Below are 54,975 nucleotides of genomic sequence, written 5' to 3'. Positions count from 1 at the left end.
AGGCCGGCAAGCCGGTGTTGATCGACCCCAAGGGCGACGACTACAGCAAATACGCCGGCGCCACGCTGTTGACGCCCAATCGCAGCGAGTTCCGCCAGGTGGCCGGCCGCTGGGCGTCGGAGAGCGAGCTGACCGCCAAGGCGCAGGCCTTGCGCGCGGACTTGGCGCTGGACGCCTTGCTGGTGACGCGCAGCGAGGAGGGCATGACCTTGTTCCGCGACGAGGGCGTGGTGCATCAGCCCACCTTCGCGCGCGAAGTCTACGACGTGTCCGGCGCCGGCGACACCGTGATCGGCACGCTGGGCCTGGGGCTGGCCGCCGGCCAGCCGCTGCCGGTGGCGATGAGTCTCGCCAACGCCGCCGCCGGCGTGGTGGTGGGCAAGCTGGGCACCGCGGTGTGCAGCCAGCGCGAACTTTTCGCCGTGTGATCCCGTCCAGTCAGGCTGGATCCTGAAGGAGAACACATGCAGCACTATACCGATGCCATCTTGGCGTTCTGGTTTGGCGGCGGCGACGACAGTTTCCTGTCGGTGCCGCGCAGCGCCTGGTTCAAGAAGGATGAAGTGTTCGACGGCATTATCCGCGAACGCTTCCTGGACGCGTGGCGACAGGCGCGCGCCGGGGAACTGCCGGCGGAGGCCGGCGACGCTCGCCGCGGTCTGGCCTGGCTGATTCTGACCGATCAATTTCCGCGCAATCTGTTCCGCGGCTCGGCCGAGGCCTTCGCCACCGACGGCCAGGCGCTGGCGCTGGCGCGCGAGATGGTGGCGCGCGGCCTGGACCGGCAACTGCCGCATATCGCCCGCACCTTCGTCTATCTGCCGTTCGAGCACAGCGAGTCGCTGGCGGATCAGGACGAAGCCGTGCGCTTGTTTGAAGCCATGGCCGAGGACGCGGCCATGGCGAGTTTTATCGATTACGCGCACCGCCACCGGGACGTGATCGTCCGCTTCGGACGCTTCCCGCATCGCAACGCCGCGCTGGGCCGGACGGACACGCCGGACGAGAAGGCCTATCTGGCCGAGCCCGGCGCCGGTTTTTAAACGCGCAGCAATATTCTCGCGCCGTCGGCGATGGCCGGCGGCGGAAAGGCAAAACATGACTATCGTCGTCACCGGCGCCGCCGGTTTTATCGGTTCCAACCTGGTCAAGGCGCTGAACGAGCGCGGCGTCACCGACATCATCGCCGTGGACAATCTGTCCAGCGGCGACAAGTTCCGCAATCTGGTGGATTGCGAAATCGCCCACTATATGGACAAGCACGACTTCCTGGCCTTGCTGCTGGAAGGCGAGTTTGAGGGCGAACTGTCCGCCATCCTGCACCAGGGCGCGTGTTCCGACACCATGAACCACGACGGCAAGTACATGATGGATAACAACTATCAGTACACGCTGGCCCTGTTCGACTACTGTCAGCACGAGGAGATTCAGTTCCTCTACGCCTCCAGCGCCGCCACCTACGGCAAGGGCACCGTGTTCAAGGAAGAGCGCCAGTACGAAGGCCCGCTCAATGTCTACGGCTATTCCAAATTCCTGTTCGACCAAGTGCTGCGTCAACGCATGAAGGAAGGCCTGAGCGCGCAGGCGGTGGGCTTCCGCTATTTCAACGTCTACGGCCCGCGCGAGCAGCACAAGGGCCGGATGGCCTCGGTGGCCTTCCACCACTTCAATCAGTATCGCGAACACGGCAAGGTCAAGCTGTTCGGCGGCTGGGACGGCTGGGGCAACGGCATGCAAAGCCGCGACTTCGTGTCGGTGGAGGATGTGGCCAAGATCAATCTTTATTTCCTGGACCACCCGGAAAAGAGCGGCATCTTCAACCTGGGTTCCGGCCGCTCGCAGCCGTTCAACGACGTGGCCGTGGCCACTGTCAACGCCTGCCGCCGCCATGACGGCCAGCCGGCGCTGAGCCTGGACGAGATGGCGGCTCAGGGCATCGTCGAATACGTGGACTTCCCGGACGCGCTCAAGGGCAAATATCAGAGTTTCACCCAGGCCGACATCGGCAAACTGCGCAGCGCCGGTTACGGCGCCGAGCTGTTTGACGTCGAGCAGGGCGTGGATCGCTACGTGGATTGGCTGATCAAGCAATGACGCTGCGCGTCCGGCAGGCGGCGCGGCTGCTGATGCTGGACCCGGCGGGCAGGGTGCTGCTCTTTCCCTACCAGCCGGCGGACCGGGCCGAATACTGGTTCACGCCGGGCGGCGAACTCGAAGCCGGCGAAAGCCTGGCGGACGCGGCCCGGCGCGAATGCCGTGAAGAGACCGGTCACCTTATCGCCGATCCCGGCTCGCCGGTGGCCCGCCGCTCATTCGAGTTGACGCTGTTGGACGGAGAACGGGTGCGGGCGCTTGAGCATTTCTTCCTGATCCGCGTTGAACACGCGAGGCTGGACGACGGCGGCTGGACCGAGCTTGAGCGGCGGGTGATGGGGCGGGGCCGTTGGTGGCCGCCGGAGGAACTGGCCGCGTCCGGCGCGCGCTATTTCCCTGAGGACTTGCTGGCGATGCTGGCGGAAGCGTCCGCGGGCTGATAGTTGCAGCAACGGTTATTTGCTTAGACATAAGGATTCCGTCTTTGCTGATAGCCAATCGGTATAATGGCCGTTCCCCGTTGGAGAACGCGTCGTGTACAAGCATCTGGAAGATTTCGTCGGCCACACCCCCTTGGTCAGACTCAAGCGCCTGCCCGGCGTCACCAGCAACATCGTGCTGGTCAAGCTGGAAGGCAATAACCCGGCGGGCTCGGTCAAAGACCGGCCGGCGCTGTCCATGATCCGTCGCGCGGAAGAGCGCGGCGAGATTCAGCCGGGCGATACGCTGATCGAACCCACCAGCGGCAACACCGGCATCGCGTTGGCGATGGCGGCGGCGATGATGGGCTATAAGATGATCCTCATCATGCCGGAGAACTCCAGCGCCGAGCGGGTGCAGGCGATGCGCGCCTACGGCGCGGAAGTGGTCCTGACCCCCAAGGAAGCCTCCATGCCGGGTTCCATCGACCTGGCTCGCAAGATGGAAGCCGCCGGCCAGGGCCGCATCCTCGATCAATTCTCCAATCCGGACAATCCGCTGGCCCACTATGAAAGCACCGGGCCGGAAATCTGGCATGACACCCGGGGCGGCGTCACCCACTTCGTGTCCAGCATGGGCACCACCGGCACCGTCATGGGCACCAGCCGCTATCTGAAGCAGCAAAATCCGGCGATCCAGATCGTGGGCGTGCATCCGGAGCCGGGCAGCCAGATCGCCGGCATCCGTAAATGGGAAGACCCTTACGTGCCCAAGATTTGCGACTTCTCGCAACTGGACGATTTGCAGCACGTCGGCCAGCAGGAGGCCGAGGATATGGCGCGGCAACTGGCGCGCGAGGAGGGCATCCTGGCCGGGCCTTCGTCCGGCGGCGCCTTGGCGGTGGCGCTGCGCCTGTCGCGTCAGCTGGAGAACGCGGTCATCGTCTCCATCATCTGCGACCGCGGCGACCGTTACCTGTCCACCGGACTGTTCGGCTGAGAGCGAGGGTTCACGCCCCTTCCGGCCAAGGCGCTTGTGAACCGCGTCACAAGACGGACGGCGCGGCGGAACGCAGTGTTCGCGTTTTGGCGCTGGCGTCCGGCGCCTCATGTCGCTAGCATCGGGAGTCCATTGTCCCCGTCCCGGAGGCTCCGATGCTGCTGCATGTCGATTCCCGTTTTCTCAGCCCTTACGCGCTGTCCGCCTTTGTCGCCCTGAAAGAAAAGGGGCTGACTTTCGAACTATCGACCGTCAGCCTGGAGGCGCAGGCCAATCTGGCGGCCGACTATCGGCGTCAGTCGCTGACCGCCCGCGTGCCCATGCTGGAAGACGGCGAGTTCCGTCTCAGCGAATCCTCGGCCATTGCCGAATATCTGGAAGACGCTTATCCCGAACGCGCGCGGCTATACCCGCAGGACTTGCGCCAGCGCGCTCGCGCGCGCCAGCTGCAAGCCTGGCTGCGCAGCGATCTGATGGCGCTGCGGGAAGACCGCAACACCGAGGTGGTGTTTCTGCGTCCGGCGGCGGGCACGCTGGCGCCGGAAGCGCGCCAGGCGGCCGGCAAGCTGATCGCGGCCGCGGAGCAATTGCTGCCGGCCGACGGCGGCGAGCTGTTCGGCGCCTGGTGTCTGGCCGATACCGATCTCGCGCTAATGCTGAAACGGCTGCAATACGACGATGCGCTGCCGCCGCGCTTGGCCGCCTACGCCGAGCGCCAATGGCGGCGGCCGGCGGTGCAGGACTGGCTAGCGCGGGGACGGCGGGCGGCCTCGGCTTGAAGGGCTGAGCGCGCGCCCGCGCCTGGACTGCCGTTTCAGCGATGCACGTCGTGGGTGACGAAGGGCCGGTCCGGCGACGGCATCTCCAGCCAGTCCGGATGGCGTAGTGTGCGGCGGATGTCCTGATAGCCGCTGGCCCAGTGCGCGCGCATGGTCTGGGCGCCGAATTGATAATCCTTGTGGTGGTCTTCGTACTCCTTGTCCTGGTAGATCAGGTGTATCACCTTCAACAGCCGGCCGCAGGCCAGTTCGTGGGCGTGGCGGTAGGCCGGGTGTTCGCGTTGCGCCTCCGGCACCAGTTCCATCAGCTGCCGCAGTAAGCCGCGATAGTTCTGTTCCCGTTTCATCGTGTCGGTGATCTGCCGGGTGCGGCTGGAGTACTGGATGTCCTTCTGACGCATCGCGATCGCCTTCATGTCTGTGGGCGGTTCGCCCTTGGCGCTCCACAGGTCCACCTGGAACACCAGCGAGTTCTTGCGCGGCTCGGTGCTCAGTATCTGCTTCAGCGGCGTATTGGACACCAGGCCGCCGTCCCAGTAGTACTCGCCGTCTATCTCCACCGCCGGAAAGCCCGGCGGCAGCGCGCCGGAAGCCATGAAATGCTCGGCGCGCAGTTTTTGGCGGGTATTGTCGAAGTAGACGAAGTTGCCGCTGCGCAGATTGACCGCGCCCACCGACACCCGCATCTGATCGCTGTCGTTGATGCGGTCGAAATCGGCGAAACGTTCCAGCGTGCCCTTCAGCGGCGAGGTGTCGTAAAGGCTGCAATTGGCGGGCGAGGGCGCGCCGCTTGGCCAGGGCGAGCGCGGCAGGAAGAAGCCGTTCTGGCCCTCGGTCAGCGCGCGCCAGGCCTCCCAGCTCGCCATCAGTCCGTTCAGCCCCGCCGGCCAATGGTGGGTGTCCAGTTGGCTGAAGGGGCTGGCCGGCAAAAACGGCGGCCGGCAGATGGTGTCCCAGAAGGCGCGCAACTGCTCCACCCGCCGCTCCGGCGGGTTGCCGGCGATGATGGCGGCGTTGAGCGCGCCGATGGAAATGCCGGCCACCCAGTTGGGGTGCAGCTCGGCCTCGGCCAGGCCCTGGTAGACGCCGGGCTGGTAGGAGCCCAGCGCGCCGCCGCCCTGCAGCACCAGCGCCAGCACCTGGTAGCGGTGGCCGGGCGGCAGGCTGCGGCTCTGGTACAGGCCGCCGCTCTGCGGGCAGGCGGGGTTGTGCGGCGGCGTCATTGCATATACCAGCCGTGGCTGACAATCACCGATTGTCCGGTGAGCGCGGCGCTGGGGAAGGCGGCCAGGAACAGCGCGGTCTGGGCCACGTCTTCCACCGTGGTGAACACCCCGTCCACGGTATTGCCCAGCATCACGCGCTTGACCACTTCTTCCTCGCTGATGCCCAGCTCTTTGGCCTGCTCCGGAATCTGCTTCTCCACCAGCGGCGTGCGCACGAAGCCCGGGCAGATCACGTGGGCGCGCACATTGTATTCCGCGCCTTCCTTGGCCAGCACCCGGCACAGGCCCAGCAGCGCGTGTTTGGCGGTGACGTAGGCGGATTTGAGCTTGGATGCCTCGTGGGAGTGCACCGACCCCATATAGATCACGGTGCCGCCGCGCTTGTCCTGATACATATGGCGCAGCGCGGCCTTGGTGGTGAGAAAGGCGCCGTCCACGTGGATGGCCTGCATCTTCTTCCAGTCGGAAAACGAGTAGTCCACCAGCGGGTTGACGATCTGGATGCCGGCGTTGGAGATCAGGATGTCCAGCCCGCCCAGCGCGTCCACCGCCGCCTGGGTGCCGGCGTTGACGGATTCCTCATGGGTCACGTCCATCGCCACGCCCACCGCCTTGCCGCCGGCGGCCTTGATCTCTTCCGCCGCGGCTTGCGCCGCCGTCAGGTTGATGTCGGCGATGGCCACCGCCGCGCCGGCGCGGGCGTAGGTTTCCGCAATGGCTTTGCCTATGCCGCTGGCCGCGCCGGTGATCAATGCCACTTTGCCGTTCAATTGCATGCTGCTCTCCTTGTCGTCGGGTGGGGTGCGCCGCATAGCGGCTTGGCGCCGGTTTCCGCCTCGTCTCGTCCTTGCTCGCGAGACTTTGAACAGGTTCTGTAAGTACAGGCGCTTAGTTCAGGTAATCGAATTCCACTTCGCCCAGGCCCAGGGTCAGGTCGGCGACGATGTGGCGCGCCTCCACCACTTCCAGCACCGGCAGTTCCGCCACCGGGGCCAGCGCGTGGGGAAACAGCGCCAGCGCCGCCGGCCCGCTCCAGGCGCCGTGCACGGTGACGTCCTTGAGGTGAAAGCGCACCAGCTCGCAGATGCGAACGCTGCCGTCCACATGCGGGATGATCTTCAAGAGGAAGTTGGGCGTGTTGACCATGGAGCGCTGCAGCGCGCTGGCGTCCTGGGCGTGATGTTTGTAGCCCATGGTGGCGGTGGCCACCCGCACCGGGCCGTAGTCCAGTTCGCCCACCAGGGTGTCGGTGCGCACTTGCAGCCGCGGGCAGGCCAGCTTCTTGGGAAAGCCCCACAGTTCGCGGCCGCCGGCGATGGGCGGGTGGTCGTTCAGATACATCGCGTGGGTGTAATTGCCGGCCACGCCACCCAGCAGAACCGGGATCACCTGGCCGCTTTCGGTGTAGTCGCCAAAGCCGGTGGAGTCCGGCATGCGGATGAACTCGAAGTTGACCAGATCCGAGGCCGGCTGCAGCGGTTCCGGCACCGCCTCGCGCAGCTTGGCCGGATCGGTGCGATAAGTGATGATGAAGAATTCGCGGTTGGTGAAGCGGTAGGGGCCGCGGGGGAAGGCGGGGTTGGTCAGCGGCATGGCGAAGGCCTGCTCGCGGATGGCGTCGATGTTCATACGTGCTGCGCTCCCTGGATGGCAAAAGGTCGCGCCGGGACGGCGCGGCCGCTGCTGCGAAAGGAGCCCGCCGGCGGAACGGCCCGACGGGCATGCGTGCATCTGGCTCCGATGGTACAGGCAAAGATCCCATACAGATAGCTTGGCGCGGCGTCGCCTGTCCATTGGGACGACGCCGCGCGCCCGGCCGCTGTCTTTCCGCTCGGCGGCAAGGAGGGCGTCGGCCACCGCGCCGCCGTGCTATGCTGTCGCCGTTGCGGCGAATGAGCCGCGGCCCGCCACCGTGCCGGCGGAGTCGGCACTTGCAGTTTTGGATGGACCGTATGAGCAAAAGCATCATTTCCGACATGGACGGAGTGATTTATCGGGGCAAGCAACTGATTCCGGGCGCGCGCGATTTCGTCAACCGCCTGACGCAGGGCGGCACGCCCTTCCTGTTTCTGACCAATAACGCGGAGCAGACGCCGCTGGATCTGAGGCTGAAGCTGGAGAGCCTGGGCATCAACGGCGTGACGGAAGACAACTTCATCACCAGCGCGATGGCCACGGCGATGTTTCTGCGCAGCCAGACGCGCAAGGCCATGCCCACCGCCTACGTGGTGGGCGGCGCCGGCCTGATCAACGAGCTGTACAAGGTGGGGTTTTCCATTTCCGAATCCCATCCGGACTACGTGGTGGTGGCCAAGTCCCAGACCTTCAGTTTCGAGCAGATCAAGAAGGCGGTGCGTTTTATCGACCAGGGCGCCAAATTCATCGGCACCAACCCGGATATGATCGATCCGATAGAGGGCGGCGGCTACGAGCCGGCCGCCGGCACGCTGCTGGCCGCCATCGAGGCCGCCACCGGCAAGAAGCCCTACATCGTGGGCAAGCCGAACTCGCTGATGATGATGCTGGCCACCCGCAAGCTGGGCGTGCATCCGGAGGAGGCGGTGATGATAGGCGACCGGATGGACACCGACATCGTCGGCGGCATAGAAGCCGGCATGGGCACCGCGCTGGTGTTGTCCGGCGTGTCGTCGCGCGAATCCATGGAGCAGTTTCCCTACCAGCCGGACTATGTGTTCGAGAGCGTGGCGGAGATTGATCCGGGGGCCTTGTAAGAGCCTGGCTACGTTCTGTTGCGCGTCGCGAGGCTTTGAACAAGCCATGGCCGGTCAGGCCGGCGTCGGACGAAAACAGGGCCGCTCCCGTTTGGGGGCGGCCCTGTTTGTTTGCCGTCTAGATCCCGCTCGGCCCGGCGAGGCGCTCAGCGCTGCTCGGCTTGGGCCGCGGCTTCCCGCAATTTGTCCTTCTTACTCTTGCGTTTGCCCTTGACGCCGCCGTTGTCGGCTGCCGGGTTCGTGGCGGCGCTCGCGGCCGCGGCCGGGCTGGCGGCGACGGGTTCGAAACCGGCGATCCGTTCGCGCGGCAGTCGCAGTTGCTGGCGTTTCTCTATCAATTGGAAATGTGCGGCGCAATCGGCGCTGACGAAGCTGATGGCCTCGCCGCTGGCGCCGGCGCGGCCGGTGCGACCGATGCGGTGGGTGTAGTCCACCGGCGAGCGCGGCAGATCGTAGTTCACCACCACCGGCAGGCGGGCGATGTCGATGCCGCGCGCGGCCACATCGGTGGCCACCAGAACTTGCAGACGGCCGGACTTGAGGTCGGCCAGCACCTGGCCGCGTTGTCCCTGGCTGCAATCGCCGTGCAGCGCGGCGGCGCGGACGCCGGCGGCCTGCAGCTTGCCGGCCACTCGGTCTGCGGTGTGGCGGCTGGCCACGAAGACCAGAGCCCGCTCCCAGCCATGGGTGTGCAGCAGATGGCGCAACAACATGGTGCGCCGGCCGGCGTCCACCTCGATGACGCGCTGGCGGATGTCCGGCGCGGCGACGTCGCCGGGCTCGATGTCGATATGCCGCGGCTGGTTCAGCAGTTGCTCCGCCAGCGCGCGCACGGCGGGCGGGAAGGTGGCGGAAAACATCAGGTTTTGCCGGTAGGGCGGCAGCTGCGCCAGCACGCGGGCCAGTTCGTCGGCGAAACCGAGGTCGAGCAGGCGGTCGGCCTCGTCCAGCACCAGGGTGTCGACGGCGGCGAGCCGCAGCGCATTGTGCGCCAGCAGGTCCAGCAGCCGGCCGGGCGTGGCCGCCACGATGTCGGCGCCGCCGCGCAAGGCCATCATCTGAGGATTGATGGAGACGCCGCCGAAGACCACGGCGATCTTGGGCCGGCGCGGCAGGCCCTGGGCCAGCTGGCGCAGGGCGTCGCCCACTTGCGCCGCCAGTTCCCTGGTGGGGAGCAGGATCAGCGTTTGCGTCTGGCGAGGCGAGGCCTGGCGGCCAGCCAGCCATTGCTGCAACAGCGGCAGGCAGTAGGCCGCGGTTTTGCCGGAACCGGTTTGCGCGGTGGCCAGCACGTCGTGGCCTTGCAAAACGGCGGGGACGGCGGCGAGCTGAACCGCGGTGGGGGCCGGGTAGCCCTGATCGCTGGCGGAGGCCCAGTGAGGTGAATGACATGGATTGGCGTTGACGGCGATGTACTTGAAGCGGCAGGAGTATCGACGCTGCCCGCGGCCGGGTCAAGCGGGGCGTGGCGTCGCCGCAACGCGCGTTGCGCAGCGGGAAGTCCCGTTTGCGAGTACTATCTGGGCTCGCTATCAAGTTAAAGTCATACGCACATGCAAACAGAAGTCAAAGAGAAACCCCGCTACGCCCTGGTGGCCTCGGTCCAGTTGCCCGATGTCAGCGATGTCGAGTTCGAGGCCTCGCTCACCGAGCTGAGCGAACTGGCCAAGACCCTGGGCTTCCAAGTGGTGCGGACCTTTGTGCAAAAGCGTAACAGCTTCGACCGCACCGCCTATATGGGCGTGGGCAAGCTGGAGGAAATCAGCCAGTTCGTCAATCGCGGTCTTCGCAACGACGAGCTGGAGGACGCGCCTCCGGTCTTGGACGCCGGCACGGTGGAGATCGACGCCCTGCTGGTGGACCACGAAATCTCGCCGTCGCAGGCGCGCAATCTGGAGCTGGCCGTCGGCTGCGAGGTGATGGACCGCACCATGGTGATTCTGGAGATCTTCCACCGCAACGCCCGCTCGCGCGCGGCGCGCGCCCAGGTGGAAATCGCCCGTCTCGGTTATATGGCGCCGCGCTTGCGCGAGGCGGCCAAGCTGGCCGGGCCGCAAGGCCGGCAGCGCAGCGGCATGGGCGGGCGCGGCGCCGGCGAATCGCATACCGAGCTGGATCGTCGCAAGGTGCGCGACCGCATCGCCGAGCTGCAGCGCGAAATCGTCGCGATGGAGCTGGAGCGCAAGACCCAGCGCGCGCGCCGGCTGGAGCGCCAGGGCCAGGGCCTGGGCGGGGTGTCGCTGGTGGGCTACACCAATGCCGGCAAGTCCACGCTGATGCGCGCCTTGACCGGCAGCGAAGTGCTGGTGGCCAATAAGCTGTTCGCCACCCTGGACACCACGGTGCGCGCCATCTACCCGGAAAGCGTGCCGCGGGTGCTGGTCAGCGATACCGTGGGCTTCATCAAGAACCTGCCTCACGGCCTGGTGGCCTCGTTCAAGTCCACGCTGGAAGAAGCGCTGGACGCGGCCCTGCTGCTGCATGTGATCGACGCCAGCGACCCGGGCTTCCAGCGTCAGCTGGAAGTGACCGACGAGGTCTTGAAGGAAATCGGCGCCGACGAAGTGCCGCGCATCCGGGTGTTCAACAAGATAGACCATGTCGGCGACGCGGCCGAGCAGGCGGCCTGGGCCGCCGAGCTGCGGCAACGCTATCCGGACTGTGTGGTGATGAGCGCGCGCCGCCCCGAGGAAGTGGCGGCGCTGCGCGCGCTGATCGTGGCCTTCTTCCAGCGAGATCTGGAGGAAGGCGAACTGCTGCTGCCGTGGTCCGCTCAGCAACTGCGCGGCGAAATCTACAGCCACTGCCAGGTGCTGGAAGAACGCGCGGAGGAAGAGGGCAGCTGGTTCCGCGTGCGCGGCGAGCCGGACAAGCTGCGCAGCCTGCGCGAGCAGTTGAACCCCGGCTCGCAGGGGCGTCAGAAGGAGTATTGGGAAGTCTGAGGCCTGAGCCTACGGCTCGGGCGTGGCGGAGCCGGGCCGTTCCTGGAACGCGCCCGCCGCCCCGCGTTTCGCAGAGATGGCGCAGACGCTTATCCTCCGTGAGCGCGCATCTGCGTATAATCCCTCCCTCGTGCCCCGGCTTTTGTCCGCGGGCATGCTTATTCATAGCATTCCGCCGGGACGCAAGTGGTCGCCGGGCTGCTGTTTTCTTGCTTCCTAAAATTCTGCAACACTGCTATTCCCAATGATTATTCTGAAAAACGTGGCTTTGCGTCGCGGAACCAAAGTCTTGCTGGACGGCGCGACAGTCAATATCAACCCCGGTGAAAAGGTCGGCCTGGTAGGGCGCAACGGCGCGGGCAAGTCTTCACTGTTCGCGGTCTTGAACGGCAGCCTGCACGAAGACAGCGGCGATTTCTCCATCCCCAGCCAGTGGCGGATGGCGCAGGTGGCGCAGGACATGCCGGAAACCTCGCAGACCGCCACCGAGTTCGTGGTGGAAGGCGATACCGCCTTGCTGGCGGCGCGGCGCGAAGTGGCCGAAGCCGAGGCGGGCGAGGACTATATGCGCATGGCGCATGCCTACACCGCGCTGAACGACGCCGGCGAGCATGACGCTCCCGCGCGGGCGCAGGCGCTGATCCTGGGCCTGGGCTTTAGCGTGGCCGAGTTGCAGCGGCCGGTGAACAGTTTTTCCGGCGGCTGGCGCATGCGTTTGCAGCTGGCGCGCGCGCTGATGTGCCCGTCCGATCTATTGCTCTTGGATGAACCGACCAACCACCTCGACCTGGACGCCTTGGTCTGGCTGGAGGCCTGGCTGAAACAGTACGCCGGAACCATGGTGGTGATCAGCCATGACCGCGAATTCCTGGACGCGGTGACCAATGTCACCCTGCACATCGACCACGGCAAGCTGGTGCGCTATGGCGGCAACTACAGCAAGTTCGAGGACATGCGGGCGGAGCAGATGATTTTGCAGCAGGCCGTGCTGGCCAAGCAGCAGGAGAAGATGGCGCATCTGCAGAAGTTCATCGACCGCTTCAAGGCCAAGGCAAGCAAGGCCAAGCAGGCGCAAAGCCGCGTCAAGGCGTTGGAACGGATGGAGAAGATTGCGCCGGTGCTGACCGAGGCCGACTTCCAGTTCGAGTTCAAGGAACCGAGCAGCCTGCCCAACCCGATGCTGACCATGTCTCAGGCCTCGTTCGGTTATCCGGCGGCGGAGGGAGCGGAGGAAGGCGCGCCGCCCGTCGTGATCGTCAACGGGGTGAACCGCTCCGTGCTGGCCGGGCAGCGCATCGGCATTCTGGGCGCCAACGGCCAGGGCAAGTCCACGCTGGTGAAGACGGTGGCCGAAGCGCTGACGGCCACCGGCGGCGAGATCATACGCGGCAAAGGCTTGAACATCGGCTACTTCTCGCAGCAAGAGCTGGACGTGTTGCGGCCGGAAGACGATCCGCTGCAGCATATGCTGCGCTTGGCGCGAGAAACGCCGGCGCAGTTGCGACCGCCATCCAACGACTGCCGCGAGCAGGGGCTGCGCAATTTCCTCGGCACCTTCAATTTCAGCGGCGACATGGTCAAGCAGGCGGTGGGCAGCATGAGCGGCGGAGAGAAAGCGCGGCTGGTGCTGTGCATGATCGTCTGGCTGCGCCCCAATCTATTGCTGCTGGACGAGCCGACCAACCATCTGGACCTAGCCACGCGCGAGGCCTTGAGCGTGGCGCTGAACGAGTTCGAGGGTTCGGTGATGCTGGTCAGCCACGACCGCGCGCTGCTGCGCGCGGTCTGCGACGAGTTCTGGATGGTGTCGCGCGGCGGCGTCAGCGATTTTGACGGCGATCTGGACGACTATCAGGTCTATCTGTTGGAAGAAGCCAAGCGCCGACGCGAAGAGGCGGCCGGCAAGCGTTAAACGGCGGCAGGCCCGCCCGCAGTCGGAAAAGTCATAAAAGGCAGTGTCGCCATGGATCGTGGCGGCGCTGCCTTTTTGGTTTGGGGTTCAGTTCAGCGGCAGACCTGGGCGGTCTCAAGGCTTGGGCGTGAAGCCCAGCGCCACCGAGTTGATGCAATAGCGCTCGCCGCTGGGCTCGGGACCGTCCGGAAACACATGGCCCAGGTGGGCGTCGCATTCGGAGCAGCGCACCTCGGTGCGAACCATGCCGTGCGAGGTGTCGACGATGCGGGCGATGCGCGCGCCGGCGGCTTCGGCCCAGAAGCTGGGCCAGCCACAGCCGGGGTCGTATTTGGCGTCGCTGTGGAATAGCAGGGTGCCGCAGCAAACGCAGTGGTAATCGCCGTTTTCGGTGCGGGTATAGTGTTCGCCGCTGAACGGGTGTTCGGTGCCGGCCTGGCGGGTGACGCGGTATTGTTCCGGCGTCAGCTGTCTTTGCCATTCCTGATCGGTTTTTTGCAGGGTCATGGTGTGCTCCTTTGCGGATGGTTTAAGTCTATTTTAGGGCCGGGCGCGGCTGCGGTACATCCGGCCTTGAGGTTTTGCTTGCCTGCGGCGCGGGCGGCGAGGGCGTTGACGGGCTCCTGTCCTGACCTTTAGTCGTGCCGGCGCCCCGCGGATGACAGCAACCGCATGGGGGGAGCGGGAGAATATGTCCTGTCTTATTGTTAATATATTAATTTAATTGAAAAGTACTTCTGAATAGCGCCTTTGTTTTCAAGCGTTCGGCGATTTTTGGTCTTTCCTCCAGGACGGTGTACTGTATTTGATACAAAAATCATTATCTGTTGTAAATTTTTGTTGTTTTTGTTGGGGCGAGCCATCAGAGTGGCGGCAGTGTCCGGCGCCGGCCGATCCGGCCGTGAGAAAGGACCAGGAGGGCATCTTGGCATGCCGTGACGTGTGTGGATCAAGCGATTTATAAGCGCCTGTCCAAAGCCCTGCGAGCAAGACGAGGCAAGGTCTTGCGGCTGAAGACGAGGAATAAACAGGCGCTGGAGGGGCACTCTGAAGATGGATTCGCTGTGTTGCGCCCAGGGGGCGCAGCGGACTTTGAACAGGCTATTAAGGGGACTTCATGTTGAAGCTTGGAAACGGATTGGTGACGCTGGCGAGCGGTGTTCTCGGCGTGTCATGGCTGCTGTGTCCTGAAGTGAGCGCGGCGGCCGCCACCGGCATCGTGGCGGTGAATAGCGGTCAGTGCTTGAATGTCGGCGGCGGTTCGACCAGCTCCGGAGCCGGCATCATTCAATGGCCTTGCTCGGCGGGGAGCAATGAGCAATGGACTTTCGTGCCCTTGGCAAACGGCTTTTACCACATCGTCTCGCAGAAATCGCAGATGTGCTTGAATGTGCCGGCTTCAAGCCGAAACCAGGGCGTTCAGCTGATTCAATGGCCATGCCAAAGCGTGGCGGTGGCCAATGATCAGTGGAAAATCCAGCCGGTGGATGTTGGCACTTACCATATCGTGTCGGCCTCCAGCGGCCAGTGCGTGAACATCTTTTCCGGCGTTGCGACGCAGGGAACCAAGGTGGTGCAATGGCCGTGCCAGGGCAAGGCGCAGGTGAACGACCAGTTCATGTTCGATTATCCCGGCGCCAAAAGCGCGGCGCTTCCCTCCGCCTGGAGCGGTGTGATTCCTCTGCCGGTCACCCCGGTGGGCGTCGCCAATCTGCCGGACAACAAGTTGATGATGTGGTCCGCGGATTTTCCCGACGCCTTCAGCGGGGACAGCGGCAATGGCAATAGCAAGACCTATACCGCGCTGTTCGACGCGGCGAAGAACGCGCCGCTGCCGTTGACGGTGGTGACCACCGGCGCGAATCTGTTCTGCCCCGGCACGTCGATGTTGCCCAACGGCAATCTGCTGATCAACGGCGGCTCCAGCAGCCCTAAAACGCAAATATACGATTGGGCGGCCAAGCGCTGGAGCGCCAGCGGCAATATGAACATCCCGCGGGGCTATGAGGCCAATACCGTGTTGTCGGACGGCCGGGTGCTGACTTTGGGCGGTTCCTGGAGCGGCGGCTACAACAGCAAGAGCCGGCCCAACCGCAGCGGGGAGGTGTGGGGCAACGGTCATTGGACTGTGCTTTCCGGTGTGCCGGAAAACAATGTGATCGGCCCCGATCCGCAGGACGCCAACGGCAGCGTGTACCGCGGCGACAACCATTTGTGGCTGTTCGCCGGCAGCGGCGGGACGGTGTTCCATGCCGGCCCCAGCGCTCAGATGAACTGGATAGGCACCAGCGGAGCCGGCAGCATCGTTTCGGCGGGGACGCGCGGCAATGATCCTTACAGCATCAACGGCAATGCGGTGATGTTTGACGCCGGCCTGATTCTGAAGCTGGGCGGCGCGCCGGCTTATCAGCAGAACACGGGCACCACCTATGCGAGCAACTCAGCCCATCTGATCGATATCCGCGGCGGACCCAAGGCCCAGGTGAAGGTGAAGTCGCTGCCCGGAATGAGCTATCGCCGCGCATTCGCCAATGCGGTGGCCTTGCCCGACGGCGACGTGGTGGTGGTGGGCGGGCAGACGATACCGCAGCCGTTCACGGACTCCTATGCGGTGCTGACGCCGGAGCTGTGGAGTTCGGCGAAACAGGTGTTCCAGCCCTTGAAGCCCATGCAGGTGCCGCGGACCTACCATAGCACGGCGATTCTGTTGCAGGATGGGCGGGTGTTTGTCGGCGGCGGTGGCTTGTGCGGCGCCGGCTGCCCGCAAAATCACTTGAACGCGGAGATCCTGACCCCTCCTTATTTGTTGAACGCGGACGGCAGCCCGGCGGCCCGGCCGGTGATTAGCGCCGCGCCGGCGCAGGCGCGGCCGGGGAGCGTGATCGAAGTCAAAACGCAGCAGGCGGCGAGCCAGTTCGCCTTGATGAGGCTGTCCGCGGTGACGCATTCGGTCAACAACGATCAGCGTCGGATCGCTTTGTCGGTGTCGCAACTCGCGCCGATGGCGGGGGAAATGCGTTATTCCCTGCAGATTCCCGCGGATAGCGGCGCGGTTTTGCCGGGCTACTACATGTTGTTCGCGATGAGTCCGCAAGGGGTGCCCAGTGTCGCTCGCATCATCGCCATCAATTAAACGCGGCTTGGGCGCGCTCGCCTGCGGGCTTGCCCTGTGGGGGACGCCGTGCGCGGCCGGCGGCGAGGAGGCTGTGGACGGCGGCCGGCTGTTCTACGGCCAGACCGCCTTGGTCGGCCAGCTGTATGTCCATAACCGCCCCTTGGACAGCGAGTACGCGCGTTGCGCCAACTGTCATCGCCTGCAGGATCAGGCGCGGGCGGATGGCCGGTTTGCGCCGGACTTGGGCGCGCGCTTCTTGACGGAGGCCAGCGCCAGGCGCGGGGGGCCGGAGCGGGCGTATACCGAACCGAGCTTTTGCGAGATGTTGCGTAGCGGGAAAGACCCGACCGATATCCTGATCGGCACGGATATGCCGCGCTACCGGCTGAGCGCGGCGGAATGCCGGGCTTTATGGCTTTTTCTACAGGGGCATTAGCATGCAAGGCAAGGGCGGCGCGCCGTTGAATCCGGGACGGCGGAGGTTTGCGATGGGCTTGGCGGGCCTGGCGCCTTTATGGCTGGCGGGGCCGGCCGCATTGGCCAAAACCGCGTGGGCCGGAAATCTGGCCCTGGCGCACGGAGAGATCTCTCCGCCGCTGCCGCTGCCGGACTTCATGCTGAATGACAGCGATGGTCAACGGCGCAGCTTTCACGCCTTGTCGCAGCGGCGCGTGACGGCGGTTCAGCTGATTTTCACCGCCTGCTCAAATGTCTGCCCGATCCAGGGCGCGACGTTTCGGCAAGTGCAGGATTTGCTGCCGGAATCAAAGCGGGCGCGGATACAGTTATTGTCGTTGAGTCTTGACCCATTGAACGATTCGCCGGAACAGCTGCGGCGGTGGCTGGCCCGGTTTCGGCCTAAACCAGGCTGGCGGGCGGCCCGCCCCGAGCTGGCCGACCTGGATCTGATGCTGGCCACGTTCAATCAGCGTCGGACGGATTTGAGCGCGCACCACACGGAGGTCTTGCTGGTGGATTCGAAGAGCCGCTTGGTGTGGCGCTCAACGGAATTGCCGTCGGCGGAAACCATCGCGCGCACTCTGCTGGCCTTGGCGTAGTTGGCGGCCGGCCGCGCCCCGCTTGGGGGCGCGGCCGTCTTGCTATTGAATTTCGTCCAGCGCGGCGGCCAGGTGGGATTCGTCGGCCCATTGTTCAAGCCGCCATTGCCCGTCGCTATAGCTCAGCCAGTTCAAGGCCGCGTTGGGAATGGGGAAGTCGCGGGCTTCGGACATCGGCTTGCCGGTGGCCAGCCGGTACATCATTTCCAGCACGCCGCCGTGGGTGACCACCAGCAGGGTCTGGCCCAGATGGCGGCGGGCGATGCCGGTGAAGCCGTCGCGGATGCGGCCCATGAAGGCGTTGAGGCTTTCCCCGCCCTTGAGATCGTAGTCCGGGTCGCGGGATTTGAGTTGCAGATAGTCGTCGCGGATGCTGTGTTCCGCCTCGGCGTAGGTCAGGCCCTGAAACACGCCCATATGGCGCTCGCGCAATTCGGCGCTGAAGGTGGGCGTCAGATTCAATCGCGCCTGCAGCGGCGCGGCGGTCTGGCGGGTGCGGGTCAGGTCGCTGACGTAGAGGGCGTCGAAGGGGTAGCGTCCCGGCCATAGCGCGCGGCTGAGGCTTGTCGCCTGTTCCTGGCCGGTGGGGTTGAGGGGGATGTCGGTGTGGCCTTGCAGTCGATATTCGCGGTTCCAGTCGGTTTCGCCATGGCGGACGATGCAAAAACGGGTGGTGTGCTGCATTCCTGTCTTTCTGATTTTTTAACTGCCGAATTGCGGCGGGGCGGAGTTATAGAATGCCCACGCCGGAAATGTCGCGCGCCAGGTTGGCGGCGTAGTTGTCGGTCATGCCGCCGACGAAGTCCAATACTTTCATATAGGCCTGATACAGGCTGTCGTCACTGCGGATGTGCTGTTCCAGCAAGCCCATGGCCAGGTGCTCGCGCGGGCTCAGGCGCTCGGCGCCCTTGCTGACGTAGGCGTGGGCGGCGGGGATCAGCGCGTCCAGGATGCCGGCCATGCACGGGTAGGAGGCGAGTTCGGTCACCAGCTTGGTGCGGTGGCGGTAGACCCGGGTGCTGGCCAGTTCCTTGGCGTGGATCAGCGCGTCCTGCACTTGGGCGCCGCATAGGTTGATCAAGTCCTTGGCCGGGAATTCGCCGCGCAGCAGGCTATCGTGGTGCAGCATGAATTTCTCGGCCACTTCGCTGACGCAGCGGCCGATGGCGATGCCGCGCAGGGTGCCGCATTTCTGACGCACGTCCTGCATGTCCCAGATGCGTTCGTATTCGGTGAAGCCGGAGAACAGGGTTTCGAACTCTTTGAAGTCCAGGATGCCGATCTCCACCGCGTCTTCCAGGTCCAGAATGGCGTAGCAGATGTCGTCGGCGGCCTCCATCAGGTAGGACAGCGGGTGGCGGCTCCATTGCATCACGCCCTTGGGCAGCAGGCCCAGCTCCGAGGCCACGCGCTGGAAATAGGGCAGTTCGGTGCGGTAGATGTTGAATTTGTCGCGCGCCTGGGCGGCTTCGGCGTCCGATGTCCACGGGTATTTGATCAGCGCGCCCAGGGCGGCGGCGGTCAGGCGCATGCCGCCTTCGCCGGTGTACATTTCCAGCGTGGCCAGCATGCGCAGGCCGTGGGCGTTGCCTTCGTAGGTCTGCACGTCGCGGATTTCCTCCGGCGCCAGGCCGTGCAGCCAGTGGGCGTTGCGTTCGGCGCGGAACCAGTCGCGCAACGCGTATTCTCCGGTGTGGCCGAAGGGCGGATTGCCGATGTCGTGAGCCAGGCAGGCCACTTGCACCACGGCGCCGATATCGTGCGGCGTGTAGTTGTCCGGCAGCAGATGGGCGTGCTGCATCATCATGCCAACGCGGTTGCCCAGGCTGCGGCCGACGCTGGCCACCTCCACGCTGTGGGTCAAGCGGTTGTGGGTGTGGTCGTGGCGCGCCAGCGGGTGCACCTGGGTTTTGCGGCCCAGCCGGCGGAAGGCGCTGGAGAACACCACGCGGTCGTGGTCGATGTGGAAGTCGGTGCGCAAGCCCGGGCTGCCTTCTTCGGTGGCCGGGGTGCGGGTTTCCTTGACGTGGCCCTGAATGACTTTGAAGCGTTTGGTGGAGAGGAGTCGTTCCCAATTCATGCGTGCGGAGGAGGTCATGGCGTGGCCCGTGGTGCTGTTGTATTGATGATATGGGCGCGGCGGGCAAAACAAAAGAGCCAGCGCGGGGCTGGCTCTTGGAATGGGGTCGCGGGTTTAGCGTTTGCCGGTCTGATTGCCGACCACGCCGCCCACCGCGGCGCCGCCCACGGTGCCGATGGCGTCGCCGCCGGTGAGCACGGAGCCGAGCACGGCGCCGGCGGCCGCGCCGATGGCGGTGTTTTGCTGACGCTTGGACATATTGGCGCAACCGGACAGCAGGCTGACGGCGATCAGGCTGGCGGCAATGGCTTTAACGGCGGATTTGCTGGTCATCGAAGTCATGGAAGTCTCCAAAAACATAAAGTAGGTCTTGTGTAGTTTGAGACGCTTGGAATGCCATCTGGTTCCTGTTTCTGCGCGCCTTTTCGTAACCATACGTACAGCATTCTATATGCTGTATTGATGATTTCCAGTACGCGGCGCGATATTAAGTAAACTAATTTGTTTACTTATTGCGATGGCGAGATTAGCATGGGCCATCGTCTCATTGGTATGCGTCATGAATGTTTCCCATCCCAAACTGATTTTGCTGACTGTCTGTCTGGTGGCGCTGATGAGCACGGCCGGCGTGGCCATGCCTTATCCCATCCTGGCGCCCATCTTCGTGAACTCCGCGCCGGATGCGTTCAACCACTTCCTGGGGCTGCCGCCCAAGCTGCTGTTGGGCGTGGCCCTGGCCGCCAATCCGCTGGGCATTTTGCTGGGCAGCACCTTGATTGGAGCGTTGTCGGACCGGCTGGGACGGCGGCGGGTGCTGACCGGAACCTTGTTGCTGACCTTTCTGGGCTATTTGCTGACGGCGTACGCTTTGTGGAGCCGCTGGTATCTATTGTTCGTGCTGGCGCGTTTCGTTACCGGCCTGACCGAGGGCAATGTGGCGGTGGCGCGCGCCATCGTGGCGGATCTGCATCCGCAATTGGACCGCGCGCGTTCCTTCGCCATTCTCAACGCGGTGCTGTACACCGGCTGGCTAGTGGGGCCGCTGATCGGCGGTTTGACCTTGCCGCTGGGCGAGGCGGTGCCTTTCCTGCTGGCGGCCGGCGCCATCCTGCTGTGCCTGGGGGTGCTGCTGGCCTTCCTGCCGGAAACCGGCGAGCGCATGCACCAGGAGCAGTCCTTGCTGCAGGTGATGCGCGGCCAGCACTCTTTTCGTCTGCTGTCGGCGGACCCTTTGCTGGCGCGGCTGTTCTGGATGCAGCTGGCTTTCGCCGTCGGGGTCAACGCTTTTTACGAGTTCTACCCCTTGTGGCTGGTGGAGTACGCGCAGCTGGACAGCCGCGGCATCGCGGTGGTGACGGCGCTGATGTGCGTGCTGATGACCTCGGCCAGCGCCTTGCTGGGCAAACTTGGGCATAAACGGGCGCCGCTGGAGCTGGCGCGCATCAATGCGGCCTGGGTGGCCCTGGGCCTGCTGGGTTTGAGCTTGCTGGCGGATCTGCCTTGGCCGGGCATAGGCTTGATTGTGTTGTTGGGCGTGCCACTGGCGATTTACAACGCCATCCTGCCCAGCTGGTGTTCGGAGCGCTTCGCCAGCCTGGGGCAGGGCAGCGTGATGGGCCTGCTGACCACAATCTTCTGCGTGGCCAATGTGCTGGTGGCCTTGCTGGGCAGCGTGCTGACCATTCTGGACACCCGTCTGGTGCTGGTTCTGGGCGCTTTGACGTGCGGCCTGGCCGCCGCCTGGCTGCAAGGCGTGATCCGCGAGGCGGAGGAGGTCCGGTGACTGCGGCGATGAATAGCGCGGATCGGCTGCTGTATCTGCTGAAAACGCGGGGGCCTCAGACGGCGCAGACGCTGGCGGCGGAATTGGGACTGACCAGCATGGGCGCGCGCAAGCATTTGCTCGCGCTGGAGGAGAAGGGGCTGGCGCGGATGGAGGCCCAGGCTCAGGGCGTGGGCCGGCCGGCCCAGCTCTGGCGCTTGACCGAGAGCGGCCATGGCCGTTTTCCGGACCGGCACGCGGATTTGACCTTGCAGTTGCTGGAGCAGGTGAGGGAGCTGTTTGGCGAGTCCGGCCTGGAGAGTTTGATTCAACGGCGAGAGGCGCAGTCGGAGGAGGAATATCGGCTGGCGATGTCCGGCGCGGACGGGCTGGGGGAGCGTGTGGCCGCGTTGGCGCGGATACGCAGCCAGGAGGGCTATATGGCGGAGGCGCGCCTGGACGGCGACGGCTGGTTGTTGCTGGAAAACCATTGCCCGATCTGCGCGGCGGCGCGCCAATGTCAGGGCCTGTGCCGCTCCGAGCTGGCGCTGTTCGCCCGGGTGTTGGGGCCGGGCGCGGAAGTGCGGCGGCTGGAGCACGCGCTGGAAGACGGCGGGCGGCGCTGCGTGTACCGCATCCATCCCTTGGCGGAGTGAGGCGGCGCGGCGCTTGCTTTTTGAATTCATGGACTTGCGAGATCTGATTGTATTTCGCAATGCGGATTTACCGGGATAGTTTTATCAGGTACATTCCGGCGTTTTTCCACGTGGTTGGCGCTTGCCCCGACGCTGGGCGGCGCCTGTTTGGTTGTCGCTCCCCGTCCTGGGCGAGGCCCTTGCTCAGGACCGTCATGCATTTCACCATTTTCGACACGCCCGTGATCCGGCCGCTGTTCCGCTGCTTGTCCATCGCCATGCTCAAGCTGAGCGGATGGAAGCTGCGAGGAGAGTTTCCCAAGCTGGACAAATACGTGCTGATCGGCGCGCCGCATACCAGCAATTGGGACTTTCCGCTGACGCTGGCCGTGTGTTTCGCCGCGCGGGCCAAGATCTACTGGATGGGCAAGCACACGCTGTTCGCCGGGCCGATGGGGCCGGTGATGCGCTGGCTGGGCGGCATTCCGGTCAAGCGGCATCAGAATAATTCCCTGGTGCAGCAGATGGTGGAGGTTTACCGGCGTTCGGACCGGCTGGTGGTGGCGATTCCGCCCGAGGGCACGCGCAAGGCGGTGTCCGAATGGAAGACCGGCTTTTATCACATCGCCTGCGGCGCGGAGGTGCCGGTGGCCTTGGCGTACCTGGATTACAGCCGCAAGGAGGCCGGCTTCGGCCCCATATTCACGCCCAGCGGCGATATCGACGCCGATATGCCGCGCATCCGCGCCTTTTACCGCGACAAGGTGGGCAAGCGTCGGAGCTGAGCCCGACTCCCGGAACCGCTTCAATGTCTGCCGCGCTGCAGCGGGAGGGATGGAACGGGGTCTTGAGAACCGTTTCGAAAGGCTCATACGCCATGAGTCCATTCCGCTTTCTCAGTGGCTTTCGCCTTGTCTCGCTTTTGCTCGCGAGACTTTGAACGGGCTCTCAGGGCGCAGCGGCCTGGGCGACGGCGCTGACCGGCAGAAACTGCAGGAAGGGGCCGGCGATCAGCGATTGACCGAAGTCTATGGCGCTGCGGCGCAGTTTCTCGTCCGACAATTCCGCCAGCAAATCCAGCCTGGCCATCATTTTGCCGAACTCCCGCTCGAAGGACAGATTGCGCACGCTGCCGATTTCATTGGATAGCAAGACCGGCGCGCCGCTGAGCTGGCGGTTGTTCAGCATCCAGGCCGCCACTTCCAGATTGTGCGAGGCGTTGGCCAGCTGCTGCGCGTCCAGCCCATGCACCAGGAACAGCTCGGTGCGTCCGCCGTAGGCGTCCACCAGCATGGAGCCCATGCCGTAAATCAAGGCGCCGGCCCGGTCGCCGCCAAAGCCGGGGTCGAAGGCCGCGCTCATCGCCGCGATCGAGCGCTGGCCGCTCAAGGCCGGCAGCGGGGCGTTGTTGCGGATGGAGCTCATGACCTGGCGCATCGCGGCCGGGTAGTCGGCCGCGCCGGTCTTGCGCCATTCTCTGGGATTGCGCTTGTACAGTTTTTCCAGCAGGGTTTGCAAGCTGGCGAGATTGTCGCGCATGGCCAGGTTGGCCATGCGATTGGCGCTGCTCTGCCCCAGCTCGTTGCCGCGAAAGTCGTCGCCGGCGACGGGCTTCTGCACCGGGGTGAAAGCGCAAGCGCTCAACAATAGCGCGACGAGCGGCAGCAAGGGCCTAAGCGACATGGGGGCTGAACTCCAAGAAGGTGGAATGCCCGTGGTGTACCACGCCCGCGACGGGCTTGGCAATGCGCGGCGAGCCCGCGCTTACGGCGTTTTGCCGGCGAACAGCGCTTTCCAGCCGTCCAGGCCCAGCTGTTTCAGCGTTTCGATATTCTTTTCATAGATGGCTTCCGCCTGCGGGAAGGCTTCCACCGCGCGGCCGATGCTGGCTTCGCGCAGCAGGTGCAGCGTGGGGTAGGGCGCGCGATTGGTGTAGTTCTCGATATCGTTGATGCCGGTGCCATCGAACTGGAACTTGGGGTGGAAGCTGGCCACTTGCAGCTCGCCGTCCAGTCCCATGTCTTCGACGATGGCGTCGGGGATGTCGAGGAAGTCGTTGAAATCCAGGAAGCGTTGCAGCGCGCGCGGGTGGATCAGCAAGGTGGTGTCGATCTCGTCCGGGCTGCTGTCGGCCAGCAGGCGCAGTTCGGAGGCGAGCTCTTGCGCCAACTGATCCGGCTGGGCGGCGTCGCTGACCACGTAGCGCACCTGGTTCTTCACGTAGACGCTCTTGGCGAACGGACAGAGATTGAGCCCTATCACCGCTTTTTCCAGCCAGTCGCGGGTGGCGGCGATGATGTGTTCGTGATCGTCGGAGACGGACATGGGAATTCCTTGCGTTGAAGCGTAAATGCAAAAAACCCGGCGCGAGGCCGGGTTTTCATCAAGCTGTACTAATCGCGATGATTAGATGGGCTGGATGTTGGAGGCTTGTTTGCCTTTCGGGCCGTCTACGACGTCAAAGCTAACGCGCTGGTTTTCAGCCAGGGTGCGGAAGCCTTTGGCATTGATCTGGGAGAAGTGAGCGAACACGTCGTCGCCGCCTTCATCCGGGGTGATAAAGCCAAAACCTTTGGAGTCGTTGAACCACTTAACGGTACCGGTTGCCATTTTGTTAATTCCTCAAAACGAGCAGTTGAAATAAAAGGCACGAAGTTCAAGGGAAATGGCGACTGAGGTACGGACTTAATGCCACTACGACAACAACACATCCACAACTTGAGCATCCTGCGGCAGGAATAGTGCCTATAGTTCCGGGACATGGCAAGCGTTTTCTGCATGGCCGAAAGGGTTTTTATCCTGTTTTTTCAGTATCCCCTGGCATTTCTACCGGGTTTTCTCCATTTGGGCTCAGGCGCCGAAGTAACCGTCCCGTTCCGCGCGGTCCAATTCCACGCGCAACCAGTCCGCCGCCAGCGGACAGCCGTCCTCCACTTTGCCCACCGCCATGCTCAGCACTTGTTGCTTGCCGACGCCGTTTTCGCGCCAGCTTTGGCCGCCGGATTGCAGATTGAGCAAGATGGGCATCAATCGGTCTATCGCGCGGGCGAAACGCGCTTCCGCGCTTTGGCGGGTCTCGAACTCCTGCCACAAGGCCAGCAGCTCCGCGGCCATGGGCTGGGGCAGCAGGCCCAGGATGCGGCGCATCGCGGCCAGTTCCTCGGCTTCGCGCTCGGCGGCGCCGTCCGCGGCGTAGACAAGGGTGTCGCCGGTGTCGATTTCGCCCAGGTCGTGAATCAGCAACATGCGCACCACCTTGTCGATGTCCACCGGCTCGGCGGCGAAGTCGCGCAGATTGAGGGCGAACAGCGCGATTTGCCAGCTGTGTTCCGCGGAGTTCTCGTAGCGGTCGACATGGGCGGCCTTGGTTTTGCGCAACACCGTTTTGAGTTTATCCACTTCAATAATGAAGGCGATGTGTTGTTGCAGCGTTTGCAGTGGGTTTTGCATGGGAATATCGGACATAAAGAGCGGACGATGCGCCGGGGGCGCAAATTATGCGCGGCGCGTGGCGGTTTGGAAAGGCCGCTGTCGCACGCTTTGCCGCATGCTGCATATACTGGAATGAAGGGCGATTGAAAATGGGAGGGGGCATGGGTAAGCAGGAGCTGACGCTGGAGATTGTGGAGCCGGAGGCGTTTCACGATTTCATGGAGGTGATGAGCGATTACGCGCCGCAGGTGGAGCACTTGGTTTGCCAGCTGGGTTTCGGCGACACCGACGCCGCTCAGATCGATCAGCTGTTTCGCTTGCTGCACAGCATCAAGGGCGACGCCAGTATGTGCCAGGTGCGCTTCGTGGTGCCTTTCGTCCACGCCTTGGAAAGCCTGCTGGAGCGGCTGCGCAGCGGCGAGGTGGTCTACGAGGACTCGATAGGCGATGTGATGCTGTTGGTGATGGACCGCTTGGGTCTGGCGCTGGAGGCGCTGGATAACCACGAGCTGCTGGACGATCTGCAGCTGCCTTTGCTGATGCGGGCCTTGAACCAGGTGGCGGAGTGCCCGGTAGGCGAGCTGCTGCAGCGTTGTCAGCAATTGGTGGAGCAGATCACCGGCATTCCCTTGCACGTGATCGAGTCGGATGCGCCGGCGGACGCCGCCGCGCAGCTGAGCCAGGGCGATCTGGCGTTTTTCCGGCTATTGGCGCTGCAGTTCGAGCAGCGTCTGCCGCAGTTTCAGGGCCGCACCGAGCGCAATCTGGAATTGGCGCTGGAAGCCAGCCGTCAGGCGCCGGGGATGGTGGACGACAGGCAACTGGAAGCGGCGGTGTATATGCACGATATCGGCATGATGCTGTTGCCGGAGTCGTTCTGGTTGAAAGTGGGGCGGATGAGCGAGGCCGAGCGCCTCCAGATGGCGGAGCATCCGGGTTGGGCTGCGGGCCTTTTGGAGAGGATGCCGGCCTGGGCCGACGCGGCGCGCATGGTGGCCCAGCATCACGAGATGCCGGACGGCCGCGGTTATCCGCAGGGCTTGCGCGGCGACGAAATTTGCAGCGGCGCGCGCATCCTGGCCCTGGTGGACGCGTTCGAGGCGGTGACCTTGAAGCACGCGCATCGGGGCTTGCGGCATTCGATGATGCGCGCCATCGCCGAGATCAACGCCTCGGAGCGCCAGTTCGATCCCTACTGGCTGGCGCGCTTCAATCAGGTGATCCGCATGCGGCTGGCGGCCTGCGCCAGACGGCCGCCGGGAGAGTAGCCGGTGTCAGACGCCGTGTTGTTTGAACCATTGCAGCATGCGCCGCCAGGCGTCGGCGGCGGCGGCGGCGTTGTAAGTCGGACGGTAGTCGGCGTTGAAGCCGTGGTCGGCCTCCGGGTAGACCACGATTTCGGAGGGCTTGCCGGCGGCGCGCAGCGCGGCCTTCATCTTGTCCACCGATTCCAGCGGAATGCCCTTGTCCAGGCCGCCGTAAAGCCCGAGCACCGGCGCATGCAGCTGGGCGACGACGTCCAGCGGCTGGCGCGGGGTGTTGGCGCCGGCCTCGCCCTGCAGCCGGCCGTACCAGGCGGCGCCGGCCTTGAGCGCCGGATTGTGCGCCGCGTACAGCCACGTCTGGCGTCCGCCCCAGCAAAAGCCGGTGACGGCCGCGCGCTTGACGTCGCCGCCGTGGCCGCCGGCCCAGGCCAGCGTGGCGTCCAGATCGGCCAGCACCTGGCTGTCGGGCACCTTGCTGACCAGGCCGCTGAGCAGTTCGCCGATGCTGGCGACCTTGCTCGGGTCGCCCTGGCGGAAATAGAGCTCCGGCGCCACCGCCAGATAGCCGGCCTTGGCCAGCCGCCGGCACAGATCGCGGATATGCTCGTGCACGCCGAAGATTTCCTGCACCACCAGCACCACCGGCAAGGGCCCGCCGGCCGCGACGGGCTTGGCCATGTAGCCCGGCATGACGGCCGGGCCGGTCGGGATTTCCACCGCGCCGGCGCTGAGGCCGTCGCCGTCGGTGAGAATGGCGCTGGCGGCGATGGGCTGCACCGCCAGCGCGAAGCCCACGCCCACCGCGCTGTTCAAGAAGTCCCTGCGCGAAGCGTCGACGCGTCGATTGCTTGTCATAACGGCATTCTCCAACGAGGCAAGAGGATTGAAGCAACTAGATTAATGTCATCGGCATTGCATGGCAAGCCGGCGCGAGAGCGGGACCGCGGGGGCTTCCTTAGGCCGATGGAATGCGGCATTATTCACAGCCATTGAAGCATGACTTAACGAAACGTAAATAGATTATGCCGGACTCCTCCAAAGTGAAGTTGCCCACCAGCTTCTTGCGCATCGGCCAGCAATTGCCGGTCGACGTATACGCCAAGAACGGTCTGCTGCTGCTGAAAAAAGGCCATTACGTGCTGACGCCGGAGCAGCGCGAGCGGCTGGTGACGCTGGCGCACGGCGACAGCGAGGAGGTGGCGGCGCGCTTGGAGCGCGAACAGCTGGAGCGCGCGGCGCAGCGCGAAAAAGAGGCCGCGGCCCAGGTGCAGCCCAACCCCATCATGGAACTGGGCTTCCAGACCCGCCGCGCCGAGGGCCTGCTCTTGCACGGCTTGGCGGTGCCGGGCCTGGCCGGGCGGCTGGCGGACATGGCGGACGCGTTGATCCGGCTGGCCAGCAAACAGCCGGACGGGGTGCTGGCCAGCGTGTTGCTGACGCCCTATCGCGATATCGGCAGCGCCCACAGCGTGCACGTGGCGGCCATCATGGCGGTGCTGGGCCGGCGGCTGGGCATGGAGGAGGCGCGCTTGCAGGCGGTGGTGGGCGCGGCGCTGAGCATGAACCTGGCGATCACCGGCCTGCTCAATCAATTGTCGCGGCAGCCGACGCCGCCGGACGCCGCGCAGCGCGACGATCTCTACGCCCATCCCATCGTTGGCTCCGCCATTTTGCGCGAGGCCGGGGTGGTGGACGAGCACTGGCATCTTCTGGTGCAGACCCATCAGGAGCAGCGCGGCGGCGACGGCTACCCGCAGGGGCTGCGCGGCGAGGACATCCACCCGGACGCGGCCCTGCTGCACATGGTGGACGTGTTGTGTTCCTGCATCCATCAGCCTCAGCCGGCCTTGCCGGCGCTGGTGATAGGCAGCTTGTACCGCGGCGAGCTGGGCGATTTCGATCCGCAGCACGCGGCCTTGCTGATCAAGGAGCTGGGCGTGTATCCGCCCGGCAGCTTCGTCAAACTGGCCAGCAACGAGATAGGCGTGGTCACCCATCGCAGCGACAAGGCCAATGCGCCGCGCGTGGCGGCCTTGCGCAAGCTGGACGGCGCGCCGTACGCGGACGCGCTGCTGCGCGACACCCGACAGAACGCCTACCGGGTGCTGGAAGCCGTACCGCTCGCGGCGGCGACGGTGAAGCCGGCCTATCTGGCCAAGCTGTGGCAGAAGTGAGCGGGTTCGGAACCGGCTCGCGATCTACCGTGCGCGGACAGGCATAATACGGAGAGTGTGGCTTAAGAAAGGCTCATACATAGTATGAGCCTTTCGCTTTCTCGGCGGCCATGCCGGGTTTTGCGCTGGCTTCGAGGGTTTGAACGGAAGCTCAGAGCCGTGCTTGCCCCAGCGGCCGCAGCTGAACGCCGGACACGTCCTTGATCTTCCAGATGCGGCGAATGTGGGCGAGATCGCGCTCGGCTTCGTCGCGCAACCGCGCTTCCGGCAAGAAGCTCATGTCCACGTCCACATTGCCCAGATAAACCGTCTCGCCGCGCTTCAGCTCAAACGGCGCGGCCAGGCGGAAGCTGCGCATCTTGCGGCTGACGCCCCAGGCCCCGTCCTCCAGCCAGTTGGCCCAGACTTGCTCTACCCGATACTGGCCCGGCTCCAGCGTGAACAGCATCAGTTTGCCCTCGGCCATGGACTTGCCCTGCTCGCCGAACACGGTGTCGGTCAGCAGGCTGGCGCTGTCGGCCGCTACGACGCGGCCGGCGGCGTTGGCGATGTTCAGCCCCAGCGTCGCGCTGTCCGGATTGGCGGATTTGCCGGTCAGCGACAGGATGGCGTAGCCGCGCTCGGCCGGCGGTTCCAGGGAGCCGCGCAGGCGTTCGGCCATGCCGGCGCAAGCGGAGAGCAGAAAAGCGCAGAGAGCGAGGACGAAGATTCGTGTCGGCATGGTTCTTCCTATCGTCCGCCGGAAGCGGCGGCTTGGCTGGAATTGTCCGCTGTTTGCGCTTGCGGCTTCAAGCCCAGCACCAAGAGCGCGCTGAGCAGCAGCGAGCCGCTGAGCCAGAAGTAAGCCAGGGTGTGGCTGCCGGTGGCGGCCTTGATCAAGCCCAGCGCGTAAGGGCCGATGAAGCCGCCGACATTGCCCACGGAGTTGATCAGGCCGATGGCGCCCGCCGCCAGCGTGCCGGTCAGAAACGTGGTGGGGATGGACCACCACACGCCCATCGGGCTGTAGACGCCGATGGCGACGACGGTGACCGAGAGCAGCGCCACGGCGATACTGTCGCTCAAAGCGCCGATCAGGAAGCCGGCGGCGGCGAGCAAGAGCGGCAACGCCACATGCCAGCGCTTTTCCCCGCGGCGGGACGAGGAATGGCCCAGCCACAGCATGGCGGCCAGCGCCGCCAGCATGGGCACGGCGGAGGCGAGGCCTATGGCCAGCGGCGACCAGCCGGAGGCGTTCTTGATCACCGTGGGCATCCAGAAACTAAAGCCCCAGAAACCGGTAATCCATAGAAAATAGATCAGGCACAGCCGCAACACCGCCGGCTGCGCCAGTGCCTGGCGCAGCGTGGCCGGCTGTTGTTCACGCGTGGCGGCCGCTTCCGCCTTCAGCGTATCGATCAGATAGCGCTTTTCCTCCGCGCTCAGCCAGGCGGCCTGGGCCGGATCGTCCCGCAGCCACAGCAGTATGGCGAAGCCGTAAAGCACGGTGACGCCGCCTTCCAGCAGGAACAGGCTTTGCCAGCCCTTGAGGCCGAAGGGCTGCAGGCCCACCATCCAGCCGGCCAGCGGCGCGCCGACGATGGCGGAGACCAGCAGCGAACACAGGGTGATGGAAATGGCGCGGGCGCGGGTGTCCGCGACGAACCAGCGCGGGATCACCGAGGCGTAGATCACCGGGTAGAAGCTGGCCTCGCACACGCCCAGCAAGAAGCGCAGGACATAGAACTGCCACTCGTTCTGCACCAGGCCCAGCAGCATGCTGACCGCGCCCCAGGAGAGCAGGATGCGGGCGATCCAGCGGCTGGGGCTCCAACGCTCGGCCAGGATGGCGCCGGGCACTTCGAACAGGACGTAGCCGGCGAAGAAGATGCCGGCGGCCAGGCCGTAGACCTTGGCGTTGAAGCCGAGGTCGGCGTTCATGGTCAGGGCGGCGTAACTGACGTTGACCCGGTCAAGAAAGGCCAGAACCGAGGCGATGAACAGCGGAGCGAGAATGCGCAGATAAGTCTTGCGCAGAACGGAAGTCTTGACGGTGTCGGAAGCCATGCGGCGCTTTCGCTTGAGGGTGGGATGCCGTCAAGATGCGCAGAAAGCGCCGCGCAGTCAATCCAGATGCGGTTCGAAGAATTCCAGCAAGCGTGACGGCAGCCAGTCCAGCGTGCCGGGGAAGGCGCCGGAGGCGAAGCCAACGTGGCCGCCGTGGCGGGGGAACTCCAAGGTGACGCTGGCGGCCACGTCGGTCTGGCGCGGCAGCGCCTGCTCCGGCAGGAAGGGGTCGTTGCGCGCGTTCAGCACTAGGGTGGGGCGGGCGATCTGGCCCAGCCGCGGTTTGGCGCTGGCGCTGCGCCAGTAATTGAGCGCGGTGCCGAAGCCGTGGATGGGCGCGGTGACCAGGTCGTCGAACTCGATGAAGGTGCGCGCGCGGCTGAGCTTGCCGCCGTCGAACAGGCCGGGATGGCGCTGCAGCGATTCCAAGGCCTTGGGCTTGAGCGTGCCCATGAACATGCGGGTGTACAGCAGTTTGCCCAGGCCGCGGTCCAGCCGGGTGCTGGCCGCCACCAGGTCCAGCGGCGCGGACACCGCCGCCGCCGCGCGCGGCAGCGCCTGCGCGCCTTCGTCCGCCAGATAGTTGAGCAGCATGCTGCCGCCCAGGGACACCGCGGCGGCGGCCAAAACGGGGAAGCGTTGCGCCAGCCGGCTCAGAATCCAGCGCACCTCGGCACCGTCGCCGGCGTGATAGGCGCGCGGCAAGGGATTGTCCACGCCGCCGCAGCCGCGAAAATGCGGCACCACGCCGTTCCAGCCGCGCCGCTGCACCGCTTGCATCAGCGCGCGCGCGTAGTGGCTGTCGCTGCTGCCTTCCAGGCCGTGAAACAGCACCACCAGCGGCGCGCCGGGCCGTCCGGGCACGAAGTCCAGCGCGATGCGTGCGCCGTCCGGCGTGTCCCACAGTTCGCGGCGGTAGTCGGGGCGGCGGGTCTTGATCGCCAGCGCCGGCCAGATGGTTTGGGCGTGGCCGCCGCGCAGCCAGGCGGGAGACTGGTAAGCCATGGCTCAGTCCGGCTTTTTCTGCGCCGATTTGGGGCGGAAGGCCTTGACCACCGTCTCATGGGTTTCGATATAGGGGCCGTCCAGCAAGTCTATGCAATAGGGCACGGCGGCGAAAATGCCGGGCACTTCCACCTGGCCGTCGGCGCCGCGCAGGCCTTCCAGCGTTTCCTTGATCGCCTTGGGTTGGCCGGGCAGGTTGAGGATCAGCGCCTGCTTGCGGATCGCGCCCACCTGGCGGGACAGGATGGCGGTGGGCACGAAGCGCAGGCTGATCTGGCGCATCTGCTCGCCGAAGCCGGGCATTTCGCGGTCCGCCACCGCCAGCGTGGCTTCCGGCGTGACGTCGCGCGCCGCCGGGCCGGTGCCGCCGGTGGTCAGCACCAGCTGGCAGCCTTCCTCGTCCACCAGCGCCTTGAGCGCGGCTTCGATTTGCGGCTGCTCGTCCGGGATCAGCCGGGAGACGACGGCGAAGGGGCTGGCCAGCGCGGCGGCCAGCCAGTCCCGCAGCGCCGGGATGCCCTTGTCCTCGTACACGCCGCTGCTGGCGCGGTCGGAGATCGAGACCAGGCCTACTTTCAGCATCACTCGTCGTCCTCTTGGTCCTGCTGGTGCAGGCGTGGCTTGCCCGGTTCGGGGATCACGTCCTTGACGGCCTGATAGAGCAGGCGGAAGGACTTGGGTGGTTTGTTGTCCTGTTTTTCCTTGCGCGCGTTGCGGATCAGCGTGCGCAGCTGTTGCGGATCGGCGGCCGGGAAGTCGGTGACGAAGTTGGCCAGCATCTTGTCGTCTTCCATCAGCCGTTCGCGCCAGCGCTCCAGCAGGTGCTGCCAGGCGATGTGCTCGGACGATTCGCCCTTGAGAATTTGCAGGTATTGCTGGATCGGTTCCGGGTCCACGTCGCGCATCAGCTTGCCGATGTATTGCAGCTGGCGGCGAAGCGCGCCGTGCGCGGTAAAGCGTTTATAGTCCAGAATAGCGGTGAGCAAGTCTTCCGGCAGCTGCATTTTTTTCAGCGTGTCCTTGGACAGCTCCACCAGTTCGCGGCCCAGGTCCTGCAGCGCATCCATATCGCGCTTGCGCTGGGATTTGCTGACGTAGCCGTCGTCCGGGCTGTCGTTCTGGTAATGGGTCATCGTTGGCAATTCTCAATCGGTTTTCTCAAGGCTGGTATGATACCGGAAAAGGCCTCCGGCCGTTTCGACCATTGCGAAAGACACTATGGCAGACAAAACATTCAGTTTCAGCCAAGCCGCGCTGGAGGACATCGCCTCCCGCGTGATCGAACTGGCCAAGGCCGAGGGCGCCAGCGCCGCCGAGGCCGACGTTTCCGAAGGCCTGGGCCAGACGGTGAGCGTGCGCCTGTCCGAGGTGGAAACCATCGAGTACAACCAGGACAAGGGCGTGGGCGTGACCGTCTACCTGGGGCAGAAAAAAGGCCACGCCAGCACCTCCGATTTTTCCGAAGAGGCTTTGGCGGACACCGTGCGCGCGGCGCGGGACATCGCGCGCTACACCGCCGAGGACCCTTGCGCCGGCCTGGCCGATTCCCAATTGATGGCCACCGAGTTTCCCGATCTCAGCTTGTACCACCCGTGGGCGCTGCCGGTGGAGGAAGCCATCGAGCTGGCCAAAGCCTGCGAGGCCGCCGCGTTGGCGGCCGATCCGCGCATCCGCAATTCCGAGGGCGGCACCGCGTCCTCGCAGTCCAGCCATTTCGCCTACGCCAACAGCCACGGCTTCATCGGCGGCTACGCCAGCAGCCGCCACAGCATTTCCGCGGCGGTGGTGGCCGAGGACGGCGGCGCGATGCAGCGCGATTACTGGTATTCGTCGGCGCGGCGGCGTGAGGACTTGGACGCGCCGGAGGCCATCGGCGCCAAGGCCGGCCAGCGCGCGGCGCGGCGGCTGGGCGCGCGCAAGGTGAAGACCGGCCAGTATCCGGTGGTGTTCGAAGCGCCGATCGCTGCCTCGCTGCTCAGCCATCTGGTGGCCGCCATCAGCGGCGGCAGCCTGTACCGCAAATCGTCCTTCCTGCTGGATTCTCTGGGCAAGCCGGTGATGTCGGCCAACATCACCGTGGACGAAGATCCCTTCTTGCTGCGCGGCATGGCCAGCGGTGCCTTCGACAACGAGGGCGTGGCCACGGTGGCGCGCCGTCTGGTGGACAAGGGCGTGCTGCAGGGTTATATGCTGGGCAGCTATTCGGCGCGCAAGCTGGGCATGCAGACCACCGGCAACGCCGGCGGCGCGCATAACCTGGTCGTGCATTCCACCGGCGAAAGCTTGGAGGAGTTGCTGCAGGCCATGGGCACCGGCCTGCTGGTGACCGAGCTGCTGGGCCAGGGCGTCAACACCGTCACCGGCGATTATTCGCGCGGCGCGGCCGGCTTCTGGGTGGAGCGCGGCGTGATCGTGCACCCGGTGGAGGAAATCACCATCGCCGGCAATCTGCGCGAGATGTTCATGCAGATCGACGCGGTGGGCAACGACGTGCTGGAGCGCGGCGGCCGGCAGATGGGCTCGGTGCTGTTGCGCAGCATGATGGTGGCCGGCGAGGCCTGAGAACCTGTTCAATGTCTGCTGCGCATCGTGAAACTTGGCACGGTGAGTACCGCTTCGAAATGCTCATGTACCGTATGTACATTCCGCTTTCTCAGCGGTTTTCGCCTTGTCTCGCTCTTGCTCGCGAGACTTTGAGCAGGTTCTGAGGCCGGCGATGGCGGATCTGTTCGCGCCGGAAGAGGGCGGCTGGCTGGAGCGCCTGTCGCCCGGCGCCGCCTTATTGCACCGCCGCGCCAGCGACATCGACGCGGCGCTGCTGGCGGAAGTGGAAGCCGTGCTGCGGCAAGCGCCGCCGCGCGGCATGCAGACGCCGGGAGGGCGGGCGATGTCGGTGGCCACTTCCAGCTGCGGCGCTTGCGGCTGGGTATCCGACGCGCGCGGCTACCGCTACGCCGAGCGCGATCCGGACAGCGGCCAGCCGTGGCCGGCGATGCCGGCCTTGTTGCGCGTCTTGGCCGAACAGGCCGCCGCCGAGGCCGGCTTCCCGGATTTCGCGCCGGATGCCTGCCTGATCAACTGCTATGCGCCGGGCGCCAAGATGTCCTTGCATCAGGACAAGGACGAGCGCGATTTCGGCGCGCCCATCGTATCCGTGTCGCTGGGTTTGCCGGCGATCTTCCTGTTCGGCGGTCTTAGCCGCGCCGAGCGTCCCGGCCGCATCGAGTTGCGCCACGGCGACGTGCTGGTGTGGGGCGGGCCGGACCGCATGCGTTTCCACGGGGTGCTGCCGGTGGCGGAGGGTGAACATCCTTTGCTGGGGCGCCGCCGCATCAATCTGACTTTTCGCAAGGCGCGCTGATCCATGGCTGAACCGGCCGATTTCGTTTCGCTGTCTTTATCCCTGTCTTTGCCCGCGGATTTTCGCCGGGACGACTTCATGGCCTTCCACCGCCGCGACGCTCAGGAGCTGTCCGAGCGGGTGACGGCGCTGAGCCTGAGCAAGGGCTTGCTGTGGCGCGGCGAGCCGGCCTGTCTGAGTATGACGTTCGCCGCGGACGCGGTGCGGGTGGGGCTGGACGCGGACGTTTCGCCGCAGGCCGGCGACGCGGCGGCCTTGACCGCCATGGCGCGCCGCATGCTGGGCTTGGCGCAGCCGGTGGCGGATTTCGAGCGCGCGCATCGCGGCCATCCGCAGCTGGCCGGCCTGATCGCCGCGCGTCCCGGCTTGCGCGTGCCGCAGACCACCACGCCGTTCGAGGCGCTGGTCTGGGCCGTCACCGGTCAGCAGATCAGCGTCCACGCCGCCATCTCGCTGCGGCGTCGGCTGATGCAGTTGGTCGGCAAGCGCCACAGCGGCGGTCTGCTGTGCCATCCGTCGCCGGAGCAATTGGCGGAGCTGGAGGCGGACCAACTGGGCCAGGCCGGTTTCTCCCGCGCCAAGACCCGGACCTTGCTGGAACTGAGCCGGCAGACGGCCGACGGCGGCTTGCCCTTGCAGGGCTGGCTGGACGGCGGCGCGCCGGAGGAGATCGCCGCGCGCTTGCTGGCCTTGCCCGGCATCGGCCCGTGGACGGTCAGCTACGCGCTGTTGCGCGGCTATGGCTGGCTGGACGGCTCCTTGCACGGGGACGTGGCGGTTCGGCGCGGCCTGCAGCGCTTGCTGGAGCGGGCCGAGGCGGTGTCGCCGCGCGAAACCGAGCAATGGCTGCAAGGCTTCGCGCCGTGGCGCGCGCTGGTGGGCGCGCATTTATGGGCCATGCAGACGGCGGCTGCTTATTGAGCCTGTACGGCCGATTTCCTCCGCGCGAAGTTGGCGCTGGCCGCGGCGTTTGACTATGCCTAAATAGAACAAGAAGCCGTGCGGCGTCGGGCATGCCGATCCGCCGCCAATATAGCCACGCGAGGTGCGGGATGGGGAGGCAATCCGATATCGGGCTGGTCTTGTCGGGCGGCGGCGCGCGCGCGGCTTACCAGGTGGGGGTGTTGCTGGGAATTGCCCGGCTGCTGCCGGACGCGCGCGTCAATCCCTTTCCCATTATTTGCGGCACGTCCGCCGGGGCGATCAATGCGGTGGCGCTGGCCTCCGGCGCCGGTAATTTCCATCTGGCGGTGTCCACGCTGGCGCAGATGTGGAAGCAATTGCACATCCAGGATGTCTACGACGCCAGTTCCGGCTATTTTCTGAAGACTTTTCTGCACTTCGGCCTGTCCATCCTGTCCGGCGGCCGTCTGTGGCGCAATCCCAAGAGCTTTCTGGACAACGCCCCGCTGCGCGAGCTGCTGACCAAGGTGATGGTGTTCGAGGGCATAGACCATTCCGTGCGTCACGGCGCGCTCAAGGCGCTGGCGCTGACGGCTTCTTGCTACACCACCGGGATGTCGGTCACTTTTTTCCAGGGCGCGGACAGCCTGGAGGAGTGGGAGCGCTATCAGCGGCTGGGGCTGCGCGAACGCATCAATATCGAACACATGATGGCCACCTCGGCCATTCCGCTGATTTTCCCCTCGGTCTGCCTGGGCGAGAAGTTTTACTGCGACGGCGCGGTGCGGCAGCTGTCCCCCTTGTCGCCGGCCTTGCACCTGGGCGCGGAAAAGCTGTTTGTCGTCGGCCTGGCCAGCAAGCGGCCGGACACCATAGAACGCCGCCACAGTGGTTTCTATCCGTCGCCGGCGCAGATTTTCGGCCATCTGCTCAATAGCGTGTTCATAGACAGCATGTCGGTGGACATGGAACGGCTGACCCGGGTCAATCACACCGTGTCGCTGCTGCAAAGCCATGAGGACCTGGCGCGGCAGACCCAGTTGCGCAAGGTGGACATCTTCATGCTCAACCCCAGCAAATCGCTGGAGGGCATCGCCTACAAGCACACCCGGCTGTTTCCGCCCTTGCTGCGCTTCCTGCTGAAGGGCACCGGCGCCACCCGTCACCGCGGCACGGCCCTGGCCACTTATCTATTGTTTGAGCCGGGCTACACCCGCGAGCTGATCACGCTGGGCTATAAGGACGCCTTGCATCAGAAAGAGGCGATACGCCGCTTTCTGGAACTTTAAGCCGCGGGGCAGTTCTGACTCCTCCATGTTGTATGGCACAATCATGCGCCATGACGTAATACCGCCAAACATTGAGGAAGATATGGGCTTGAGCAACCGACAAGGTTTTCTGCTGATCGCCGCCGCCTGCGCCGGCGCGATGGGTTTTGCATTGTTCGCGCAATACCAGCTGGGCCTGGAGCCGTGCCCGCTGTGCATTTTCCAGCGCATCGGCGTGATCGCCGCGGGCGTGATCGCCTTGCTGGCGGCGCTGGTCAATCCAGGCCGTTGCGGCGCCAGGGCCTGGGGCGGTTTGACGATTCTGGCCGCCTTGGCGGGCCTGTCGGTGTCGCTGCGCCAATTGTGGCTGCAACATCTGCCGGCGGACCAGGTTCCGGCCTGCGGTCCCGGCCTGGAGTTCCTGATGGAGTCCTCGCCGTTGACGGAGGTGATTTCCAAGGTGTTCAAAGGCAGCGGCGAGTGCGCCACCGTGGAGTGGACCTTCCTGGGGATGGCGATGCCGTTCTGGGTGGCGGTCTTCTTCGTCGGCGTGATCGGCTTCGCCGGCTGGTTGATGGCGCGCAAGTCCGCCTGACGCCGGATTGCCGCGCAGCGAAGGCCGCCTTGGGCGGCCTTTTTCTTTGGGCCATGATCTTAATGCATGCTTAAGATGTAAATAATAATGCCGGCATCGGAAACCGCGCGGCGGGCAGGCGCGCCTGTGCTTTTATCGCCACAACTGAAATTTATTTAAGATGTTGATTTTGAATGGATGTGTGGTCTTCCGGCCTTGGGAAGGGGGCCGGCGACTACCGCCAATCTCTTTGTAGCGCCCGCTGCGGCAGCTTAGGGGCGCGCGCCGCGACCGGCGAGCGCACTACAAGGGGGTAAGGAGATGAAACGCAGCTATCTGGCGGTTGCCGCGGCGGGCATGGGCATGGGCTTGGGCATGGGCGCTTGGGCGGAGGAGGCCGTCCCGCTGGAGCGGGTGACGGTGACCGGCTCCAATATCAAGCGCATCGGCAAGGAAAAGGCTTTGGCGGTGGAGGTGATCAAGAAAGAGGATATCGACAAGACCGGCGCGTCCACCGTGATCCAGTTGCTGGACCGGCTGCCGTCGGTGGGCAGCCTGCTGGCCGGCACCAACTCCAACAGCTTTGCCGCCGGCGCGGCCACCGCCGGCCTGCGCGGCATGAGCTCCAAGTACGTGCTGGTCTTGCTGAACGGCCGTCGCTTGCCCAATTACGCGATGTTCATCAGCGGCACCGACGCCTTTGTCGATCTGAACACCTTGCCGCTGTCGGTGATTGAGTCGGTGGAGATTCTGCGGGACGGCGCATCGGCCATTTACGGTTCCGACGCGGTGGCCGGCGTGATCAACTTCAAGACCCGGCGCAACTTCCGGGGCGCCGAGGCGGCGCTGCGCGGCGGCGGCAATCTGGATGGAGACGGCATCGAGCAGGGGCTGAATCTGAGCGGCGGCTTCGGGGATCTGGAACAGGACGGCCAGAACCTGCTGCTGTCTTTCGACGTTTACCACCGCGAGCCGGTGTTCAGCCGCAACCACGACGCCACTCGCAGCAACGATTACCGTTTTCAGGGCGGACCGGATCTGCGCAGCGGCGCGCAATGGGGCTATTGGAACGACCGCACGCCCAATGCCGACAGAAGCAACGCGCTGGCCAAGCCCTTGCCCGGCTGCCCGCCGTGGCGGCTGACCACCCGTCCCAGCGGAGCCGCGTTGTGCGTGTCCGACGTGGATGAGATGGGCGCTCAGTTGGCGCCGCGCACCAGTCGTTACGGCTTGATGGCCCATTACACCCGGCGTTTGAGCGGCGACGCGGAGTTCTTCGCCGAACTGGGGCTGAACCGCACCGAGACGCCGCTGGACGGCGCTTATTCCTTTGTGCAGACCATTGTGTCGCCCAATTGGGCGATTTATCCGCGGGACGGCGGCCTGGCGTCGGTGTATCCGGACTTCAAACCCACCGACAATCTGCAAATCACCCGCAATCTGTCGGAGAACGGCCGGCGGCTCAACGAGATCACCAGCGACACGTATCGCGCGGTGCTGGGCGGACGCGCCTTGTGGCGAGACTGGGATCTGGAGAGCTCGCTGAACCTGGGTTTGAACAAGGTGGAAGCGAGGCAGAACAATGTGGTGTTGAACGACGCTTTCCTCGCCATGTTGCGGAACGGCGCCGACGGCGGGCCGCTCTATAACCCGTTTTCGCAGCAGAACGACGCCGCCGCGCTGCGGCCGTATCTGGCCACCATCGCCAACACGTCCTCGTCGCGTTTGTCGGCGTTTGAATTCAAGGCCAGCAATGATGAGTGGTTCAGGCTGCCGGCCGGCCCCGCCGGCTTCGCCGCCGGTCTGCAGTGGTCGCATGAATCGATAGACGCGCAGCCGGACCCGCTGCTGCAAACCGGCAAGATCATGAATTTCGCCGTCCAGCAAAGTCTGCGGGCCAGCCGCTCGGTGCTGTCCGCTTTCAGCGAAGTCAATTTGCCGGTGTTGAAGAATCTGGAGGTCCAGCTGGCGGTGCGCGCCGACCGCTACAACGATTTCGGCGACACCTTCAACCCCAAGCTGGCTTTTTCCTTCCGCCCCTGGGAGCCGGCGATGCTGCGCGGCTCCGTCACCACCGGTTTCAAGGCGCCGACGCTGCCTCAGCTGTACGCGTCGCGCCAGGCCTACACTTCGGTGTACGACTACGCGCAGTGCGCCGACCGCGGCATCGCCCGCGAACGCTGCGGCCTGGCCAGCAATCAGCTGCGCAGCGGCGGCAACGCGGGGCTGAATCCGGAGGAGTCGCGGAACTACGCGCTGGGCCTGGTGCTGCAGCCGACTCCGGCGCTGTCGGCCACCGTGGACTGGTACCGGATCGAGGTGTCCAACACCGTGCAGTCGCTGGACCCGCAATACGTGCTGGACAATCCGGACCGTTTTCCCGGCTTCGTGGTGCGCAAGCCCGCTGATCTTCCCGGCGTAAGGGGGGACATCGACTACATTTCCGCGCCGTACATGAATATCGGCAAGACCCGGACTTCCGGCGTCGACATCGATGTGCAGTACGACTGGTCGCTGGGCGCTTACGGCAAGCTCAAGTTCCGCAACGCGCAAAGCCGCATCTTCAGCTACCGGGAATCGCAGACCGAGACCGATCCGATGCTGGAGTACGCCGACTACGGCGCGCAGCCGCGCTGGAAAAACGTCTTTGAAGTGAGTTACAGCCGGGGCGGCTATTCTGTGGGGCTGACGGCGCGCAGCTACGCGTCTTTCAAGAACCTGTACTCCCAGCTGTACCGCAATGCCGGGGACGTGAAGGAGAGGGTGGGGTCCTACACCGCGCTGGATCTCAGTGTCGGTCTGAAGCCGAGCAAGGGCTTCAGCGTCAGCGGCGGCATACGCAATCTGGGCAACCGGATGCCCAGTTACGCCACCGGGGCCGGCTTCAGCGGCGGGGCGGCCGCTTACTCCGGCCCCGCCACCGATTTATGGGGGAGGATGTTGTACCTGTCCGGCCGTTACGTATTCTAGGAGGGCGCATAGGCCGCGGGCATGGCGGGGCGAGGCCGTCGGAGCGGGGTCAGCGCTGGTGTTGAGGCGTCAAGGTGGCGGGGGCGGGGCTGACCGCGTTGCGGCCCGAGCGCTTGGCGATGTAGAGCGCGCTGTCGGCGTCTTCGTAGAAGGTGCGGCCGTTGTCGTCCGTTTCCGGCACCCTGGCGGCGACGCCTATGCTGCAGGTGACTTTGCGCAAGGGGCTCTTCAAATGCGCCAGCTCCAGTTCTTCCAGCCGGGCGCGGAAGCCTTCCGCCGCGGCCACCGCCTGGTCCTGCCCGCATTCTTCCAGCAGCACGCCGAACTCTTCGCCGCCCAGCCGCGCCACGATGTGGCGACGGGGGCTGAAGTAGGCGTTCAGCTCTTGCGCCAGCCTTTGCAGGATCAGATCGCCGGCGTAATGGCCGTAGTGGTCGTTGTAGCCTTTGAAGTTGTCCACGTCCAGGATCAGCAGCGCCAGCGTCTTGCCGGCGGCGCGGTGCTTGTCCAGCGTCGGCGCCAGGATTTCGTCGAAGTGCCGGCGGTTGTAAAGCCCGGTGAGGCCGTCGGTATTGGCCTGCAGCAAAAGCTTGGATTGCCGCGACACGAAGCGGACGCTGCCGGCCAGCCATAGCAGGATGGCGGTGGTGACGCCGCTCCAGAACACCGAGGCCAGCGTCAGCAGCAGGACGCTGAGCACCAGCACGCCACAGGAGGCCAGCAGATAGGCCGGCAGAATGCCCTGGCGGTGCTTGTAGCGGCTGAGCAGCAGGTCCAGCAGCAAGATGGCCAGCGCGTTGATGACGGCTTTCCAGCCCAGCGGCAGCGGCACCGGCGTGTTGTCCTGTTGCAGCCCATGAAGCAGGAAGGCGTTGATTTCCACGCCGGGCATGCCGCGGTTGTTGGCCGACAGCGGCGTGGCGTGGATATCGCCCAGGCCGGTGGCGGTGGCGCCCACCAGTACGATCTTGCCGGCGAAGAAGGCGGGAGGCAGCTGATTGAGCGCGTCGATATAGGACACTTGCTGGAACGGCGGCGGGCCGGACAGATAGGGCACCATCACTGGGTCTTCGCGCAGCCAGCTGCCCGGCTTGCCGTGCGGCATCGCCATTTTCTGCTGTTCGGACTGGCGCTGGCCATTGGCCAGATCCAGCACCGCCTGCGCGAAATTGGGGTGGTGGGGCGAGCCCAGGCCCGCTTTCAGATAGACGCGGCGGATCACGCCGTCGCTGTCCAATTCGTAGTCGGTGTGCCCCAGGCCGGCGCTGGCGGCGGCGATGGCGGGCAGGGGCCGGGTCTCGGTCAGGCGGTTGTCCTGCATTTCCGGAAACACCGGGCTGATGACTTTGCCGTTGCGGCGGATGGCGTCCGCCAGCGCCTGATCCGACTCCGGCATATTGTGCGAGGGCTCGGCCAACACGATGTCCAGGCCCACGGCCTTGGCCTGCGCCAGCTTGTCCACCAGCTGGGCGTGGAATTCGCGCGGCCAGGGCCAGCGGCCCAGCTCCGACAGGCTGCGCTCGTCCACCGCGACGACGACGATGTCGCTGGTCTGGTTATGGTTGGACTTGATCCGGATCAGCCCGTCGTACAGCCAGAAGTCCAGCCGCAGCAACAGGCCGGAGAGGGTCAGCAGAGCCGCCAGCAAGGCCAGCAAAAAAGGCAACAAGCGCAGAATCTTGTCGCGATAGTAAGTTAGCATGTTGCCATTCTAGGGAAGTTTTCCGGGAAGAGTGAGCATTTCTTGCTCTTCCGTCGCCAAGTAGCCGTGTTCTCCCTCGATCTTGACGCTTGCCTTGTATTGCCCGGCCGGCAAGGCTTCCAGCGCTTTCAGCTCCCATTGCGGCTTATCGCTGCTCAGCGAAAACGGCTGCGCGTTGGCGGCCTGGGCCGCGGTCAGCGTCAGGGTGTAGCGCGCGCGGGCGACGGGATAGGGGCGGGCCGCCAGCACCGGGGTGGTTTTGTCCAGGCGGCTGAGCCAGCCCTTGGTCTCCACTTTTTGCGCGGCGGAGAAAGGACCCGGCCGGCCTTGCGCGTCCAGCCGCGCCAGCCTCCAGTACCAGACGCCGGATTCCGGCAACTCGGTTTTGAACTCGGCCTCGGCCACGCTCTGTTCCAGCAGCGGCTGGGCGAAATCCGGCTGACGCGAAATCTGCAGCCGCAGCGGGCGTTCCGCGCTGGCGTCCACCCGCAAGGTCAGGGATTTGCCGCGCAGCTGGACGCCGTCCGCATGGGTGAACAACAGCGGCGGCAGCGGGTAGGCTTGCAGCTTGAAGCTGCGCGTGCTGTCGTAGCCTTCCAGGCCGGAGCGGTTCTTGGCGCGGACGTGCAGCACGTAGTCGCCGTTGCCCGGCAGGCGCGGATAGTAACGCGGCGCCTGCAACTGGCGCTCGGCCAGGCGCTTCTTGCCGCTCAAGGTCACGCGGTAGGAAGCGGCGCGTTCGTCGCGCTGCCACTCCAGCGGCGGCGGGTTGAACTGGCTATTGTCCGCCACGGTGGACAGGTCCGGCGGCGGCGGCAGTTCTTCCGGCTTGCTTGGCCCGCTTTTACGGCTGGACAAGGTGCCGAAACCGGCGGGCACGTCCACCTTGCTGCGACGGCCCTTGACCTCCACGCTGCCTTTGAGCACTTCCGCCAAGGTGTCTTCGCCGCCGGCGGCGTTGACGCGGAATTCCGTGCCGCGCACGGTGGTGACCGCCGACGGGGTGCGGATCTCGTAGCGGCTGGGCATCAGGATGTTGGGAATCACCGAATTGCCGGTGCTGCCGTTGTTCAGCTTGATTTGGGACTGGATCGCCCCGGTGCTGGGGTAATAGACCTGGGTTTGCAGGCTCAGATCGGTATTGGCGTTGATCACCAGCGAGGAGCCGTCGACGAAGCGCAATTTGATCATGGCGTCGTTGCCGGTCGTGAAGCGGGTGCCTTTGGGGTATTTCTTGCCCACCGCCAGATCCAGCGGCTTGCCCTTGGCGTCGGCCGCGGCGGATTCGCCGGCCATGTCCTCCAGGGTGGCGTCGGATTGCGCCTGCCGGATCCAGGGGTAGGGGACCCGCAGGATGCTGCCGGGGATCAGCCGATAGGGGTTGGCGATGCGATTTCTGGCTTGCAGCTTCGGCACATAAGCGGGAGACGACAGATGCTCGGCCGCCAGCGACCACAGATTGTCGCCGTTTTTGACCGTATATTCCCAGATGGCCTTGTCGGCGGGATCGCCCGCCAGGGCCAGTGTGCTGGCGAAGCAGCCAGCCGCCAGGATTAAATTGCGCATAGTTGAATCTCTTTATATGGAATGCAGAAAGTCAACCAAAAGTATCACCGCAGCCCAGACGCATTGCAAGCTGATAAGCAATAGAATGGTAGTTGTTTGTCCTAAGTTGGGCGATATGCGAATGCTTGCTTGAAATATGCGACGCAAAATGCAAAAAAGCAGCCTAAAGGCTGCTTTTTTGCAATGCTTGGCGGAGTGGACGGGACTCGAACCCGCGACCCCCGGCGTGACAGGCCGGTATTCTAACCAACTGAACTACCACTCCAGCAAATGGTGGGCGGTACTGGACTCGAACCAGCGACCCCTGCCGTGTGAAGGCAGTGCTCTACCAACTGAGACTAACCGCCCGAAACTGTTGCTCCGTTTCCGGATGCTGCTATGCAATGCTGTTGGCGGAGTGGACGGGACTCGAACCCGCGACCCCCGGCGTGACAGGCCGGTATTCTAACCAACTGAACTACCACTCCAACCGAAACTTTGGTGGGCGTTGACGGAGTCGAACCGCCGACATTCTGCTTGTAAGGCAGACGCTCTACCAACTGAGCTAAACGCCCGAATCCGGGTACTGCTTTCAATACTGTTGGCGGAGTGCGATCGGGTGTACTGGATCGAACAGATCACCTTCGCTTCCGGCACGAAGTGGACCGCCGATCAGTTGATGAAGCAGGGCGTGCCCTTGTTGGGCACCGAGCTGGGCGATACCCTGCGCGGCGGCGCGCTTGACGATTGGCTGGTTGGCAACGGCGGCCATGACGCCTTGTACGGCGGCGAGGGCAACGATCTGTTGGTCGGCGGCCGCGGCAACGACGTGCTTGAGGGCGGCAACGGCAACGACACCTATCAGTTCGAGCGCGGCGATGGCCAGGACGGCATCACCGACTCCGGCGGCCAGGATGTGTTGAAGTTCGGCCAAGGCGTCAATGCCGACCAGTTGTGGTTCAAGCGTCAGGGCGCCAGCCTGGAGGTCAGCGTGATCGGCACTGAGGACAAGGTGTCGATTAACAACTGGTTCGGCAATGCCGCGAACCAGATCGAGACCCTCCAGTCCGGCGACGGCAAGGCCCTGGCGGCCAGTCAGGTGCAGGCGCTGGTCAATGCGATGGCGGCCTTCAATCCGCCGGCCGCTGGCCAGGTCAACCTGCCGGACAACTATCAGGCGGCTTTGCAGCCGGTGTTGGCGTCCAGCTGGAAGTAAATCGCTGAGTGGTTCTCTGTAGACGGCCGGCCCCTAGGGGCCGGCTTTTTTCATGCCTTCAGAATGGGCAGGGGGGCGAAGCGGCCGCCCAGCACATTGTGGGCGTCCTTGCCCCACCAGCTCTGGATGGCGGTGGCGTAGACCTGGCGGAAGTCGATGGCGCAAGGCAGGTTGCCGTCGTCGACGCCGGCCAATTGCGGGCTTTGCCCATACAGGCCGCCGCGCACGCGCCCGCCGGCGGCGAAATGGACGTTGGCGGTGCCGTGGTCGGTGCCGCGGTTGCCGTTTTCGCGCGGGCGGCGGCCGAATTCGGCGTAGCTGAGCACCAGGGTGTCGTCCCAGCGCCCCTGCTGTTGCAATTGCGTGCGCAATAGCGCGATGCCGTCGGCCAGCTCTCCCAGCAGCCGCGCCTGGGTGGGCGGCTGGTTGCCGTGGGTGTCGAAGCCGGTGAGCGTGATGCGGGCCACGGCGATGGATACGCCGCGGGACAGGGTGTCGGTCAGGGTCGCGACGGCCTGGGCGAAGGCTCCGGCCGGCCGGGGCGCGGCCATCGGCGAATCCGCCGCGGCCACGGGTTTGGCGGCTTGGCTCAGTTCGGCGGCGGCCTGGCGGATGTCGCCCTCCACCTTGAGAATGTGGCCCAGCGCGCCGCTGCCGGCATGGCCTTGGTCCGCGGCCAGTTTGGCCTGGCGCGCGAAGTCTTGCGGATTGCTTAGCACCACCGCGCGGGCGCCGCCGTCCAGCGGGCCCAGCGCCTGGCTGGACAACACCACGCCGTCGGCGGCGAATCCGCGCGGCGTCGGCTGCTCGCGGAATAATCGGGTCAACCAGCCCTCGCTCAGGTATTGCTGGCTATTGGACGCGGTTTCCCAAATCTCGATGGAACGGAAGTGGGACAGATTGGGATCGGGATAACCCACCCCCTGCAAGACCGCCAGCTCCTGCTGCTGCCATAGCGGGCGCAGGCCGGTCATGGCCGGGTGCAGGCCCAGGCGTTCGTCCAGCGGCAGCACTTGGTCGCGGGGAATCGCGATGCCGGGGCGCAGCCGGTAATAGTCGGCGCTGGCGTAGGGCACCACGGTGTTGAGGCCGTCGTTGCCGCCCTTGAGTTCGATCAGCACCAACAGGCGTTGATAGCCGGCCGGCGCCAGCGCCCAGCTCAGATTGGGCAGCACGGACACCATCAGGCCGCCGGCCATGGCTTTGAGAAATTGTCGTCGCTGGAACATGGCTGGGTTTCCGTCAGTGAACTTGATAAACCGGGTCCAGCAGCAGCGGGGCGATGGCTTGCGCGCCGCTGCCGGATTCGGGCAGGGGATTGGCCGGCGGCAAGGCCAGCAAGAGTTTGGCGGCGTCCTGAGCGCTGCGGATTTGGTAGATAGCGCTCCATTCATCCGGCTGCAGCCTGATGGAACGCAGGCCGGCGGTCGCCAGCCGGTTAATGCGCGCCTCGCGTCCCTTCATTTCGTCCATGCCGCCGTCCGGCAGCGCAAAGGCGTTGCGCGCAGGCGCGGCGTCGCGGGCGATGCGGTCCAGGAACTGTTTGCGGCTGAGCAAGGTGGCGCTGTTGATCCAGGCCTCGCCGCCCGGCCAGCCTTTGACGTTGGGCGGCGCGAACACGTCCTGACCCAACTGACGGTTGAGCCCGGCCAGCGCGCGCCAGTCCGGCGGGTTCAGGTCGAAGGTGACCAGGGTGCCTATGGTCAGCTCCAGCGGCGATTTCACCAACTGGCCCTGGCTGCTCCAGAACTGCGGGCTTAACAGCAGCGCGCGCAGCAAGGGCTTGATTTCGTAGCGGCTGTTGCGGAAGCCGGCGGCCAGCCGCTTGACGGCGGCCGGATCCGGCTTGGGCGAGACGAAGGCCTTCCACAGCTTGGCGGCGATGAACTCGGCGGTGGCCGGCTGTCGCAGCAGCAGGTCCAAGACATCGTCGCCGTTGAAGTCGCCCCGCTGGCCGAAGACGAGCTTGTCGCCGTCGTCGTGCAAGCGCGGACGGTTGACGAAGCGCTCGTCGCGATCCAGCCCCCAGCCGGTGAAGGCGCGCGCGGCTTCACGGATATCCTGTTCGCTGTAATGGCCTTCGCCCAGGGTGAACAGCTCCATCACCTCGCGCGCGAAGTTCTCGTTCGGCTGGCCCTTGCGGTTATTGGCGGTGTCCAGATAGCGCATCATCGCCGGATCGTGGGCGACGGCGTGCAGCATGGCGCCGAAGTTGCCCAGCGCGTACTGGCGCAGCAAGACGTTTTGCCGATACATCAGTTGGGGCGAGCGCACCTTGTCCAGCGCGGAGACGAAGTGGTTGTGCCAGAACAGGGTCATTTTTTCGCTGAGCGGCGACGAGGTGTAGCGCATCTCGTTCAGCCACCAGCCGCGCAATTCCACCGCGTGCTCGGCGCGCAGCTTTTGCAGCGCCTTTTTCGCCTCTTCGTCTAAATTGGGCTGCCCCGGCCGCTCGAAGGCTTCGTCGACCCAGGACGGCGGCGGCGTGGCGGCGTTGGCCTGGCTATTGGCCAGCAACCGATCCACCGCGGCTTCGCGGCTCAGCGGCGCGTACACGGCGATTTGCGCCGGGTTGGCGCCGAAGCCGGTGCGGGACAGCAAATGGCGCGCGCCGGCGACGCCGATGCCGGCCTGGGCCAGCGCGGGCAGGCTGAGCACGGCCAGCAGGAGCCCCAGCGCGGTTTTTGCGGTGAAGCGGATGGCCTCGGCCGCTCTAGTCGGCGGCCGGCCAAGGGTGGGCATGGGGTTCAAGCATGGTCTCCAAACGCGCCCGGAGCGGGCGTAAGCATGCATTCAGCTTAGAAGGCGCTTGTCATCGGCGTGTTAAGGCGCGGGCCCACTCTGTTAAGGATTGTTGGCTGCCAGCCGGCGGCCGCTGCGGTATACTGGCGCGCTGTCACCAGGGGTGCCCGCGACGCGGGCTGAGAAAATACCCTGCAACCTGATCTGGGTCATGCCAGCGGAGGGAGCGTGATGCGCGGGCCAGGGCCCGCATTCCGCTTGCTCCGGACTATCGTGTACGGAGATATCCATGAAGCGCTTTTCCTCTTTGATAGCCGTTGCGCTGGCGGCGTCCAGCCTGGCCGCGTCGGCGGCCGAGCTGCGGGTGCTGTCGCACAGTTCTTTCACCGTGTCCAAGCCCTTGCTGGCCGAGTTCGAAAAGCAGAACGGCGCCAAGGTCTCCATCATCAAGGCCGGGGACGCCGGCGAGATGCTGAACAAGCTGATTCTGACCAAGGCCAATCCCATCGCCGACGTGGTGTTCGGCATCGACAACAGCCTGATCGGCAAGGCGCAGCAGGCCGGCGTGCTGGCTCCGGTGCCGGCGGCGCTGGCCCAGGGCGGCAAGGCCGCCTTGCCCGGCGCGGTGAGCATAGACTACGGCTACGTCACCCTCAATTACGACAAGGCCTGGTTCGCCCAGCGCCAGCTGGCGCTGCCCAAGACGCTGGAGGATTTGAGCAAGCCGGCCTACAAGAACCTGCTGGTGGTGCAAAATCCGGCCACGTCCAGCCCGGGCCTGGCTTTCATGTTGTCCACCATCGCCGCCATGGGCGAGGACAAGGCCTTCGCCTTCTGGGGCCGCTTGCGCGACAACGGGCTGAAGGTCAGCAAGGGTTGGAGCGAATCCTACTACACCGATTTCTCCAAGAACGGCGGCAGCCGTCCGCTGGTGGTCAGCTACGCGACCAGTCCGGCCGCCGAGGTGTTCTACAGCAAACAGAAACTGAACGACGCGCCCACCGGCAATCTGCCCTTGAAAGGCGGCGTGTTCCGCCAGGTGGAGGGCGCGGCCCTGGTCAAGGGCGGCAAGGAGGCGGCGCTGGGCGAGAAATTCATCGCCTTCCTGCGCTCCGAAGCGGTGCAGAAGGACGTGACCACCACCATGTGGATGTATCCGGTGATGGACAAGGTGAGCTTGGACCCGGTCTATCGTTTCGCGGAGCAGCCGGCCGCGCACGACACGCCGGACAGCAAGGCGATCGCCGAACATTCCCGCCAATGGGTGGCGCGCTGGACCCGAGTGGTGTTGAAGGGCGGGCAATGATTCCGGACATCGAAACGCCGCGGCTGTTGCTGCGCCATCTGGACCCGCAGACGCTGTGGCTGTGCCTGGCCGGTCAGCCGGAAACGGCGGCCGAGCTGCTGGGCGCGCCGCTGGCGGCGGAATGGTTGGACGAGCAGGACTTGATGAGCATGCGGCTGGACGACATCGAGCGCCAGCCCGACTACGCGCCCTGGTCGGTGCGCGCCTTGCTGCGCCGCGACGATCTGACGATGGTCGGCCACGTCAACTTCCACTCCTTGCCCGGCCATCCTTATCTGGGCGACTACGGCGACGTGGAATTGGGTTACACGATTTACCCGGCTTATCGTCGCCAGGGCTATGCCCGAGAAGCGGTGCTGGCGATGGGGGCCTGGGCGGCCCTGGCCGGCGCGCCGCGGCTGGTGCTGTCCATCGCGCCGGACAATCTGCCTTCGCAATGTTTGGCCGCGGATCTGGGCTTCGCCAAGGCGGGGCAAAGCGAGGATGAAGACGGGGTGGAGGATGTGTTGACCGCCCGCTGGCCGTTGAAGGGAACGCCGTTTTGATGTTGAGCCGTCGGAGCCGCCTGTTGCTGGCGGCGCCTCCCTTGCTGTTTTTGCTGGCGATGTCTATTTCGCCGTTGGCGCGGCTGTTGAAGGAGGGCGGGGAGCCGCTGTCCTTCGGTTTGCTGAGCGATTCCTATCTGCGCTGGCGCATGATGTGGTCGCTGCTGCAGGGTGCGGCGACCTGCGCGCTGGCCTTGCTGCTCGGCGTGCCGGCGGCGTGGGCGCTGGCTCGCTTCCGCTTCGCCGGGCGCGGCCTGGCGCTGCGTCTGCTGATGCTGCCCTTCGTGATGCCCACCCTGGTCGCCGGCGTCGGCGTGTTGGCGCTGTTCGGCCCTCAGGGTTTGAGCGGGCTGAACCTGCAGGATTCGCCCTGGTTGCTGCTGTACGGCAATCTGTTCTTCAATCTGCCGCTGGTGATCCGCGCCGCCGCCGATGGCTTCGCCCAGGTGCCGGCCAGCCGGCTGGCCGCGGCCCGCAGCCTGGGCGCCGGGCGTTGGCGCGCGTTCTGGCGCGTGGAATGGCCGGCGGCGCTGCCCTGGCTGTTGCCTAATCTATGCCTGGTTTTCCTCTACTGTTTCTCCGGCTTCGGTCTGGCCTTGTTGCTGGGCGGCCAGCGTTACGCCACGGTGGAAGTCGAGATTTACACGCTGGTGGCGTATGAGCTGAATCTGGCCGACGCCGGCGCGCTGGCCTTGCTGAGCCTGCTGGTGGCCGGCGGCGTCGCCGCGGTCTACGCCTGGCTGGAGGCGCGTTTGGGCGTGCCGGCGCGCTGCGAGCCGCTGCTCCCCGCGCCCGCGCGGACCTGGACAGACCGCGCCTGGCTGACGGCGGCCCTCGCCATCCTGTTGATCTTCGCCGGCTTGCCCTTGCTGGCGGTGCTGTGGAAAGCGCTGTCCGCGCTCGACGGCCTGGCCGGACTGTGGGACGAGGAATTGCGGCTGGCCTTGTTCAACTCGGCGCGTTTCACCTTGCTGACCGTATTGCTGTCCGGCTTGCTGGGCCTGTGCCACGCGTTGGCCGCCGGGCGCTGGCTGTGGTTGCGGGCCCTGGCCTTTCTGCCTTTCGTGGTGTCGCCGGTCTGCGTGGCGTTTGGCCTGCTGCTGCTCTATCCGAGCTGGAGCGCGGATTTGGCCATGCTGTTGGCGGCCTACGTCTTGCTGGCCTATCCCTTCGTCGCCAAAGCCGCCGGCGCGGCGCTGGACGGCATGCCGGAACATCTGGCGCAGGCGGCGCGCTCCCTGGGGGCCTCGCCCTGGCGGCTGTTCCGACGGGTGATCTGGCCCTTGTTGCAGCCGGCGCTGCGGCGCGGGCTGGCCTTCGCGGCTGCCACTGCGGTGGGGGAGTTCGCGGTGACCTTATTCCTGTCACGGCCGGAGTGGTTGACCCTGACCACCTTGATTTATCAGAAGCTGGGCCGGCCGGGCCAGGCCAACGCGGATGCGGCGATGCTGTTGTCCGGCCTGCTGATGGTGTTGGCGACGCTGGCTTTCGCCGTGATTGAAAGCGGCGCGGCCAGACCGGGGGAACCGGGAAAAGGAGACGGGCGTGCTTGAGCTCATAGGAATTGAAAAGCGCTTCGGCGCGCGGGTGGCGGCGGACGGCGTGTCGCTGGAGGTGGCCGCCGGGGAGACCCTGGCTCTGCTGGGACCGTCCGGCTGCGGCAAGAGCAGCTTGCTCAAAATCATCGCCGGCCTGCTGCCGCTGGACGGCGGCGCGGTTCGTTTCAACGGCGAGGACATCAGCCGGCTGCCGCCGGAGCGGCGCGGCTTCGCGCTGATGTTCCAGGATTTCGCCTTGTTTCCGCATCTGGACGTGCTTGGCAATGTGATGTTCGGTCTGATCGAGAGGGGATCGTCCCGCGCCCAGGCCGCCGCCGCCGCCGCGGCGATGCTGGAGCGTTTGGGTCTGGGCGGTGATCAAGGGCGCAAGGTCTGGACCTTGTCCGGCGGCGAGCAACAGCGGGTGGCGCTGGCGCGCGCGATGGTGACGCGTCCGCGGCTCTTGCTGCTGGACGAGCCGTTCTCCAGCCTGGACGCGCATTTGCGCGGTCAGTTGCAAGGGGAGTTCGCGCAGTTGCTGGCGGAGTCCGGCATACCGGCCATTCTGGTCACGCACGACAGAGAGGAAGCGTTTGCGATGGCGAGCCGCGCCGCGGTGCTGCGCCAGGGGCGCATCGTGCAATGCGAGACGCCGCCGCAGCTGTTGGCCAGGCCGGCGAATGCGTGGCTGGCGCGCTTCATCGGCTATGAAAACGTGCTGGAGCACGCGGTGGTGCCGGGCCACGCGCTGCGGCTGGGGCCGCAGCACCCGCCGGCGCGCATCGAGTCGCTGACCTGGCTGGCGGACGGCGCCCGGGTGGAAGTGGCGGCGCAGGCGGGGCGGCTGAGCCTGAGCCTGTCCGCGCGGGAGGCGGCGAGCCTGGGCGCGGAACTGCGGCTTGGCGGCCAGTTTGGGTTGGGGGTGGACGCGTCCGCCCTGATTCCGTTCAGCGCAGGCTCTTGATGCGCTGTTCCATTTCCTCGAATTCCGGGCGTTCGCTGGAAAACAGCACTTTGCGGCCGAACTCGATGGCGCTGGGCGGCGGATAGCCCTGCATGCCGGCCAAGAGCACGGTCTTGATGCATTGCAATTCCTTGCTGTCCTCGTCCAGCTTCTGTTCCAGCAGCGCGCCCAGCGGCGACACCATGCCGTAGGACAGCAGGATGCCGAGGAAGGTGCCCACTAGCGCCGAACCTATCATGCCGCCCAGCACCGCCGGCGGCGCGCCGACCGAGGCCATGGTGTTGACCACGCCTAGCACGGCGGCGACGATGCCGAAGGCCGGCAAGGCGTCGCCCAGGCGCTGGATGGCGGCGATAGGCGCCATGCCCTCCTGGTGGTGGGTTTCCAGTTCCACGTCCATCAGGCTCTCGATTTCGAAGGCGTTCAGATTGCCGCTGACCATGATGCGCAGATAGTCGCGGATGAAGTTCAGCGCATGGTGGTCTTGAGCGATGGCCGGATACTTGCTGAAGACCGGGCTTTGTCCGGGGGCGTCGACATCGGCTTCCAGCGCCATCAGCCCTTCCTTGCGCGCCTTGGCCTGCAGTTCGTACAACAGGCACAGCAAGTCCAGCGCGCGGGCCTTGTTGTGGCGCGAGCCCTTGAGCGCGGCGGGCAGCGCGCGCGCCACCGCTTTCAGATTCTTGGTCTGGTTGGCGACGATGAAGGCGCCCAACGCGCCGCCCAGAATCGCCATCATCTCGGTGGGCATCGCGGAGAGAATGGCGCCGATGGCGCCGCCGTGGATCAGAAAGGCGCCGAAGATCATGCCGATCACGACGAGGTAGCCGATGATTACATTCATATGTGGTAGTCCCAAGCAAAGTCAGACCGATGCCGGCCTGGCGCGTCGCCGCGGCGAACGCGGCGGGTCTGCGAGATAAAGAAGGCGGAAGGCCTGGGGTCGGTTCAAAGTCCGGCCGGCGTGGCGATGGCTGAGCGCGCAAGCGGCGCATAAGCATTTCGACGCGGCGTCAGCCGTGCAAGGCGCCGCGGCGCGCGGCCGGCTTTGAACCGGCTCTCAGACGCGAGGCGGCCGACGCGGCGGATTGGGCGGCGGCGGCGAGGGAAGGGCGGCGATGAAGTCGGGCCAGCCAGGCCTCGCCGCATGCGTCGCCATGGCCGGGCTCATGCCGGGCAGGGTCTGGCATTCTCCGCATCCGCCCAACTCGGCGGCGCAGTGAGCGTGGCCGCCGCTGACCGCTTGCGCCGCGGCCGTGCCGTGGCCGAGGGCATAGGATGGACCGGCGCGGCCAAGGGCGCCGTCGGTGTGAACCGCGGCGTTGGCCAAGGGCAAGGCCTGCCAGAGCATGAACAGCAGCAGGGCCAGCCGGGTGATGGATTTGAATGCAGAAAGTCTCAATGCCCGTTTCCCATGAATCGCAGCGCAATCTAAATCAGGATCGGAGGGCTGGCAAGCCTAGATTCAGGCTTGAGCGGCAAGCGACGATATTTTCATGTTAATTAAATGGCATTTATCATGCCAATATCTTAATTGGAACTATTTATTAGTTTAAAAACTCTACCTTTGCTGCGTGCGCCGGGAAAAGGTCCGCGCGCATGCTTGACTCTAAGGTTGAATGGAAAATGATCAGTAGAAGACGAATTTTGGCTTGGAGCGGGGCCTTGCCCCTGCTGGCGCCGTTGGCGGCCAGCGCATTGAGTTCCGCTTGCGCCAGCGCGGCCGGGACGGCCAAAAGCTATCGGGTGGACGCCAGTCTGCAGTCCGAAAACCAGGATTCCAGAGTACGCAATCTGGTCTTCCATTACACTGCCGTGCCCAACGGCCTGGCGCTGGAAATGCTCACCCAGGGCCAGCACGGCGCCAGCGCGCACTACCTGGTGCCGGATGCCGCATTGCTGGGCATGTCCAACAAAGTGTACCAATTGGTGCCGGAGGAGCGCAGGGCCTGGCATGCCGGGCGCAGTTACTGGCAAGGGGACCGGCTGATCAACTCCAGCTCCATCGGCATCGAGATCGTGAACCTGGGCTATCCGTCTCCGGAAGAGGACGAACTGCCCTTGATGCGGCGGCAGTGGTTCGACTTCGATGAGGCGCAGGTCTCGGTGGTGGCGCAACTGGCGGCGGACATCATCGCGCGGCATCAGATTCCGCCGCACAAGGTGGTGGGGCATTCCGACGTGTCGCCGGGACGCAAGGTGGACCCGGGGCCGAAGTTCCCCTGGGAGCGCTTGTACCGCGACTACAATATCGGCGCCTGGCCGGAACGCGAGGCGGTCGAGTTCTACCTGCGCCGGGCGCCTTATCGCGGCGACGTGCGGGATCTGCAGAAACGCTTGCTGGATTACGGCTACGAGGCGCCGCAAACCGGCGTGCTGGACAAAGAGAGCCAGGACGTGGTGGCGGCCTTTCAGATGCATTTCCGGCCTGCGCGTTACGACGGCGCGCCGGATGCCGAGACTTCCGCGATCCTGGACGCCTTGCTGGAAAAATACTTCGACCGGCCGCGTCCGGGACGAACGCCGGGCTCGAAACCGGCCGCTGCGCCGAAGAAGGACAATGGAAAGGGCAGCGATACCTGGCCGCTGACGCCTTAGAACCTGTTCAAAGTCTGCTGCGCTTCAGCGATACGGCGTTAAAAACAAGCTCAAAATGCTCATGTAC

General features: G+C 65.2%; 53 protein-coding genes, 4 tRNA genes and 1 riboswitch (1 of these 58 cut by a window edge). Of the genes, 29 read left to right on the top strand and 28 right to left on the bottom strand.

Features of this window, described 5'->3' with window-relative positions; all coding sequences use genetic code 11:
• From rfaE1 to yfcF, 6 genes are all read left to right on the top strand, one after another.
• Window positions 1–428, top strand: the final stretch of a protein-coding gene (gene rfaE1, locus DB032_RS12175) for a D-glycero-beta-D-manno-heptose-7-phosphate kinase (protein ID WP_107799728.1). 535 nt of this gene lie to the left of the window's left edge; the window shows 428 of its 963 coding nt (coding positions 536–963); its start codon lies beyond the left edge, outside the window; it ends in the stop codon at window positions 426–428.
• Between the two features lie 36 nt (window positions 429–464).
• Window positions 465–1,043, top strand: a complete 579-nt coding sequence (locus DB032_RS12170) for a DUF924 family protein (protein ID WP_107799727.1) — start codon at window positions 465–467, stop codon at window positions 1,041–1,043.
• 55 nt (window positions 1,044–1,098) lie between these two features.
• Entirely contained in the window at window positions 1,099–2,094 is a 996-nt protein-coding gene (rfaD, locus tag DB032_RS12165) for an ADP-glyceromanno-heptose 6-epimerase (RefSeq protein ID WP_107799726.1), read from the top strand.
• Window positions 2,091–2,534 (top strand): NUDIX hydrolase, encoded by a 444-nt coding sequence (locus tag DB032_RS12160; RefSeq protein ID WP_107799725.1) that lies wholly within the window; start codon window positions 2,091–2,093, stop codon window positions 2,532–2,534. The genes rfaD and DB032_RS12160 overlap by 4 nt, the downstream gene beginning before the upstream one ends.
• A 94-nt stretch (window positions 2,535–2,628) precedes the next feature.
• Window positions 2,629–3,513 (top strand): cysteine synthase CysM, encoded by an 885-nt coding sequence (gene cysM, locus DB032_RS12155; RefSeq protein ID WP_107799724.1) that lies wholly within the window; start codon window positions 2,629–2,631, stop codon window positions 3,511–3,513.
• Window positions 3,514–3,668: 155 nt separating this feature from the next.
• A complete protein-coding gene (gene yfcF / locus DB032_RS12150) occupies window positions 3,669–4,292 on the top strand; it encodes a glutathione transferase (RefSeq protein ID WP_107799723.1) in 624 nt (207 codons plus the stop codon).
• A gap of 35 nt (window positions 4,293–4,327) precedes the next feature.
• On the opposite strand, the gene DB032_RS12145 is transcribed toward yfcF, so the two are convergent.
• The 3 genes from DB032_RS12145 to DB032_RS12135 all read right to left on the bottom strand — a co-directional run bounded on the left by DB032_RS12145 (window position 4,328) and on the right by DB032_RS12135 (window position 7,147).
• On the bottom strand, window positions 4,328–5,515 hold the full coding sequence (locus tag DB032_RS12145; protein WP_107799722.1) for a patatin-like phospholipase family protein: 1,188 nt from the start codon (window positions 5,513–5,515) through the stop codon (window positions 4,328–4,330).
• Window positions 5,512–6,294, bottom strand: a complete 783-nt coding sequence (locus tag DB032_RS12140; RefSeq protein ID WP_107799721.1) for a 3-hydroxybutyrate dehydrogenase — start codon at window positions 6,292–6,294, stop codon at window positions 5,512–5,514. Before DB032_RS12140 ends, DB032_RS12145 begins: the two co-directional genes overlap by 4 nt.
• Window positions 6,295–6,406: 112 nt before the next feature.
• Window positions 6,407–7,147, bottom strand: a complete 741-nt coding sequence (locus tag DB032_RS12135) for an acetoacetate decarboxylase (protein ID WP_107799720.1) — start codon at window positions 7,145–7,147, stop codon at window positions 6,407–6,409.
• 323 nt (window positions 7,148–7,470) lie between these two features.
• Here DB032_RS12135 and DB032_RS12130 point away from each other — a divergent pair, with 323 nt between their 5' ends.
• Complete coding sequence (locus DB032_RS12130) at window positions 7,471–8,250, top strand: HAD-IIA family hydrolase (RefSeq protein ID WP_107799719.1); 780 nt, start codon at window positions 7,471–7,473, stop codon at window positions 8,248–8,250.
• Window positions 8,251–8,396: 146 nt separating this feature from the next.
• On the opposite strand, the gene DB032_RS12125 is transcribed toward DB032_RS12130, so the two are convergent.
• Entirely contained in the window at window positions 8,397–9,662 is a 1,266-nt protein-coding gene (locus tag DB032_RS12125; RefSeq protein WP_107799718.1) for a DEAD/DEAH box helicase, read from the bottom strand.
• Window positions 9,663–9,803: 141 nt separating this feature from the next.
• On the opposite strand from DB032_RS12125, the gene hflX reads away from it, so the two are divergent.
• A complete protein-coding gene (gene hflX / locus DB032_RS12120) occupies window positions 9,804–11,192 on the top strand; it encodes a GTPase HflX (RefSeq protein ID WP_107799717.1) in 1,389 nt (462 codons plus the stop codon).
• A gap of 244 nt (window positions 11,193–11,436) precedes the next feature.
• Window positions 11,437–13,104, top strand: a complete 1,668-nt coding sequence (locus DB032_RS12115) for an ABC-F family ATP-binding cassette domain-containing protein (protein ID WP_107799716.1) — start codon at window positions 11,437–11,439, stop codon at window positions 13,102–13,104.
• Between the two features lie 114 nt (window positions 13,105–13,218).
• Here the strand turns inward: DB032_RS12115 and msrB are convergent, their stop codons facing one another.
• Complete coding sequence (gene msrB / locus DB032_RS12110; protein WP_107799715.1) at window positions 13,219–13,611, bottom strand: peptide-methionine (R)-S-oxide reductase MsrB; 393 nt, start codon at window positions 13,609–13,611, stop codon at window positions 13,219–13,221.
• A gap of 610 nt (window positions 13,612–14,221) precedes the next feature.
• Between msrB and DB032_RS12105 the strand changes: the two genes are divergently transcribed.
• From DB032_RS12105 to DB032_RS12095, 3 genes are read left to right on the top strand one after another with little or no spacing between them, the layout of a single operon-like run.
• Entirely contained in the window at window positions 14,222–16,237 is a 2,016-nt protein-coding gene (locus DB032_RS12105; protein WP_107799714.1) for an RICIN domain-containing protein, read from the top strand.
• A 7-nt stretch (window positions 16,238–16,244) separates the two neighbouring features.
• On the top strand, window positions 16,245–16,655 hold the full coding sequence (locus tag DB032_RS12100) for a hypothetical protein (RefSeq protein ID WP_107799713.1): 411 nt from the start codon (window positions 16,245–16,247) through the stop codon (window positions 16,653–16,655).
• A gap of 1 nt (window position 16,656) precedes the next feature.
• Entirely contained in the window at window positions 16,657–17,277 is a 621-nt protein-coding gene (locus DB032_RS12095; RefSeq protein ID WP_107799712.1) for an SCO family protein, read from the top strand.
• A gap of 42 nt (window positions 17,278–17,319) precedes the next feature.
• Here the strand turns inward: DB032_RS12095 and DB032_RS12090 are convergent, their stop codons facing one another.
• The 3 genes from DB032_RS12090 to DB032_RS12080 all read right to left on the bottom strand — a co-directional run bounded on the left by DB032_RS12090 (window position 17,320) and on the right by DB032_RS12080 (window position 19,699).
• Complete coding sequence (locus DB032_RS12090; protein ID WP_107799711.1) at window positions 17,320–17,961, bottom strand: histidine phosphatase family protein; 642 nt, start codon at window positions 17,959–17,961, stop codon at window positions 17,320–17,322.
• Window positions 17,962–18,007: 46 nt separating this feature from the next.
• Window positions 18,008–19,375: a deoxyguanosinetriphosphate triphosphohydrolase gene (locus DB032_RS12085; RefSeq protein WP_227107673.1), complete on the bottom strand. Its 1,368-nt coding sequence runs from the start codon at window positions 19,373–19,375 to the stop codon at window positions 18,008–18,010.
• A gap of 96 nt (window positions 19,376–19,471) precedes the next feature.
• Window positions 19,472–19,699, bottom strand: coding sequence for a glycine zipper 2TM domain-containing protein (locus tag DB032_RS12080; protein WP_081545093.1), 228 nt, complete (start codon window positions 19,697–19,699; stop codon window positions 19,472–19,474).
• Window positions 19,700–19,916: 217 nt separating this feature from the next.
• Here DB032_RS12080 and DB032_RS12075 point away from each other — a divergent pair, with 217 nt between their 5' ends.
• The 3 genes from DB032_RS12075 (at window position 19,917) to DB032_RS12065 (ending at window position 22,539) form a co-directional block, all read left to right on the top strand.
• Window positions 19,917–21,140, top strand: a complete 1,224-nt coding sequence (locus DB032_RS12075) for an MFS transporter (protein WP_158274298.1) — start codon at window positions 19,917–19,919, stop codon at window positions 21,138–21,140.
• 8 nt (window positions 21,141–21,148) lie between these two features.
• On the top strand, window positions 21,149–21,775 hold the full coding sequence (locus DB032_RS12070) for a metalloregulator ArsR/SmtB family transcription factor (RefSeq protein WP_107799708.1): 627 nt from the start codon (window positions 21,149–21,151) through the stop codon (window positions 21,773–21,775).
• A gap of 194 nt (window positions 21,776–21,969) precedes the next feature.
• Window positions 21,970–22,539 (top strand): lysophospholipid acyltransferase family protein, encoded by a 570-nt coding sequence (locus DB032_RS12065; RefSeq protein ID WP_107799707.1) that lies wholly within the window; start codon window positions 21,970–21,972, stop codon window positions 22,537–22,539.
• A 163-nt stretch (window positions 22,540–22,702) separates the two neighbouring features.
• On the opposite strand, the gene DB032_RS12060 is transcribed toward DB032_RS12065, so the two are convergent.
• The 4 genes from DB032_RS12060 to DB032_RS12045 all read right to left on the bottom strand — a co-directional run bounded on the left by DB032_RS12060 (window position 22,703) and on the right by DB032_RS12045 (window position 25,204).
• Complete coding sequence (locus tag DB032_RS12060; protein WP_107799706.1) at window positions 22,703–23,437, bottom strand: hypothetical protein; 735 nt, start codon at window positions 23,435–23,437, stop codon at window positions 22,703–22,705.
• Between the two features lie 81 nt (window positions 23,438–23,518).
• A complete protein-coding gene (locus tag DB032_RS12055; protein WP_107799705.1) occupies window positions 23,519–24,079 on the bottom strand; it encodes a DUF1415 domain-containing protein in 561 nt (186 codons plus the stop codon).
• A gap of 81 nt (window positions 24,080–24,160) precedes the next feature.
• Complete coding sequence (locus DB032_RS12050) at window positions 24,161–24,364, bottom strand: cold-shock protein (protein ID WP_019101682.1); 204 nt, start codon at window positions 24,362–24,364, stop codon at window positions 24,161–24,163.
• A 240-nt stretch (window positions 24,365–24,604) separates the two neighbouring features.
• Window positions 24,605–25,204 carry an HD family hydrolase gene (locus DB032_RS12045; RefSeq protein ID WP_199225881.1) on the bottom strand — a complete coding sequence of 200 codons (600 nt, stop codon included), beginning with the start codon at window positions 25,202–25,204 and terminating at the stop codon, window positions 24,605–24,607.
• Between the two features lie 143 nt (window positions 25,205–25,347).
• On the opposite strand from DB032_RS12045, the gene DB032_RS12040 reads away from it, so the two are divergent.
• Window positions 25,348–26,454 (top strand): HD-GYP domain-containing protein, encoded by a 1,107-nt coding sequence (locus DB032_RS12040; RefSeq protein ID WP_158274297.1) that lies wholly within the window; start codon window positions 25,348–25,350, stop codon window positions 26,452–26,454.
• A 6-nt stretch (window positions 26,455–26,460) separates the two neighbouring features.
• Here the strand turns inward: DB032_RS12040 and DB032_RS12035 are convergent, their stop codons facing one another.
• The gene (locus DB032_RS12035) at window positions 26,461–27,306 is read right to left on the bottom strand and encodes a dienelactone hydrolase family protein (RefSeq protein ID WP_107799702.1); all 846 of its coding nucleotides are present in this window, start codon (window positions 27,304–27,306) and stop codon (window positions 26,461–26,463) included.
• 185 nt (window positions 27,307–27,491) lie between these two features.
• On the opposite strand from DB032_RS12035, the gene DB032_RS12030 reads away from it, so the two are divergent.
• A complete protein-coding gene (locus DB032_RS12030) occupies window positions 27,492–28,625 on the top strand; it encodes an HD-GYP domain-containing protein (protein ID WP_233246694.1) in 1,134 nt (377 codons plus the stop codon).
• Between the two features lie 151 nt (window positions 28,626–28,776).
• On the opposite strand, the gene DB032_RS12025 is transcribed toward DB032_RS12030, so the two are convergent.
• The 5 genes from DB032_RS12025 to yjgA are packed head-to-tail and all read right to left on the bottom strand — an operon-like array spanning window position 28,777 to window position 32,809.
• Window positions 28,777–29,346 carry a hypothetical protein gene (locus tag DB032_RS12025; protein WP_146176656.1) on the bottom strand — a complete coding sequence of 190 codons (570 nt, stop codon included), beginning with the start codon at window positions 29,344–29,346 and terminating at the stop codon, window positions 28,777–28,779.
• Window positions 29,347–29,354: 8 nt separating this feature from the next.
• Entirely contained in the window at window positions 29,355–30,671 is a 1,317-nt protein-coding gene (locus tag DB032_RS12020; protein ID WP_107799699.1) for an MFS transporter, read from the bottom strand.
• A gap of 57 nt (window positions 30,672–30,728) precedes the next feature.
• Window positions 30,729–31,676 carry a YheT family hydrolase gene (locus DB032_RS12015; protein WP_107799698.1) on the bottom strand — a complete coding sequence of 316 codons (948 nt, stop codon included), beginning with the start codon at window positions 31,674–31,676 and terminating at the stop codon, window positions 30,729–30,731.
• A 3-nt stretch (window positions 31,677–31,679) separates the two neighbouring features.
• Window positions 31,680–32,258 carry a molybdopterin adenylyltransferase gene (gene mog / locus DB032_RS12010; RefSeq protein WP_107799697.1) on the bottom strand — a complete coding sequence of 193 codons (579 nt, stop codon included), beginning with the start codon at window positions 32,256–32,258 and terminating at the stop codon, window positions 31,680–31,682.
• Window positions 32,258–32,809 carry a ribosome biogenesis factor YjgA gene (yjgA, locus tag DB032_RS12005; protein WP_081545106.1) on the bottom strand — a complete coding sequence of 184 codons (552 nt, stop codon included), beginning with the start codon at window positions 32,807–32,809 and terminating at the stop codon, window positions 32,258–32,260. The genes mog and yjgA overlap by 1 nt, the downstream gene beginning before the upstream one ends.
• A gap of 85 nt (window positions 32,810–32,894) precedes the next feature.
• On the opposite strand from yjgA, the gene pmbA reads away from it, so the two are divergent.
• From pmbA to DB032_RS11975, 6 genes are all read left to right on the top strand, one after another.
• On the top strand, window positions 32,895–34,238 hold the full coding sequence (gene pmbA, locus DB032_RS12000; protein ID WP_107799696.1) for a metalloprotease PmbA: 1,344 nt from the start codon (window positions 32,895–32,897) through the stop codon (window positions 34,236–34,238).
• Window positions 34,239–34,392: 154 nt separating this feature from the next.
• Entirely contained in the window at window positions 34,393–35,037 is a 645-nt protein-coding gene (alkB, locus tag DB032_RS11995) for a DNA oxidative demethylase AlkB (RefSeq protein ID WP_107799695.1), read from the top strand.
• Window positions 35,038–35,040: 3 nt separating this feature from the next.
• Window positions 35,041–35,958: a DNA-3-methyladenine glycosylase gene (locus tag DB032_RS11990; protein WP_107799694.1), complete on the top strand. Its 918-nt coding sequence runs from the start codon at window positions 35,041–35,043 to the stop codon at window positions 35,956–35,958.
• A gap of 131 nt (window positions 35,959–36,089) precedes the next feature.
• Window positions 36,090–37,229: a patatin-like phospholipase family protein gene (locus DB032_RS11985; protein ID WP_107799693.1), complete on the top strand. Its 1,140-nt coding sequence runs from the start codon at window positions 36,090–36,092 to the stop codon at window positions 37,227–37,229.
• Window positions 37,230–37,311: 82 nt separating this feature from the next.
• The gene (locus tag DB032_RS11980) at window positions 37,312–37,803 is read left to right on the top strand and encodes a disulfide bond formation protein B (protein WP_107799692.1); all 492 of its coding nucleotides are present in this window, start codon (window positions 37,312–37,314) and stop codon (window positions 37,801–37,803) included.
• A gap of 300 nt (window positions 37,804–38,103) precedes the next feature.
• Complete coding sequence (locus DB032_RS11975; RefSeq protein WP_107799691.1) at window positions 38,104–40,752, top strand: TonB-dependent siderophore receptor; 2,649 nt, start codon at window positions 38,104–38,106, stop codon at window positions 40,750–40,752.
• Between the two features lie 49 nt (window positions 40,753–40,801).
• Here the strand turns inward: DB032_RS11975 and DB032_RS11970 are convergent, their stop codons facing one another.
• The 6 genes from DB032_RS11970 to DB032_RS11945 form a co-directional block, all read right to left on the bottom strand.
• A complete protein-coding gene (locus DB032_RS11970; RefSeq protein ID WP_107799690.1) occupies window positions 40,802–42,454 on the bottom strand; it encodes a CHASE2 domain-containing protein in 1,653 nt (550 codons plus the stop codon).
• Window positions 42,455–42,463: 9 nt separating this feature from the next.
• Entirely contained in the window at window positions 42,464–44,020 is a 1,557-nt protein-coding gene (locus DB032_RS11965) for a FecR domain-containing protein (protein ID WP_107799689.1), read from the bottom strand.
• 188 nt (window positions 44,021–44,208) lie between these two features.
• A tRNA-Asp gene (locus tag DB032_RS11960) sits at window positions 44,209–44,285 on the bottom strand.
• A 6-nt stretch (window positions 44,286–44,291) separates the two neighbouring features.
• A tRNA-Val gene (locus DB032_RS11955) sits at window positions 44,292–44,368 on the bottom strand.
• 42 nt (window positions 44,369–44,410) lie between these two features.
• Window positions 44,411–44,487: transfer RNA gene (locus DB032_RS11950), tRNA-Asp, on the bottom strand.
• 11 nt (window positions 44,488–44,498) lie between these two features.
• Window positions 44,499–44,574: transfer RNA gene (locus tag DB032_RS11945), tRNA-Val, on the bottom strand.
• Window positions 44,575–44,618: 44 nt separating this feature from the next.
• Between DB032_RS11945 and DB032_RS11940 the strand changes: the two genes are divergently transcribed.
• Window positions 44,619–45,215, top strand: a complete 597-nt coding sequence (locus DB032_RS11940) for a calcium-binding protein (protein WP_158274296.1) — start codon at window positions 44,619–44,621, stop codon at window positions 45,213–45,215.
• 50 nt (window positions 45,216–45,265) lie between these two features.
• Here the strand turns inward: DB032_RS11940 and DB032_RS11935 are convergent, their stop codons facing one another.
• Entirely contained in the window at window positions 45,266–46,444 is a 1,179-nt protein-coding gene (locus tag DB032_RS11935) for a DUF1501 domain-containing protein (RefSeq protein ID WP_107799687.1), read from the bottom strand.
• Between the two features lie 13 nt (window positions 46,445–46,457).
• Complete coding sequence (locus tag DB032_RS11930) at window positions 46,458–47,957, bottom strand: DUF1800 family protein (protein WP_233246787.1); 1,500 nt, start codon at window positions 47,955–47,957, stop codon at window positions 46,458–46,460.
• Between the two features lie 149 nt (window positions 47,958–48,106).
• A riboswitch (TPP riboswitch) is annotated at window positions 48,107–48,201 on the top strand.
• Window positions 48,202–48,246: 45 nt separating this feature from the next.
• Here DB032_RS11930 and DB032_RS11925 point away from each other — a divergent pair.
• The 4 genes from DB032_RS11925 to DB032_RS11910 are packed head-to-tail and all read left to right on the top strand — an operon-like array spanning window position 48,247 to window position 52,310.
• Complete coding sequence (locus DB032_RS11925; RefSeq protein WP_107799685.1) at window positions 48,247–49,263, top strand: thiamine ABC transporter substrate binding subunit; 1,017 nt, start codon at window positions 48,247–48,249, stop codon at window positions 49,261–49,263.
• A complete protein-coding gene (locus DB032_RS11920) occupies window positions 49,260–49,808 on the top strand; it encodes a GNAT family N-acetyltransferase (protein WP_107799684.1) in 549 nt (182 codons plus the stop codon). Before DB032_RS11925 ends, DB032_RS11920 begins: the two co-directional genes overlap by 4 nt.
• Complete coding sequence (locus DB032_RS11915; RefSeq protein WP_107799683.1) at window positions 49,808–51,361, top strand: iron ABC transporter permease; 1,554 nt, start codon at window positions 49,808–49,810, stop codon at window positions 51,359–51,361. Before DB032_RS11920 ends, DB032_RS11915 begins: the two co-directional genes overlap by 1 nt.
• Window positions 51,354–52,310, top strand: coding sequence for an ABC transporter ATP-binding protein (locus DB032_RS11910; RefSeq protein ID WP_107799682.1), 957 nt, complete (start codon window positions 51,354–51,356; stop codon window positions 52,308–52,310). Before DB032_RS11915 ends, DB032_RS11910 begins: the two co-directional genes overlap by 8 nt.
• On the opposite strand, the gene motA is transcribed toward DB032_RS11910, so the two are convergent.
• Window positions 52,294–53,154, bottom strand: coding sequence for a flagellar motor stator protein MotA (motA, locus tag DB032_RS11905; protein WP_107799681.1), 861 nt, complete (start codon window positions 53,152–53,154; stop codon window positions 52,294–52,296). The two genes, DB032_RS11910 and motA, sit on opposite strands and share 17 nt — an antisense overlap.
• A gap of 216 nt (window positions 53,155–53,370) precedes the next feature.
• Window positions 53,371–53,712, bottom strand: coding sequence for a hypothetical protein (locus DB032_RS11900; RefSeq protein WP_107799680.1), 342 nt, complete (start codon window positions 53,710–53,712; stop codon window positions 53,371–53,373).
• 263 nt (window positions 53,713–53,975) lie between these two features.
• Between DB032_RS11900 and DB032_RS11895 the strand changes: the two genes are divergently transcribed.
• Window positions 53,976–54,908, top strand: a complete 933-nt coding sequence (locus DB032_RS11895) for an N-acetylmuramoyl-L-alanine amidase (RefSeq protein WP_233246693.1) — start codon at window positions 53,976–53,978, stop codon at window positions 54,906–54,908.
• Window positions 54,909–54,975: the final 67 nt, after the last annotated feature.

The organism is Chromobacterium sp. Panama (assembly GCF_003052555.1).
In the GTDB taxonomy this organism is placed as follows: Bacteria; Pseudomonadota; Gammaproteobacteria; order Burkholderiales; family Chromobacteriaceae; genus Chromobacterium.
Note: the sequence above shows the minus strand (reverse complement) of the source record. Positions and strands in the feature narration are given on the sequence as shown.

Bases quoted from the DNA above. Each gene is read 5' to 3' on its own strand.
- DB032_RS12060 (WP_107799706.1), bottom strand. From the start codon at position 23,437: ATGTCGCTTAGGCCCTTGCTGCCGCTCGTCGCGCTATTGTTGAGCGCT.
- DB032_RS11965 (WP_107799689.1), bottom strand. From the start codon at position 44,020: ATGCGCAATTTAATCCTGGCGGCTGGCTGCTTCGCCAGCACACTGGCC.
- DB032_RS11990 (WP_107799694.1), top strand. From the start codon at position 35,041: ATGGCTGAACCGGCCGATTTCGTTTCGCTGTCTTTATCCCTGTCTTTG.
- DB032_RS12040 (WP_158274297.1), top strand. From the start codon at position 25,348: ATGGGTAAGCAGGAGCTGACGCTGGAGATTGTGGAGCCGGAGGCGTTT.
- DB032_RS12090 (WP_107799711.1), bottom strand. From the start codon at position 17,961: ATGCAGCACACCACCCGTTTTTGCATCGTCCGCCATGGCGAAACCGAC.
- DB032_RS11935 (WP_107799687.1), bottom strand. From the start codon at position 46,444: ATGTTCCAGCGACGACAATTTCTCAAAGCCATGGCCGGCGGCCTGATG.
- DB032_RS11920 (WP_107799684.1), top strand. From the start codon at position 49,260: ATGATTCCGGACATCGAAACGCCGCGGCTGTTGCTGCGCCATCTGGAC.
- DB032_RS12065 (WP_107799707.1), top strand. From the start codon at position 21,970: ATGCATTTCACCATTTTCGACACGCCCGTGATCCGGCCGCTGTTCCGC.
- DB032_RS12135 (WP_107799720.1), bottom strand. From the start codon at position 7,147: ATGAACATCGACGCCATCCGCGAGCAGGCCTTCGCCATGCCGCTGACC.
- DB032_RS12015 (WP_107799698.1), bottom strand. From the start codon at position 31,676: ATGGCTTACCAGTCTCCCGCCTGGCTGCGCGGCGGCCACGCCCAAACC.
- DB032_RS12085 (WP_227107673.1), bottom strand. From the start codon at position 19,375: ATGACCTCCTCCGCACGCATGAATTGGGAACGACTCCTCTCCACCAAA.
- motA (WP_107799681.1), bottom strand. From the start codon at position 53,154: ATGAATGTAATCATCGGCTACCTCGTCGTGATCGGCATGATCTTCGGC.
- DB032_RS12080 (WP_081545093.1), bottom strand. From the start codon at position 19,699: ATGACTTCGATGACCAGCAAATCCGCCGTTAAAGCCATTGCCGCCAGC.
- DB032_RS12070 (WP_107799708.1), top strand. From the start codon at position 21,149: ATGAATAGCGCGGATCGGCTGCTGTATCTGCTGAAAACGCGGGGGCCT.
- yjgA (WP_081545106.1), bottom strand. From the start codon at position 32,809: ATGACCCATTACCAGAACGACAGCCCGGACGACGGCTACGTCAGCAAA.
- DB032_RS12020 (WP_107799699.1), bottom strand. From the start codon at position 30,671: ATGGCTTCCGACACCGTCAAGACTTCCGTTCTGCGCAAGACTTATCTG.
- DB032_RS12050 (WP_019101682.1), bottom strand. From the start codon at position 24,364: ATGGCAACCGGTACCGTTAAGTGGTTCAACGACTCCAAAGGTTTTGGC.
- yfcF (WP_107799723.1), top strand. From the start codon at position 3,669: ATGCTGCTGCATGTCGATTCCCGTTTTCTCAGCCCTTACGCGCTGTCC.
- rfaD (WP_107799726.1), top strand. From the start codon at position 1,099: ATGACTATCGTCGTCACCGGCGCCGCCGGTTTTATCGGTTCCAACCTG.
- DB032_RS11930 (WP_233246787.1), bottom strand. From the start codon at position 47,957: ATGCCCACCCTTGGCCGGCCGCCGACTAGAGCGGCCGAGGCCATCCGC.
- DB032_RS12035 (WP_107799702.1), bottom strand. From the start codon at position 27,306: ATGACAAGCAATCGACGCGTCGACGCTTCGCGCAGGGACTTCTTGAAC.
- DB032_RS11980 (WP_107799692.1), top strand. From the start codon at position 37,312: ATGGGCTTGAGCAACCGACAAGGTTTTCTGCTGATCGCCGCCGCCTGC.
- DB032_RS12115 (WP_107799716.1), top strand. From the start codon at position 11,437: ATGATTATTCTGAAAAACGTGGCTTTGCGTCGCGGAACCAAAGTCTTG.
- DB032_RS12170 (WP_107799727.1), top strand. From the start codon at position 465: ATGCAGCACTATACCGATGCCATCTTGGCGTTCTGGTTTGGCGGCGGC.
- DB032_RS11970 (WP_107799690.1), bottom strand. From the start codon at position 42,454: ATGCTAACTTACTATCGCGACAAGATTCTGCGCTTGTTGCCTTTTTTG.
- msrB (WP_107799715.1), bottom strand. From the start codon at position 13,611: ATGACCCTGCAAAAAACCGATCAGGAATGGCAAAGACAGCTGACGCCG.
- DB032_RS12130 (WP_107799719.1), top strand. From the start codon at position 7,471: ATGAGCAAAAGCATCATTTCCGACATGGACGGAGTGATTTATCGGGGC.
- DB032_RS11975 (WP_107799691.1), top strand. From the start codon at position 38,104: ATGAAACGCAGCTATCTGGCGGTTGCCGCGGCGGGCATGGGCATGGGC.
- DB032_RS12025 (WP_146176656.1), bottom strand. From the start codon at position 29,346: ATGCCGACACGAATCTTCGTCCTCGCTCTCTGCGCTTTTCTGCTCTCC.
- DB032_RS12045 (WP_199225881.1), bottom strand. From the start codon at position 25,204: ATGCAAAACCCACTGCAAACGCTGCAACAACACATCGCCTTCATTATT.
- DB032_RS11925 (WP_107799685.1), top strand. From the start codon at position 48,247: ATGAAGCGCTTTTCCTCTTTGATAGCCGTTGCGCTGGCGGCGTCCAGC.
- alkB (WP_107799695.1), top strand. From the start codon at position 34,393: ATGGCGGATCTGTTCGCGCCGGAAGAGGGCGGCTGGCTGGAGCGCCTG.
- DB032_RS12145 (WP_107799722.1), bottom strand. From the start codon at position 5,515: ATGACGCCGCCGCACAACCCCGCCTGCCCGCAGAGCGGCGGCCTGTAC.
- DB032_RS12075 (WP_158274298.1), top strand. From the start codon at position 19,917: ATGAATGTTTCCCATCCCAAACTGATTTTGCTGACTGTCTGTCTGGTG.
- pmbA (WP_107799696.1), top strand. From the start codon at position 32,895: ATGGCAGACAAAACATTCAGTTTCAGCCAAGCCGCGCTGGAGGACATC.
- DB032_RS11915 (WP_107799683.1), top strand. From the start codon at position 49,808: ATGTTGAGCCGTCGGAGCCGCCTGTTGCTGGCGGCGCCTCCCTTGCTG.
- mog (WP_107799697.1), bottom strand. From the start codon at position 32,258: ATGCTGAAAGTAGGCCTGGTCTCGATCTCCGACCGCGCCAGCAGCGGC.
- DB032_RS12095 (WP_107799712.1), top strand. From the start codon at position 16,657: ATGCAAGGCAAGGGCGGCGCGCCGTTGAATCCGGGACGGCGGAGGTTT.
- DB032_RS12140 (WP_107799721.1), bottom strand. From the start codon at position 6,294: ATGCAATTGAACGGCAAAGTGGCATTGATCACCGGCGCGGCCAGCGGC.
- DB032_RS11985 (WP_107799693.1), top strand. From the start codon at position 36,090: ATGGGGAGGCAATCCGATATCGGGCTGGTCTTGTCGGGCGGCGGCGCG.
- hflX (WP_107799717.1), top strand. From the start codon at position 9,804: ATGCAAACAGAAGTCAAAGAGAAACCCCGCTACGCCCTGGTGGCCTCG.
- DB032_RS12160 (WP_107799725.1), top strand. From the start codon at position 2,091: ATGACGCTGCGCGTCCGGCAGGCGGCGCGGCTGCTGATGCTGGACCCG.
- DB032_RS12055 (WP_107799705.1), bottom strand. From the start codon at position 24,079: ATGTCCGTCTCCGACGATCACGAACACATCATCGCCGCCACCCGCGAC.
- DB032_RS12105 (WP_107799714.1), top strand. From the start codon at position 14,222: ATGTTGAAGCTTGGAAACGGATTGGTGACGCTGGCGAGCGGTGTTCTC.